The sequence below is a fragment of the Terrisporobacter othiniensis genome, from assembly GCF_000808015.1.
Taxonomy (GTDB): Bacteria; Bacillota; Clostridia; order Peptostreptococcales; family Peptostreptococcaceae; genus Terrisporobacter; species Terrisporobacter muris.
The window spans coordinates 1-57,671 of record NZ_JWHR01000038.1 but is presented as its reverse complement, the minus strand read 5'-3'; the positions used below and the strand labels follow the sequence as shown (position 1 = coordinate 57,671).

Annotated in this window: 47 protein-coding genes and 2 other annotated features (1 of these 49 running past the window's edge); of the genes, 5 read left to right on the top strand and 42 right to left on the bottom strand. The window is 28.4% G+C overall.

Translation table 11 applies throughout. The features are described 5' to 3' along the window. The 9 genes from zapA to infC all read right to left on the bottom strand — a co-directional run. Positions 1 to 441 carry the 5' portion of a cell division protein ZapA gene (gene zapA / locus QX51_RS03315; protein WP_039678487.1) on the bottom strand. It extends 156 nt beyond the left edge of the window, so only the first 441 of its 597 coding nucleotides appear in the window; it begins with the start codon at positions 439 to 441; the stop codon falls past the left edge of the window. A 27-nt stretch (positions 442 to 468) separates the two neighbouring features. After that, entirely contained in the window at positions 469 to 2,862 is a 2,394-nt protein-coding gene (pheT, locus tag QX51_RS03310; RefSeq protein ID WP_039678486.1) for a phenylalanine--tRNA ligase subunit beta, read from the bottom strand. Positions 2,863 to 2,880: 18 nt separating this feature from the next. After that, positions 2,881 to 3,900, bottom strand: a complete 1,020-nt coding sequence (gene pheS / locus QX51_RS03305) for a phenylalanine--tRNA ligase subunit alpha (protein ID WP_039678485.1) — start codon at positions 3,898 to 3,900, stop codon at positions 2,881 to 2,883. Positions 3,901 to 3,964: 64 nt separating this feature from the next. Beyond that, positions 3,965 to 4,201, bottom strand: a binding site (T-box leader). Positions 4,202 to 4,253: 52 nt separating this feature from the next. Further along, positions 4,254 to 5,051 (bottom strand): TrmH family RNA methyltransferase, encoded by a 798-nt coding sequence (locus tag QX51_RS03300; protein WP_079764746.1) that lies wholly within the window; start codon positions 5,049 to 5,051, stop codon positions 4,254 to 4,256. A gap of 11 nt (positions 5,052 to 5,062) precedes the next feature. Further along, on the bottom strand, positions 5,063 to 5,725 hold the full coding sequence (locus QX51_RS03295; protein WP_039678484.1) for a potassium channel family protein: 663 nt from the start codon (positions 5,723 to 5,725) through the stop codon (positions 5,063 to 5,065). Between the two features lie 30 nt (positions 5,726 to 5,755). Further along, positions 5,756 to 7,123, bottom strand: coding sequence for a TrkH family potassium uptake protein (locus QX51_RS03290; RefSeq protein WP_039678483.1), 1,368 nt, complete (start codon positions 7,121 to 7,123; stop codon positions 5,756 to 5,758). Positions 7,124 to 7,353: 230 nt separating this feature from the next. After that, positions 7,354 to 7,710 carry a 50S ribosomal protein L20 gene (gene rplT, locus QX51_RS03285; RefSeq protein WP_018592042.1) on the bottom strand — a complete coding sequence of 119 codons (357 nt, stop codon included), beginning with the start codon at positions 7,708 to 7,710 and terminating at the stop codon, positions 7,354 to 7,356. A 76-nt stretch (positions 7,711 to 7,786) separates the two neighbouring features. Then, positions 7,787 to 7,981 carry a 50S ribosomal protein L35 gene (gene rpmI / locus QX51_RS03280; RefSeq protein WP_039678482.1) on the bottom strand — a complete coding sequence of 65 codons (195 nt, stop codon included), beginning with the start codon at positions 7,979 to 7,981 and terminating at the stop codon, positions 7,787 to 7,789. Positions 7,982 to 8,008: 27 nt separating this feature from the next. Next, positions 8,009 to 8,500 (bottom strand): translation initiation factor IF-3, encoded by a 492-nt coding sequence (gene infC / locus QX51_RS03275; protein WP_330376031.1) that lies wholly within the window; start codon positions 8,498 to 8,500, stop codon positions 8,009 to 8,011. Positions 8,501 to 8,929: 429 nt separating this feature from the next. Here infC and QX51_RS03270 point away from each other — a divergent pair, with 429 nt between their 5' ends. Next, a complete protein-coding gene (locus QX51_RS03270) occupies positions 8,930 to 10,330 on the top strand; it encodes an ATP-dependent metallopeptidase FtsH/Yme1/Tma family protein (protein ID WP_039678481.1) in 1,401 nt (466 codons plus the stop codon). A gap of 53 nt (positions 10,331 to 10,383) precedes the next feature. Here the strand turns inward: QX51_RS03270 and thrS are convergent, their stop codons facing one another. From thrS to queG, 12 genes are all read right to left on the bottom strand, one after another. Further along, the gene (gene thrS, locus QX51_RS03265; protein WP_039678480.1) at positions 10,384 to 12,303 is read right to left on the bottom strand and encodes a threonine--tRNA ligase; all 1,920 of its coding nucleotides are present in this window, start codon (positions 12,301 to 12,303) and stop codon (positions 10,384 to 10,386) included. A 55-nt stretch (positions 12,304 to 12,358) separates the two neighbouring features. Next, positions 12,359 to 12,587 (bottom strand) — a binding site (T-box leader). 62 nt (positions 12,588 to 12,649) lie between these two features. Then, positions 12,650 to 13,444, bottom strand: a complete 795-nt coding sequence (gene ytxC / locus QX51_RS03260; RefSeq protein WP_039678479.1) for a sporulation protein YtxC — start codon at positions 13,442 to 13,444, stop codon at positions 12,650 to 12,652. 559 nt (positions 13,445 to 14,003) lie between these two features. Continuing rightward, positions 14,004 to 14,939 (bottom strand): ABC transporter permease, encoded by a 936-nt coding sequence (locus QX51_RS03255; RefSeq protein ID WP_039678478.1) that lies wholly within the window; start codon positions 14,937 to 14,939, stop codon positions 14,004 to 14,006. Beyond that, positions 14,939 to 16,030 (bottom strand): ABC transporter permease, encoded by a 1,092-nt coding sequence (locus QX51_RS03250; protein ID WP_039678477.1) that lies wholly within the window; start codon positions 16,028 to 16,030, stop codon positions 14,939 to 14,941. Before QX51_RS03250 ends, QX51_RS03255 begins: the two co-directional genes overlap by 1 nt. After that, positions 16,020 to 17,591: an ABC transporter ATP-binding protein gene (locus tag QX51_RS03245; protein ID WP_039678476.1), complete on the bottom strand. Its 1,572-nt coding sequence runs from the start codon at positions 17,589 to 17,591 to the stop codon at positions 16,020 to 16,022. The genes QX51_RS03250 and QX51_RS03245 overlap by 11 nt, the downstream gene beginning before the upstream one ends. A 396-nt stretch (positions 17,592 to 17,987) precedes the next feature. Then, positions 17,988 to 19,022: a BMP family lipoprotein gene (locus QX51_RS03240; protein WP_039678475.1), complete on the bottom strand. Its 1,035-nt coding sequence runs from the start codon at positions 19,020 to 19,022 to the stop codon at positions 17,988 to 17,990. Between the two features lie 257 nt (positions 19,023 to 19,279). Further along, positions 19,280 to 20,125 (bottom strand): DegV family protein, encoded by an 846-nt coding sequence (locus QX51_RS03235; RefSeq protein ID WP_039678474.1) that lies wholly within the window; start codon positions 20,123 to 20,125, stop codon positions 19,280 to 19,282. A 30-nt stretch (positions 20,126 to 20,155) separates the two neighbouring features. Further along, positions 20,156 to 20,626: a tRNA (uridine(34)/cytosine(34)/5-carboxymethylaminomethyluridine(34)-2'-O)-methyltransferase TrmL gene (gene trmL, locus QX51_RS03230; protein WP_039678473.1), complete on the bottom strand. Its 471-nt coding sequence runs from the start codon at positions 20,624 to 20,626 to the stop codon at positions 20,156 to 20,158. A 119-nt stretch (positions 20,627 to 20,745) separates the two neighbouring features. Continuing rightward, entirely contained in the window at positions 20,746 to 22,074 is a 1,329-nt protein-coding gene (locus QX51_RS03225; RefSeq protein ID WP_161791894.1) for a VanW family protein, read from the bottom strand. Positions 22,075 to 22,079: 5 nt separating this feature from the next. Next, positions 22,080 to 22,706: an endonuclease III gene (gene nth / locus QX51_RS03220; protein WP_039678471.1), complete on the bottom strand. Its 627-nt coding sequence runs from the start codon at positions 22,704 to 22,706 to the stop codon at positions 22,080 to 22,082. Between the two features lie 144 nt (positions 22,707 to 22,850). Beyond that, positions 22,851 to 25,082: a Lon protease family protein gene (locus QX51_RS03215; protein WP_052232857.1), complete on the bottom strand. Its 2,232-nt coding sequence runs from the start codon at positions 25,080 to 25,082 to the stop codon at positions 22,851 to 22,853. Between the two features lie 129 nt (positions 25,083 to 25,211). Next, positions 25,212 to 26,120, bottom strand: coding sequence for a tRNA epoxyqueuosine(34) reductase QueG (queG, locus tag QX51_RS03210; protein WP_039678469.1), 909 nt, complete (start codon positions 26,118 to 26,120; stop codon positions 25,212 to 25,214). Between the two features lie 63 nt (positions 26,121 to 26,183). On the opposite strand from queG, the gene QX51_RS03205 reads away from it, so the two are divergent. Beyond that, the gene (locus tag QX51_RS03205; RefSeq protein WP_039678468.1) at positions 26,184 to 26,588 is read left to right on the top strand and encodes a RusA family crossover junction endodeoxyribonuclease; all 405 of its coding nucleotides are present in this window, start codon (positions 26,184 to 26,186) and stop codon (positions 26,586 to 26,588) included. A 102-nt stretch (positions 26,589 to 26,690) separates the two neighbouring features. Continuing rightward, complete coding sequence (gene glsA, locus QX51_RS03200) at positions 26,691 to 27,608, top strand: glutaminase A (RefSeq protein WP_039678467.1); 918 nt, start codon at positions 26,691 to 26,693, stop codon at positions 27,606 to 27,608. Between the two features lie 50 nt (positions 27,609 to 27,658). On the opposite strand, the gene QX51_RS03195 is transcribed toward glsA, so the two are convergent. The 5 genes from QX51_RS03195 to QX51_RS03175 form a co-directional block, all read right to left on the bottom strand. Then, complete coding sequence (locus QX51_RS03195; RefSeq protein ID WP_079764745.1) at positions 27,659 to 28,663, bottom strand: aldo/keto reductase; 1,005 nt, start codon at positions 28,661 to 28,663, stop codon at positions 27,659 to 27,661. Positions 28,664 to 28,807: 144 nt separating this feature from the next. Continuing rightward, the gene (locus QX51_RS03190) at positions 28,808 to 29,365 is read right to left on the bottom strand and encodes an ArsR/SmtB family transcription factor (protein ID WP_039678465.1); all 558 of its coding nucleotides are present in this window, start codon (positions 29,363 to 29,365) and stop codon (positions 28,808 to 28,810) included. Between the two features lie 304 nt (positions 29,366 to 29,669). Then, on the bottom strand, positions 29,670 to 31,334 hold the full coding sequence (locus QX51_RS03185) for a nucleoside kinase (RefSeq protein ID WP_039678464.1): 1,665 nt from the start codon (positions 31,332 to 31,334) through the stop codon (positions 29,670 to 29,672). Between the two features lie 26 nt (positions 31,335 to 31,360). After that, positions 31,361 to 31,894: a signal peptidase I gene (gene lepB, locus QX51_RS03180; RefSeq protein ID WP_039678463.1), complete on the bottom strand. Its 534-nt coding sequence runs from the start codon at positions 31,892 to 31,894 to the stop codon at positions 31,361 to 31,363. Positions 31,895 to 32,196: 302 nt separating this feature from the next. Next, positions 32,197 to 32,925 carry a PrsW family intramembrane metalloprotease gene (locus tag QX51_RS03175; protein ID WP_039678462.1) on the bottom strand — a complete coding sequence of 243 codons (729 nt, stop codon included), beginning with the start codon at positions 32,923 to 32,925 and terminating at the stop codon, positions 32,197 to 32,199. A gap of 186 nt (positions 32,926 to 33,111) precedes the next feature. Here QX51_RS03175 and sleC point away from each other — a divergent pair, with 186 nt between their 5' ends. Then, on the top strand, positions 33,112 to 34,392 hold the full coding sequence (sleC, locus tag QX51_RS03170; RefSeq protein WP_039678461.1) for a spore cortex-lytic germination protein SleC: 1,281 nt from the start codon (positions 33,112 to 33,114) through the stop codon (positions 34,390 to 34,392). 40 nt (positions 34,393 to 34,432) lie between these two features. Here the strand turns inward: sleC and QX51_RS03165 are convergent, their stop codons facing one another. The 16 genes from QX51_RS03165 to QX51_RS03090 all read right to left on the bottom strand — a co-directional run bounded on the left by QX51_RS03165 (position 34,433) and on the right by QX51_RS03090 (position 56,401). Then, positions 34,433 to 35,080 (bottom strand): DUF3298 and DUF4163 domain-containing protein, encoded by a 648-nt coding sequence (locus QX51_RS03165; RefSeq protein ID WP_257560511.1) that lies wholly within the window; start codon positions 35,078 to 35,080, stop codon positions 34,433 to 34,435. Then, positions 35,058 to 35,798, bottom strand: a complete 741-nt coding sequence (locus QX51_RS03160; protein WP_039678460.1) for a hypothetical protein — start codon at positions 35,796 to 35,798, stop codon at positions 35,058 to 35,060. Before QX51_RS03160 ends, QX51_RS03165 begins: the two co-directional genes overlap by 23 nt. Positions 35,799 to 35,904: 106 nt before the next feature. After that, positions 35,905 to 40,158: a DUF445 family protein gene (locus QX51_RS03155; RefSeq protein WP_039678459.1), complete on the bottom strand. Its 4,254-nt coding sequence runs from the start codon at positions 40,156 to 40,158 to the stop codon at positions 35,905 to 35,907. Positions 40,159 to 40,195: 37 nt separating this feature from the next. Next, positions 40,196 to 40,477, bottom strand: coding sequence for an ArsR/SmtB family transcription factor (locus QX51_RS03150; RefSeq protein ID WP_039678458.1), 282 nt, complete (start codon positions 40,475 to 40,477; stop codon positions 40,196 to 40,198). Between the two features lie 196 nt (positions 40,478 to 40,673). Further along, positions 40,674 to 41,828, bottom strand: coding sequence for a M20 metallopeptidase family protein (locus QX51_RS03145; protein WP_039678457.1), 1,155 nt, complete (start codon positions 41,826 to 41,828; stop codon positions 40,674 to 40,676). An 18-nt stretch (positions 41,829 to 41,846) separates the two neighbouring features. Then, entirely contained in the window at positions 41,847 to 42,641 is a 795-nt protein-coding gene (locus tag QX51_RS03140) for a Cof-type HAD-IIB family hydrolase (RefSeq protein ID WP_039678456.1), read from the bottom strand. Positions 42,642 to 42,798: 157 nt separating this feature from the next. Next, positions 42,799 to 44,271 carry an O-acetyl-ADP-ribose deacetylase gene (locus QX51_RS21545; RefSeq protein ID WP_074079472.1) on the bottom strand — a complete coding sequence of 491 codons (1,473 nt, stop codon included), beginning with the start codon at positions 44,269 to 44,271 and terminating at the stop codon, positions 42,799 to 42,801. Positions 44,272 to 44,417: 146 nt separating this feature from the next. After that, positions 44,418 to 45,662, bottom strand: coding sequence for a CDP-glycerol glycerophosphotransferase family protein (locus QX51_RS03130; RefSeq protein WP_052232855.1), 1,245 nt, complete (start codon positions 45,660 to 45,662; stop codon positions 44,418 to 44,420). An 11-nt stretch (positions 45,663 to 45,673) separates the two neighbouring features. Then, positions 45,674 to 46,069, bottom strand: coding sequence for a glycerol-3-phosphate cytidylyltransferase (gene tagD / locus QX51_RS03125; protein WP_039678455.1), 396 nt, complete (start codon positions 46,067 to 46,069; stop codon positions 45,674 to 45,676). 28 nt (positions 46,070 to 46,097) lie between these two features. After that, complete coding sequence (locus tag QX51_RS03120; protein ID WP_052232854.1) at positions 46,098 to 47,261, bottom strand: CDP-glycerol glycerophosphotransferase family protein; 1,164 nt, start codon at positions 47,259 to 47,261, stop codon at positions 46,098 to 46,100. 221 nt (positions 47,262 to 47,482) lie between these two features. After that, a complete protein-coding gene (pepI, locus tag QX51_RS03115) occupies positions 47,483 to 48,364 on the bottom strand; it encodes a proline iminopeptidase (RefSeq protein ID WP_039678454.1) in 882 nt (293 codons plus the stop codon). A 390-nt stretch (positions 48,365 to 48,754) separates the two neighbouring features. Further along, a complete protein-coding gene (locus tag QX51_RS03110; RefSeq protein WP_052232853.1) occupies positions 48,755 to 51,226 on the bottom strand; it encodes a glycoside hydrolase family 2 TIM barrel-domain containing protein in 2,472 nt (823 codons plus the stop codon). Between the two features lie 14 nt (positions 51,227 to 51,240). Further along, the gene (locus tag QX51_RS03105) at positions 51,241 to 52,629 is read right to left on the bottom strand and encodes an MFS transporter (RefSeq protein ID WP_052232852.1); all 1,389 of its coding nucleotides are present in this window, start codon (positions 52,627 to 52,629) and stop codon (positions 51,241 to 51,243) included. Positions 52,630 to 52,748: 119 nt separating this feature from the next. Further along, positions 52,749 to 53,741, bottom strand: coding sequence for an AraC family transcriptional regulator (locus QX51_RS03100; protein ID WP_161791893.1), 993 nt, complete (start codon positions 53,739 to 53,741; stop codon positions 52,749 to 52,751). A 565-nt stretch (positions 53,742 to 54,306) separates the two neighbouring features. Next, positions 54,307 to 55,659 carry a 23S rRNA (uracil(1939)-C(5))-methyltransferase RlmD gene (gene rlmD / locus QX51_RS03095; RefSeq protein WP_039678452.1) on the bottom strand — a complete coding sequence of 451 codons (1,353 nt, stop codon included), beginning with the start codon at positions 55,657 to 55,659 and terminating at the stop codon, positions 54,307 to 54,309. Positions 55,660 to 55,678: 19 nt separating this feature from the next. Further along, on the bottom strand, positions 55,679 to 56,401 hold the full coding sequence (locus QX51_RS03090) for a pseudouridine synthase (RefSeq protein WP_039678451.1): 723 nt from the start codon (positions 56,399 to 56,401) through the stop codon (positions 55,679 to 55,681). 198 nt (positions 56,402 to 56,599) lie between these two features. Between QX51_RS03090 and fba the strand changes: the two genes are divergently transcribed. Then, positions 56,600 to 57,463 (top strand): class II fructose-1,6-bisphosphate aldolase, encoded by an 864-nt coding sequence (fba, locus tag QX51_RS03085; protein ID WP_039678450.1) that lies wholly within the window; start codon positions 56,600 to 56,602, stop codon positions 57,461 to 57,463. Positions 57,464 to 57,671 lie beyond the last annotated feature (208 nt).

The following is a 57,671-nucleotide window of genomic DNA, read 5'->3' as shown; positions in this document are numbered from 1 at the left end:
AGCTATATATTTTTCTAGTTCTAACTTCATTTCTTCAGTAGATTTGCTTAGATTTTCTATTTTTTCATTTTGTTTTTTCATTTGTTCATCAAGTTCTTCTATTCGATAATCTTTGTCTATTATCTCTAGATCTTTTTGCTCTAATTCGTTAATAACCTTTTGAACTTCTCCTTGAACTTCTTCATTCGGTCTACTCATTCCTTCTTTTAATGATTCAACCTCATTGTGTAGTTCTTCATTTTCGTGGCAACAATCAAATAACTCATTAGCAATATTTAAACATGCAACTATAGTTGTAGCAAGTGAACTTAGTTTTGGATTGCCTTCTTTAATCTTATTCATTTCTCCATCTACGTACCTTGCTACATTTTTCATCTGTTCTGGATTTTTACCAACAATATTATATTCAGAACCCAAAATCCTCACAACTACCTTATTCATCTCACTAATCCCCCTATCAAAGATGAGTTAGTTTGATCTTAATTTAGCATCTAGCTTTTCTTCTAACTCTCTTATTATATTATGGTGTACTTTATTTACATCCTCATCTGTTAGAGTTTTATCTTTACTTCTATATATTATAGAGTATGCTATTGATTTATATCCGTCAGCTATTTGTGAACCTTTATATACATCGAATAATTTATAACTCTCTAATATATCTTCTCCATTAGATTTTATTATATCTTCTATTTGTTTTACTATAACATCATCTTTAACTAAAAGAGCTATATCTCTAGAAGTTGATGGATATTTTGGCAATGGATTGTATATTATAGTTCTATCTGAGTTTTCAAATATTAAATCTAAATCTAACTCAGCAAGATATACTCTTTGTCCTAAGTTGTAGTTATCTATAACCTCTGGATGAACTTCTCCGAAAGTACCTATATATATATTATTATACTTTATTGTAGCACATCTTCCTGGATGGAATGTAGTATTATTAGTTTCTGGTATTATTTCGTAGTTTTGGAATCCTACAGCATCTAATATTGTTTCCAGTGCACCTTTTAACACGAAGAAGTCTACATCTTTACCGTACATACCTACACATAAGTGATTAGTTTCTATTGGTAATCCTTCTTGTGGAGTAAATGTATGACCACATTCAAATGCTAAACCACTTTCAACTTTACGAGATATATTTGTATATAATACATTTAACATACTTGGCATCATTGTAGTTCTCATAACTGATGTGTCTTCTCCAAGTGGGTTAATTAATGTAATATAATCTCTTTTCTTATCATCTGCAGGTAATTTTATTTTATCTAAAGTTTTTGGACTTACAAATGAGTATGTTAATATTTCATATAACCCTATACTTGTAGCAGTATCTTTTATTTTATCCATGAATTTTTGCTGTGGAGTTTTAACACCAGCTGTTGCATTTCCTTCTAATTGCTCAGATGGTATATTCTCAAATCCATATATTCTAGCTATTTCTTCATATATATCAGCTTCTTGCTCTATATCTAATCTAAATGTTGGAACTTCTATCACTACTTCATCAGCAGATTTTAAATCACATTTGAATTCTAAGTCTTCTAATATTTTTACAAATCCGTCTAATGATAGATCTATTCCTATATTTTTTATTATTCTTGATGGATTAACAGTTAAAGTTTGAGCTTCTTGTTTAACTGGATAATCTTCCACAGTTCCTCTTAAAACTCTACCAGCACCTAACATTTCTACTAATTGGCAAGCTCTTTCAACACCTGTTATTGAAAGTTCTGTACAAACACCTTTTTCATATCTTCCAGATGCTTCTGTTCTAAGACCTAATTTTTTAGAAGTAGCTCTTATGCTATCTGCATTGAATGCTGCTCCTTCAAATAATACCGCTGTAGTATCATCTTTTATTCCTGAGTTTAAACCACCCATTACCCCTGCTATAGCAACTGGTTTTTCTCCATCAGTTATAACAAGCATATCTTTATCTAGAGTTCTTTCGACTTCATCTAAAGTAGTGAATTTTTCACCTTCTACTGCATTTCTTACAACTATTTTTCCAGTTGTAAGTTCATTTAAGTCAAATGCATGTAATGGCTGACCTTGTTCTAACATTACGAAGTTTGTTATATCAACTATATTATTTATTGGCCTAACACCAGCTTCTATAAGTCTTCTTTGCATCCAGTATGGTGATGGCCCTATTTTAACATCTTTTACTATTCTTGCTCCGTATCTTGGGCAAAGCTCTGGACTTTCAACTTTTACTTCAAAGTCTATATCTTCATCACAAGCTTTGACTTCTATCTCTGGGTAGTTTATTTTTTCTCCTATAGTAACTGCTGCTTCTCTAGCTATACCTATCATTGATCTACAATCTGGTCTATTTGCAGTTAATTCAAAGTCTATTACTGCATCATTTAATCCTAGGAATTCTTTTATATCTTGCCCTATCACTAAGTTTTCCATATCATTTAAGATATATATTCCACCTTTACTTCTTTCATTCACAAAGTTTTCATCTATTCCTAGTTCTTCAGCGCCACATAACATCCCGTGAGATGCTTCTCCTCTTAATTTACCCTTTTTGATTTTTATTCCTCCAGGTAATGTAGAGTTAACTTTGGCAACTGGTATATAGTCACCTTCAGAAACATTTTTAGCTCCCGTACAAATTTGTACAAGCTCTTCTTCACCCACATTTACTTGACAAACTACAAGCTTATCAGCATTTGGATGTTGTGTTATTTCTTTTATTTGACCTACTACAACATTACTTATTTCTTTGCCTAAAAATTCTATTGTTTCAACTTTTGTTCCAGTCATAGTCATTTTATCAGCAAATTCAACTGTATCCATATCTATATTAACGTAATCTCTTATCCATTTTACAGGTACTAACATTTTTTCTTCCTCCTTTTATTAGAATTGATCTAAAAATCTCATATCATTTTCAACTAATAGTCTTATATCATCTATTTCGTATTTAAGCATTGCAAGTCTTTCAACACCCATACCGAAAGCAAATCCACTATAAACTTCTGGATCTATTCCACAATTTCTAAGTACGTTTGGATGAACCATACCTGAACCAAGTATTTCTATCCAACCTTCACCTTTACACATTGGACATCCTTCTCCTCCACATTTGAAACAAGTAACATCTATTTCTGCACTTGGCTCAGTGAATGGGAAGTTATGTGGTCTAAATTTAGTTCTTGTATTTTCTCCAAATAACTTCTTAACAAATAATTCTAAAGTTCCTTTAAATTGAGCCATAGTTATATCTTTACCAACTACTAACCCTTCTATTTGGTGGAACATTGGTGAATGTGTTGCGTCTAATGAGTCGTTTCTAAAACATCTACCTGGAGATATTATTCTTATTGGCAATTCTTCATTTTTCATTGTTCTAACTTGAACTGGAGATGTTTGAGTTCTAAGTAATAATTCATCATTGAAGTAGAATGTATCTGACATATCTCTTGATGGATGATTCTTAGGAGCATTTAGTGCATCGAAGTTATTTTCAACTGTCTCAACTTCTGGACCTTCTGCCACAGAGAATCCTATTCCCATAAATATTTCAGTTACTTCATCTATTATTTGAGTTATTGGATGTCTTTTTCCAACTTTAAAAGTTTTTCCTGGCATAGTAACATCTATTACTTCTTCAGCTAACTTTTTGTTTAACTCTATTTTCTTAATTTCTTCTTTTTTTATGTTTATTTCATTTTCTATAGCTTCTCTTACTTCATTGGCTATTTTCCCTATTTCCGGTCTTTCCTCAGCAGATAATTTACCCATGCCTTTTAATATTGCAGTAAGTTCGCCTTTTTTCCCAGAGTACTTTACTCTAAGGCTATCTAACTCTTCCATTGAAGAAGATACTTTAATTTCACTTAAAGCTCTTTCTTTTAAGCTTATTAATTGTTCTTTCACTTTTTTTCACCCTTTCATGATATTTAATTTAAAAATAAGTAATAAAAAAAGCCCTTCATCCCTATCTAGGGACGAAAGACTGTAATTCGCGGTACCACCCTAGTAGTTTAATAATATAATAAAAATATTAATAAACCACTCAAACAAACTTAACGCGTTCAACGTTAAAGCCTACTGATTTCTGTTCAGCTTTAATGCTCCAGAGTGAACTTCTTATAAATACTTAGTAAATACTCACAGCAAATGTATTTTTCTCTTTCCTAAGTTAAATTATAATACTTTTCTCTATCATAGCTTTTTTGTATATAGTTTTTGTTCAATTATAACATACATAATATTGTATTTTCAACATATTAGCTTAAATATTTTTTAATTTCGTACATTAATATAGCTGAAGATATAGCTGCATTTAAAGATTCAGCATTGCCATAAATAGGTATTTTGACTAATATATCTGATGCTTCTATCAAGTCATTATTAACTCCATTAGCTTCATTACCTATTACTAAAGCTGTTCTATCATGATATTTTGTTTCATGATAGTAATTGTCAGTATTAAGATAACTAGATACTATTTTAAAGTTATTAGATTTTAACTCCTGTAAACATTCTTCTTGAGTACAGTGTATGATATTCATGTCAAAAATGGAACCCATAGTTGATCTAATTACTTTTGGATTATATATATCTACACAGCCTTTTAATGCAATTATAGCATCTACACCTGCTGCATCTGCTGTTCTTATTATTGTTCCCATATTACCTGGGTCTTGTATTCTATCCAATATTAACACAAATTTATCTTCTTGATTAATATTATGTTCAATTTTTTTCTCTTTAAACCTAATTACACCCAAAATACCTTGTGTATTCTCTGTATCTACTAATTCCTTAAATATTTTATTAGTAGTTTTAAACACTTTTATATTATTATCTTCTAATATATTTAAAAAGTTTTTATGCTCTTCTTTTTCTTCAAAAGTTTCATTTATAAATACATAATCTAAGTCTGTATTACATTCTATTGCTAAAGTTAAAATTCTATAACCTTCTATTATATATTTTGACTCTTTTTGTCTATTTTTACTTTTTAATAATGATTTGGTATATTTAACTTTTTCATTATCTTTACTACTTATGTTTATAGGCATTTTATGTTCTCCTATTTTGAATTTTTATCTTTTGTAACAATAGCGCTTATATTGCTATTTTTACCTATTACTACTAAAATACTATTTTCTTGTAGCTGTTCTTCTGGTGAAGGAATAACATTTATTTTATCTCCATTTTTAATTGCTAAAATAGTAATTTCATATTTAGCTCTTAAATCTAATTCCACTAATGTTTTACCAACCCATTTATTAGGTGTTACAATTTCCATTATAGAGTACTCTGGATCTAATTCTATATGATCCAATATATTATCTGAAACTAAGTTATGAGCTACTCTTATACCCATATCTCTTTCTGGGAATACAACTCTATCTGCGCCTATTTTATATAAAACTTTTGCTTGTAATTCATCCTTAGCCTTACATACTACTTGCTCTACACCCATTTCTTTAGCTATAAGAGTAGCCATTATAGATGCTCTTATGTCAGATCCTATTGCTATTATTGCCACATCAAAATTTCCTAATCCTAAAGATCTTAAAGCATATTCGTCTGTAACATCTACTGCTGCCACATGAGTAACTTTATCTGATAAATTTTGAATTATTTCTTCACTTTTATCTATAGCCATTACTTGATGACCTAGTAAATTCATGGTTGTGGCAAGAGATGAACCAAATCTTCCACACCCTATAACTATATATTGTTTCATTTGCTTTTCATCCTTTCAAACTTATAATTGTTATCCTACGATTATCTTTCCTTCTGCATATCTAATTTTAGATTTTATTCTATTATTTCTAGAAAGTAATGCAATGAAAATAGTAAGAGAACCTACTCTACCTAAGAACATTAATATCATTATTAGGATTTTTCCAATAGCTGTTAACGAAGGTGTACCACCTATACTTAGGCCTACTGTTGCGAATGCTGATATTACTTCAAAACTACATTCTAGTAATGTAAATTCTGGATTCACAATAGAAAGTATTAAAGTTCCAAATAGTGCTATAAATACCCCTATAAAGAAAATACCTAATGACTTTCTAACAGTTGTACTACTTATTCTTCTTTGATAAACTTCTATATCTTCTTTTCCTAAAATAAATGATTTTACTGTTAAAAACAATGTGGCAACAGTAGTTGTCTTAAGACCTCCACCTGTAGATGCTGGCGATGCACCTATAAGCATTAAAATTATCATTAGGAAAAGTGTACTTTCTTTTAATAAAGTTAAATCTATCGTAGTATATCCTGCCGTTCTAAGTGTAACTGATTGGAATAATGAGGATAATAATTTTTCCTTCATACTAAGTCCACCTAAACTACCTGCATTATCAAATTCAGCAATAAATATGAATAAAAAACCTATAATAATAAGTATTGCACTTGTGTTTATAACTAATTTTGAATGTACATTTAGTTTTGAATATTTTTTATTATTTATTACATCTAATAAAACCGGGAACCCTATTCCTCCAAGTATAATTAATCCACAAATAACAAAATTTATTAATGTATTACTAACAAAACACATTAAAGACGAGTATTCGCCCGTTATAGATCCCATTAAATCAAATCCTGCGTTACAAAAAGCTGATATAGCATGAAATATACTATACCATATCCCTTTAAGTAAACCTAATTCAGGTATAAATACCATAGATAACAATAATGCACCTATACCTTCAATGGCAAATGTCATCATAATTATGTATCTAGTAAGTTTTACAAGACCTGATAAATCCTTTTGATTCAGCGATTCTTGTATTAATAATCTTTCTCTTAAATTTATTTTCTTACCTGTTAATAAAGAGAACATTGTAGCCATCGTCATGAACCCTAACCCACCAATTTGAATCAAAGTTATAATAACAAATTGGCCAAATTCATTCCAATAAGTACTTGTATCTACTACAACTAGTCCTGTGACACATACAGCAGAAGTTGCTGTAAACAAAGCATTTAAAAATCCAACACTTTCTCCATCTTTAGTAGCTATGGGTAAATTTAATATCAGTCCACCAAATAATATAACTACTCCAAATCCTATAACCATTACTTGCGCCGGCTTCATAGCATTTGTTTTTAAAAGCAGTTTTTTCAACATGGTTTTCAATTCTGTCTACCCCTCCTTTATATATAATTTTAAGCTATACAATATTATAAAATAGTTAATCTTCAATAACAACATTATACTATATTAATATAGATATTATATGTTAATTATTTTTAATTCTTTATCTTATTATTGTAGTAATTTATAGCATCTATACAAAAAAGCATCCATAAACGACTATTGTCTTTTATAGATGCTTTAATTCTTATTATATGAAGTTATTAAGCTAATTTAGCTTTAGCAACTTCTACTAATTTAGCAAATCCTTGTGGATCATTTATTGCCATTTCAGATAACATTTTTCTGTTAACTTCAACACCTGCTAATTTTAATCCATTCATTAGTCTTGAATAAGATATTCCATTCATTCTAGCAGCTGCATTTATTCTTTGTATCCAAAGTTTTCTGAAGTCTCTCTTCTTTAACTTTCTACCTATATAAGCATTTTTTAATGCTTTCATTACGAAATTGTTTGCTGGTCTATATAATTTGCTTCTAGATCCTCTGAATCCTTTTGCAAGTTTTAACACTTTTTTATGCTTCTTACGAGCGTTCATTGCTTTTTTTACTCTTGCCATGTTCATGACCTCCTTTATTCTTATGTGTGTTGTCTTTTATTTTCGATTCTATTACTTAAGTTTAGTCAATTACTTCTTAGTATGGTAATAATTGTGCTATTCTTTCAGCATCACCTTTGCTAACTATAGCAGATTGTCTTAAGTTCATTTTAGTCTTAGGTGATTTTTTTGTTAATATATGACTTTTGAAAGCCTTAGCTCTCTTTAATTTTCCGCTTCCAGTTTTCTTGAATCTTTTAGCTGCTCCTCTATGAGTTTTCATTTTTGGCATGATAAATTCCTCCTCTCAGTTAATCATCTATTTTTTTGGATCTATAATTACAACCATGCTGTTCCCTTCAAATGCAGGGGCCTTTGTTGGTTCTCCAAACTCTTTAACTATATCAATAAATTTAATCATTACTTCTTTACCGATATCTTTATGTCCTAGTTCTCTTCCTCTAAAACGAAGTTCAACTTTAACTTTGTCTCCTTTTTTAAGGAATTTAATAGCATTATTTGCTTTTGTATTTAAATCATTAGCCTCAATACCTGGTCTAAGTCTTATTTCTTTAACTGTTATTGTCTTTTGATTTTTTCTAGCTTCTTTTTCTTTTCTAGATTGCTCGTATTTGTACTTCCCATAGTCCATTATTTTACAAACAGGTGGCTTAGCATTTGGTGAAATCTTTACTAAATCTAAATTCTTACTAGCCGCTATAGCTAGAGCTTCTTTAGAAGACATTATACCTAATTGCTCTCCTGTTTCAGATAGAATTCTTAATTCCTTATCTCTTATTTGGTCATTCAATGTTAATTCTTTACTAATGGTAGGACACCTCCAAATTATTTTATATAAAATAAAAAGCGAATGATTGAATATCATCCGCTATATAAGTCAAAATTGCACTTAGTTTGTGAATACACATAAACTAAACTTATATTAACCTTACTAACCCGTGGCGTAAGGCGAGAAACGGACTTCTTCTTGTTTTACTAATTATTTTTTGTAGTCACAATTGCTACTCCATATAATATACGCTCATTCGAGCTATTTGTCAACTACTTTTCTATAAAATATTTTCTATTTTTTAAAATTATAGTTTTTCTGTTTTTAAGCTGCCTTTTATGACAATACTCTTTAATGTAAAAGTTTATTTTTTTAATTTTCCTAATAAATTTTTACAACTTTGGAAAATATAAAGTAAGTAATAATTATATCCATCAGAGGTGCTTAACAATGAATATTATAAATAACTTTTTGAAAAAAATTAACAATCCAGTTCCTGTATTTGCTCAGACAAAACTGGAAAAAGAAAACTGCACTGAGGATCATAATAGCAGTAAACCCAAAACGACATTTAGAGATGTGGCAGGACTTGATGAAGTAAAAGAAGAGCTATTTGAAGTAGTTGACTTTATGAAGTCTCCCGACAAATACATAAAAATGGGTGCAAAAATCCCAAAAGGAATACTATTTTATGGTCCTCCTGGTACAGGAAAAACCCTACTAGCATCCGCTGTTGCTGGAGAAACAGATTCATCATTCTTTAATGTAACTGGATCTGAGTTCGTTGAAAAATATGTTGGAGTAGGGGCTAAAAGAGTTCGAACTCTCTTTGAAAAAGCTAGAAAAGAAGCTCCTAGCATCATATTTATCGATGAAATTGATGCCATAGGCGCTAGAAGACACTCAGAAAGCAATAACGAAAAAGATCAAACATTAAATCAACTACTTGTAGAAATGGATGGATTTAATAAAGATGATAATATCATAATAGTTGGTGCAACAAATCGACTAGATTTATTAGATGAAGCTTTATTAAGACCTGGACGATTCGACAGACATATACGTATTAATTCACCTAACTATAATAGTAGATATGAAATCTTAAAAGTTCATACAAATAACAAGCCATTGCATAAAGAAGTTGACTTAAAATTATTAGCTCGTAAAACTCATGGTTTTAATGGTGCTCATTTAGCAAACATCGCTAATGAAGCTGCCATATTTGCAGTAAGAGACAATAGCAGTGAAATTACTTCATATCACTTTGATAAAGCTCTAGAAAGAGTAATTGCTGGTATAGAACAAAAAAATTCAGTCTTAATAGCAAAAGAAAAGAAAATCGTATCTTACCATGAAGCTGGCCATGCAATAGTAAGTAATATTATAAATATTTGTCCTATACAGAAAATATCTATTGTTCCTCGTGGCGAAGCCTTAGGATATGTGCTTCAACTTCCTGATGAAGATAGATACATTTATACAAAAGAAGAGTTAATAGGCAAAATAAAAATATTACTGGCTGGAAAAGCTGCAGAAGAAATCATATTCAACCACCTTTCTACTGGCGCTAAAGATGACTTAAAGAAAGTTACTGACATTGCAGATCAAATGGTTTGCGAATATGGTATGAGTAAATTAGGATTTATGACAATAGAAGGTAATTCAAAATCTTTTATGTCACAGCAAGTACAGAAAGAAGCTAATGCAATCGTTTCAGATTGTTACAAAGAAACTCTAAAACTAATGAAAGAAAATATCAATGATTTACACATAGTTGCTAATTATCTACATGATAAAGAAACTATGACTTTAGAAGAATTACAGTCATTAATCCAAAAAGAGCCTTGTTAAAAAAATAACCTAGGATTTAAATCCTAGGTTATTTTCATCTATAATTTTATGAATTATTCTTGAACTATATTAACTCTTTCTTCGTCTTCTTTTACTACCATTGATACAAAATCATTTAAGCTCATACTTCCCATTTCACCTTTATCTCTTGATCTTACAGCAACTTGGTTTTCTGCAGCTTCTTTTTCACCTACAACTAACATGTAAGGTACTTTTTGAAGTTGTGCTTCTCTTATTTTGAATCCTATCTTTTCTGCTCTATCATCCATTTCAACTCTTACACCTGCATCAAATAAAGCTTTTTTAACTTCATTTGCATAATCCATGTATTTGTCTGATATAGGTAATATTTTAACTTGAGTTGGAGCTAACCATACAGGGAATTTACCAGCATATTGCTCTATTAATATTCCTATAAATCTTTCTATACTTCCAAGAGCAACTCTGTGTATCATAACAGGTCTATGTTTTTCTCCGTCTTGTCCAACGTATGATATATCAAACCTTTGAGGTAATTGCATATCTAATTGAATAGTACCACATTGCCATGTTCTTCCTAAACAATCTTTTAAGTGGAAGTCGATTTTTGGTCCATAGAATGCTCCATCACCTTCATTTAGTACATAAGGTAAGTTTAATTCTTCTAAAGCTTCTCTTAAACCATTTTCAGCAGTTTCCCACTCTTCATCAGTACCCATAGAATCTTCTGGTCTAGTAGATAATTCTAAGTGATATTCAAATCCAAATGTTTTATATACACTGTCTATTAGTTTTACAACACCTTTTATTTCATCTTTTATTTGTTCTGGTAACATGAATATATGTGCATCATCTTGAGTGAAAGCTCTAACTCTCATAAGACCATGTAAAGCTCCTGATAACTCATGTCTATGAACTCTACCAAGTTCAGCAACTCTCATAGGGAAATCTCTATAAGAATGTGGTTTTGCTTGATAGAATAACATACCGCCTGGACAGTTCATTGGTTTTATAGCAAAATCTTGTTCATCTATTTGAACTGTGTACATATTTTCTTTATAGTGGTACCAGTGCCCTGAAGTCTCCCATAAGTGTCTATTTAATATAATAGGAGTTTCTATTTCCACATATCCATCTTGTCTATGTATTTCTCTCCAATATTTTAATAAAGCATTTTTTAATTCCATACCTTTTGGTAAGAATAGAGGGAATCCAGGTCCTTCTTCTGGTATAAAAAATAAATCTAATTCTTTACCTAATTTTCTATGATCTCTTTTCTTAGCTTCTTCTAATAAATGTAGGTATTCTTCTAAATCTTTATTCTTTTCAAAAGATATACCATAAATTCTTTGAAGCATTTTATTTTTTTCATCTCCACGCCAGTAAGCACCTGCTACACTAAGTAATTTAACAGCTTTTACTTTTTTAGTAGATAATAAGTGTGGTCCTCTACATAAATCAGTGAAATCACCTTGTTTGTAGAATGATATTATTTCACCTTCTGGTAGATCATTTATTAATTCTTCTTTGTATATTTCACCATTTTCTTTTGCCCAAGCTAAAGCTTCTTCTTTTGATAATTCAAATCTTTCAAGTTTTTGATCTTCTTTAGCTATTTTCTTCATTTCAGCTTCAAGCTTTGCAAGATCATCCATAGTTAATCTTTGTTCTAAATCTATATCATAGTAGAAACCATTTTCTATACTTGGTCCTATAGCAAATTTAGCTTCTGGATACAATCTTTTTATAGCTTGCGCTAACATATGTGCAGAAGTATGTCTAAAAACATCTTTTCCTTCTATATCATCAAATTTGAATAAGTTTAATGTACAGTCTTCTTTAACCACATAGTCAAGACCTACTACCTCCTCATTAACAGACGCTGCAACAACTGCTCTTGCTAAACCTTCACTTATTGATTTTGCAATTTCTAAGACAGAAAGCTCATTTTCAAATTCCTTTACTGATCCGTCTTTTAATGTAACTTTAATCATAATTATGCCTCCTATAAAATTTATATTATTACAATAAAAAAACTCATCCCATAAAATTTGGGACGAGTTATATGTCGTGGTTCCACCCAAGTTGATATATAGTAAATATATATCCTCTTGATGACTATAAGGTAGTCAACCGAATACTTTCACATACAAAATGCTACTAAATTCTGCTCCAAGTTAGTTTTCAAATAGGATTATTTTCGACGAGCTCACAGCCAAGGCTCATCTTCTCTGTAAAATAATTAATCTATTCTACTTAGTCTCTTCATTGCACTATTTTTAATTAATTTTAATTATATCAGATAGATATTTATCATTCAACCATAATATAATATAATAATTAATTACTATATATTACCGTTACCTTTCCTTCAAATAATAAATTAACAATTTCTATAATATCTTTTGACTTTTTATTATTTGAATTATCAAGTATTTCTATTTTTTTAGGACATAATGTCATTATTGCACTTATTAGAATATCCTCATTATTTAAATCTTCTTCAAGAGCAAGACTAATAATTTCTTCATTATTAAGATTTTCAATTTCATTTCCATTTTCATCACTTAATATAAAACGACCATCTTTCATTATTGTTATTCGCAATAATCCCATTTTTTCTTCTTGTATATCGATAAAATATTTTAATGAATCTAGAAATTCCTTTTTATCTCTCTTAATAAGATGCTCTTCTAATGCAATATCACTTAGTATAGAAATATAACTAATAAAATCTTTCATTCTAAATTTTAAGAATCCCTCTAAATTTAAGCCATTATTTTCTATAATAAATTCACTTACTTTACTATATATAGTTTCTTTTATAAAATCTTCTTTTTTATCAAATAGACTTACAGCTTCTATATATACACTTTTTTTATCCTCTTCATTTATATTAGTGTAAGTCTTCCATATGTAATCTTTTAGATTTCTTTCTTTTATTAAACCTATCATTAAATCAGCAATACCAGAGCAAAGTGTATCACAATCTTTTATTTCATACATATCTACATATATACTATCTAAAGTCTTATCATAACTTATTATATTAGAGTAATCCTTTCCATGTAAAAAACCTCTTATTAGCTCTATATCCTGGGGTAAAAAACTTATTTGCATTTTTTTATCTGTCATTGTATCACCCCTTCCAAATAATTCAAGGAAACTTATTCTAGTTTAATACATTGCTTCTTATTCATATTATATTTTTAATTACTTTACCCCGATAAATTATTTATAACTTTACCGATAGTTATATTATTAAACATTTTTTTAATTTTTATAAGTTCAAATTAAATATATTTTTATATAAAAATAAAAAGCCATATTATCTTATAATGTCTTTTATAAATTCAAATATACTACATATAGATGTACAGTATTCGGTTATATCTTGGTCATCAAGTATGTCATTGATTTTTCCTATTCCAATTACATTAAGCTTATTTTAGTCTTGATATAGGACTTTAGAACATGGTCACCACTGTTACTAGTTCTTTTAAATTCAAATTTACTGTTACCTATATACTAAAGTTTTATCTATTATAATTGCGCTAAGTTTTCTATAATATTTTATTACATTGTTTGTAATATTATATTTTTATACTCTATAAAAATTTTACATAGTAAATTATTTTTTATTTTACAAAATAAAAAAGCTATGAAAAATTTAATTTTCATAGCTTTTTATTAATTATCTCTCACCTTTTTTATAAGGATTACCTAAAGCTGAAGGAGCCTTAGAACTCTTAACAAATAATATTAATATTATTAATGTTACAACATAAGGTATCATAGATAATAAGTTTTCATTTATTGTAAATGGTAATGTTGGACTTCCGAAGTATACAGATAACGCTGTTGAGAAACCAAATAATAAACAAGCAAGCGCTGCCCATTGAGGTCTCCATTTTCCGAATATAACAGCTGCCATAGCTATATATCCTTGTCCTGATACTAACGTAGGTCTGAACGAAGAAACTAAAGCAAGAGACATTGATGCTCCACCAAGCCCTGCTAAGAATCCAGATATTAAAACACCGCTATATCTTACTTTAGAAACATTTATTCCTAATGTATCTGCAGCTCCTGGATGTTCGCCAACAGATCTTATTCTAAGACCGAACTTTGTTTTATATAAAATGTAATACGCTACTATAACTAATATAAATGCTAAGTATACAGTTGCATAGTTATTAAATATTGTATCTAGTACACTACCTGCTGGGAATGTTCCATTAAATATTCTAGGTATCTTATTTTCCATTGGTATTGTCGGAGTAGTAGTTGCTCCATCAAACATTATTTTAGCTAAAAATAATGCAAAACCTGGTGCTAATAAATTTATTGCAACACCTGATATTGTATGATCTGCATTAAATTTAACTGTTGCAGTTGCATGTATCAAAGCAAAGAATGCTCCAGCTAATCCACCGATTAAGAAAGCTAACCATGGGTTCCCTGTTAAAACACCTGCTGCTGCTGCTGCAAAGGCTCCTATTGTCATCATTCCTTCAAGACCTATGTTAACTATACCTGAGTTTTCAGAAAATACTCCTCCTAATGCAGTATATATAAGGGGAGTTGAATACATTAATGTTGTACTAATTATAATCGCTAAATCTTGCATTATGCGTTACCCCCTTTTGTTCTTTTTTCTTTCATTTTTAAATATAACATTCTTAATCCATTACTTAATGCTATAAAGAATACTATTGAACCTATAACTATGTTTATTACTTCTGATGGTGCTCCAACAGATTGCATTTTTATTCCACCATATTTGAATGCACCGAATAATAATCCTGAGAATATAACTCCTATTGGGTTACTATTTGCTATTAATGCAACAGCTATACCGTCAAATCCATATCCTTCTTGCGCTGCAAGGACTGTTATATTATGAGTTACACCCATAACTTGTATTGCTCCAGCAACACCAGCTAATAAACCTGCTATAGCCATTGATTTTAATATTGATTTACCAACATCTATACCTGCATATTCTGCTGCATCTTTATTGTGACCAACCGCTCTAAGTTCGAATCCTAAAGTAGTTTTTGTTAATACAAACCATATTACAAATACTAATATTATAGATATAATTATACCCCAGTTAACAGACGTAGCCGGTCCAACTAAACCTTTTAGCCAGTCTATACCTATACTTGCACTCTCTTGTATATTTACTGATGCTTCACTGTTTTCTACCGATATAAATGAATTTGATACCATAAAGTTACTTAAATAAAAAGCAATCCAGTTTAACATTATTGTTGCTATAACTTCATTTATTCCAAATTTAGATTTTAGGAAACCTGCTATTGAACCCCAAAGCCCACCTGCAAGTCCTGCTAAAATCATTGTTAATGGAATATGAATTATAGCTGGTAATTGAATACTATATCCTACTAATGTTGCAACTAATGCCCCTATTATAAATTGACCTTCTGCTCCTATGTTAAATAGTCCTGTTTTAAAGGCAAATGCTATCGAAAGACCAGTAAGAATATATGGTGTAGCCTTTATTATAGTCCATGCTATATATTTAGGTTTTCCAAATATACCTTCTATCATAGCTCCATAAGCTTTTATTGGACTGTTTCCTGAAATAACAAGAACTATTGCCCCGACAAGTAATCCTAGAAGGATTGATAATAATGAAAACTTAACAGCATCATCTATAAAAGATTTTTTCTTAACCTTTAAATTATTTTCCATTACAGTCACCTCCTGCCATCATCATTCCAAGTGTATTTTCATCTGCATCTTTTGCATCTAATATGCCAACTATTTTTCCTTCGTATATAACTGCTATTCTATCTGAAACATTCATAACCTCATCAAGTTCTAAAGATACTAAAAGAACTCCGTTTCCTGCATCTCTTTGAGCAACTAATGACTTATGAACGAACTCTATAGCACCTACGTCTAATCCTCTTGTCGGTTGAGTAGCTATTAATAATTGTGGCTCATGACTGTTTTCTCTAGATGCTTCTATGTTTGTTACTTCTCTACCTATGATTACTTTTTGTTGGTTACCACCAGATAATCCTCTTGCTTTGGCATTAAGATCGTTTGGTCTAACGTCAAATCTTTCAATTATTTCTTCAGCTTTTTTATTAATTGCTTCTGTATTTAATATTCCATTTCTAGAATATTTATTTTCTTTGTAATTTTGCAAAACAACATTTTCTGCAACTGTATAATCTAAAACAAGCCCTCTTTTTTGTCTATCTTCTGGAATATTTTTTATTCCTTTTTTGAAAATTTGCTTAGGTTTATTGTTTACTACATTTTGTCCATTTATGTCTATAAGGCCGGATTCAACTTTTCTAAGACCAGTAAGAGCTTCAACTAATTCTGATTGTCCATTACCATCAATCCCTGCAATTCCAAGTATTTCACCAGCCCTAACTTCTAAAGATAATCCATCAACAACTTTTATTTTTCTGTTATCTTTTACTATTAAATCTTTAATTGATAATACTGTTTTAGTTGGTCTTGCCTCTTTTTTGTCAACTTTGAAATTAACTTCTCTACCTACCATCATCTCTGCCAAGTCGTTCTCAGTTACATCTGATACTTTTACCGTATCTATGTATCTACCTCTTCTAATTACAGTACAATGATCAGCTATTGATTTTATTTCTTTAAGTTTATGAGTAATTATTATTACCGACTTACCTTCTTTTGTTAAGTTTCTAATTATATTAATAAGTTCCGTTATTTCTTGTGGAGTTAAAACAGCTGTAGGTTCATCAAGAATTAAAGTTTGTGCACCTCTATATAATGCCTTTAATATCTCAACCCTTTGTTGCATACCTACTGTTATATCTTCAACTTTAGCCATAGGATCAACGAATAATCCATATTTTGATGATATTTCTTTAACATCATCTATGGCCTTTTTCATATCTAGAGCACCACCATTTTTTGTTGGTTCTGTACCTAGTACTATATTTTCAGCTACTGTAAATGGCTGAACAAGCATAAAATGTTGATGAACCATCCCTATTCCTTTTGATATAGCTACATTTGGATTGCTTATGTCTACTAATTCTCCATTAATATAAATTTCTCCTGATGTAGGGTTATAAAGTCCATATAATATATTCATAAGAGTAGATTTACCTGCTCCATTTTCTCCTAAAAGCGCATGTACTTCTCCTTTATGTACAGTCAAATTAATGTTGTTATTTGCTGTAAAGTTGCCGAATTTCTTCGTTATATTTTTCATTTCAACAACTTTTTGACTGTAGTCGATGCTATTGTTGTTCATAGCTATTTTTCTCCTCCTTGTCTGACCATATTTTTCAAAATAAAAAACGGATAATATATTTATATATTATCCATAAATCATATAATCTATTTGTTAACCTAAATTAAATTTTGTAGATTTCATATTTATTAGATAAGATATTATATGATTTTAAACCTTTTACATTGGCTATTAGTGTATCATTTAGCTACTATATTGTAATTAGTATACATTATTTAACTTAACAATTATATCATTATCTATACTTATTTGCCAACATTTATTAGTATTTGTCATAAATTTATTATATGTATTATATTATTTATTTATCTTAAGTAAACTAGCAAAAAATATTCCACCATAGAATATATATTCTTTGGTGGAATATGTATTTTAAGAATTTATACTCTATTATTTTTATTTTTCGTATAATTCTTTGTATTCGTCATCAGTTGCTGGAACTTTTATTTTTCCGTCAATTATTTCTTTAGTTTGAGCTTCAACATACTCTAATATATCAGCTGGAACATTTTTTTCTGAAGTTGGAGCTATACCAACACCTCCAGTTGCTAATGAACCTATTATAACTTCACCTGATTTATAAGAACCATCAACAAAAGCTTTTGCTAAGTTACCAACAGCAACATCTATGTTTTTCATAGCTGAAGTTATTACGTGATCTGGAGCTAAACTATTTTGGTCTCTATCAACACCTATAGCCATTTTATCATTTTCTTTAACTGCTTCTATAGCACCAGTTCCAACAGCACCTGCAGCTGGGAACACTACGTCTACACCATTCTTAATCATTTGATTAGCTATAGATTTTCCTAGAGCTTGATCAGAAAAGCTGTTTGCATATTGTACTGATACTTCTACATCTGGGTTAGCATCTTTAGCACCAGCTTTAAATCCATTTTCGAATTTAGATATAACTACACCTTCCATACCACCTATGAAACCAACTTTATTAGTTTTAGTCATTCTACCAGCTATTAATCCTGTTAAGTACGCTGATGCATTATCTTCAAATAATAAAGAAGTTACGTTTTTAGGTTGTGTTTCGTAAGCATGATCTACTATTGCAAATTGTTGTTCTGGATAAGCTTTAGCCGCTTTAGCTATAGCTTTTTCTAATTTGTATCCAACACCTATTATTAAATCCATTTCTTGGTCTATAAATTGATCTATGTTTGAATCATAATCAGCATCTTGAGTTGATTCTAAAACTTGAACATCTATTTTATCTTTTCCAAGTTCTTTTTGAACTGCTTGTAAACCTTCCCATGAAGATTGGTTAAATGATTCATCATTTACCCCACCAACATCAGTTATCATACCTATTTTTACTTTGTCACCAGATGCTCCATCTTTATTAGATCCACATCCAACCAATAAACCCACAGACATTATCATTGTTAATGATAAAGCTACTAATTTTTTTAATTTCATAAGTTCCTCCTAAAAATTATATATGTTTCGTCTTTTATTTTATACTATTTATTATAATTTATCTATACTATTTTTAATTTTTTTTACATTTTACATCAAAATTTTAGTATTTTTCCTAATTATGATATACTATATTATAATTTATATTTATATTTATGCTTTAACATACATTATCATTAATATTTGTTTACATATTTATACATTTTTTTCAGAAGATTACATAAAAAAAAGAGGTCATTAATACCTCCTCATTTTATCTATTTTTTAAACACTAATATTCCACCTACACCAGGACCAGAATGTGCTCCGATACAAGTTCCAACTACGAAATATCCTATCTTTTTAGGTTTAAAAACTTCTTTAGCAATTTCAGTAAGCTTTTCTGTTTCTTTTACATCATCACTGTATCCTATGTAAATTTCGTCTTGTTCTAAGTCATCCCCTAATCTCTCTTTAACGTATTCAATCATTTTATTTAATACATTCTTCTTTCCTCTTACTTGTCCTACTTGAGAAACTAGTCCGTCCTTAACTTCTAATATAGGTTTTATGTTTAATAAACTACCTACAGTAGCTTTAGTCGATGATATTCTTCCACCTTTTTTAAGGTATTCTAAAGTATCTACTGAAAACATAAGAATATATTTTTCTTTAATTTCATCTAAAGCCTTAAATACCTCATCTATGCTTTTACCTTCACTTATCATTTCAGCTGCTTTAACGACAAAGAAACCTGCCCCAAAAGTTAAATTATTACTATCGTATATATATATTTCTCCTTCAGTATCATTTTTAGCCATTACAGCACTTTGGCATGTACCTGTAGCTGCTGCCGATCCTGATATATACAGTATTGTTTTTCCTTCTTTTGTATATTTATCAAAAACTTCTTTAAATTGAGCATAAGTAGCTTGTGAAGTTTTTGGATATGCATTTTCCTCCCTTAAAATCTTATAAAATTCTTCAGGTCTCATATCTATACTATCTCTATATTCTTTTCCATTAAGTATAAGTGTTAGTGGCACTACATCTATGTCATACTTTTCTAAGTATTCTTTGTTAACATCAGATAAACTATCACATACTATTTTAATATCATTCATCCTGTTAATCTCCTCTCTTTGTCATTATAATTATCTCATATTTGGATAACCAATTTGTCTTAAAGCTTCATAAACAACTATTGCAACTGAATTTGATAAATTTAAAGATCTAGCCTTTTCTAATTTTACCATAGGTATTCTCATACATGTTTCTTTATTTTCTGCTAATAAAGTTTCTGGCAATCCTTTTGTTTCTTTTCCGAATACTAAAAAGCAACCGTCTTCAAATTTCATATCTGAATGTGACTGGTTTGTTTTTGTTGTAGAGTAGAAGTACTTTCCTTCTGGATATTTTTCAAATAATTCTTCTAAGCTATCATAGTACTTTATATCCGATATATCCCAATAATCTAATCCACTTCTTTTTAAATATTTATCTTCCAATGAAAAACCTAGAGGTCTTATTAAGTGTAAAGTTGCACCTGTATTCGCGCAAGTTCTTATTATATTACCTGTATTTTGAGGTATTTCAGGTTCTACTAATACTACGTTTATTGACATAACGCTCCTCCGTTTAAATTAACTAGTTTATTAATTTTGCTTAATTTTAAGCAACTTCAATTTTTTCCTAAGTACATTATAACAGAAATCTATCCTAATTAAAGTTGCTTTTTTATACTTTACTTCCTAAGTTCTCTTGTCCCATATATAATAATTTTATCTTGAGGAGGATAATAGCTTTGACCTATATATTCAGTTTCCTTACCTAAAGTATCTTTATACACTCTATAAGTTTGAACTTTATATCCTTTTCTACCCTCCTGTTCTATGGTTTTTACACCCAGGTCATATTTTTCACTATTTCTTCTAATTATCCTATTATTAAGTATATCTGTAGTTTCTGTTATAACTTCAATATCTTTATTATCTTTTTTATTTCCATAAATTGTGCATACTATCTTGTTACCTACGATTCTATTATATATAAAAATAGGGTTATCAAATTTATTGGAAAATTTTAAATCTATGGTTCCACCTGATACAGTTGCATCTCTCCCCATTTCAATATAAGGGCTCGGTATTGAATGATTTCTTACATTAATTATTTTCATACCAGAATATAAAGCTGCGTTATAAATAGTGCTCGATACTTGACACATACCGCCGCCTATTCCCTTTTCTGGCTTTCCATTCACTATTACAGGAGCTTCTTTTAAATATTTATTTATATGAGATTTCTGTATACATGAATTAAAAGAAAATATTTCTCCTTTGTCTAGTAATATATTACTTGTTGCATTTGCTGCCAACTTAATATTATTGAATCTATTATAATTATTTGCATTAAAATAAGTCTCAAAACTTCCTAAAACAGTATTAATTTTGCTTAACTCTTTATAGGAATAAAATGGCTTAACAGATAAAGTAGGTATGATTTCATCTTTATTATCCATGTCTTTTATTTTTCTAATTATTGTATTTTTTAATTCATCTTCATTTAACTTATATCCATTTTTTTCTTTAGTTATAACTATTTTTCCATTTATTATTCTTATTGTTGCACTTGTTGGTTTTATATATATTTTTTTATTCAATTCTTTTAAATATTTATCTAATTTTTTTTCATCATAAGTAATACTATAATCTAGTATTACCTTCTTACCCATGGCTAAACTACTTCTAGTTTTCATATTTGCAATGATGCCTTTATCTCTGCCAATATTATATGCTTTTTCAACTACTTCTTCCACATCATAGCTTGTTCCTACATCATTCTTGCAAAAACTATATTCTTTTTCATCGAAAATTAATGAAAAGGAATTATTCTCATCAAGTGCTTTATTTATTTTTTCCATAGCTTCTTTTTTTGTTAAATTTGACAAATTAATATCTCTAACATAAATATTTTTGTTTATTTTACCTTCAAATTCAATTGCATTACTTAAGACTACATTGCCTAAAGATACAATTAATAATGATAAAAATATTGCAATCTTAAGCTTTCTCAAAAGTATCATTCCTTTCCTTTATAAAAATCACAATCACCTTTTATTGGGCATAACTCGCACTCTGGTTTTCTTGCCTTACACATTCTTCTTCCATGAAATATTAATACATGGTGAGAATGAGACCACCTGTGTTTTGGTATAACATCCATAAGAGCAAACTCAGTTTTTTCTGGAGTTTTGGTATTAACAATACCTATTCTATTTGCAACTCTAAAAACATGTGTATCTACTGCTATTGCATCCTTGTTAAATGCATTACTTAGTACTACATCTGCTGTTTTTCTTCCAACACCAGGAAGTTTTGTTAACTCTTCTAAAGTATCTGGAACTTCACCATTGTAATCTCTACATATCATTTCTGATGTGGCCTTAATCTTTTTACCTTTACTTTTATAAAGACCGCAAGTTTTTATTTCTTCCATTATTTCTTCTTCAGGTAAGCTTGCAAAATCCTCAGGCTTATTGTATTTCTTAAACAACTCTCTTGTTACCATATTAACTCTAACATCTGTACACTGTGCAGACAATATAGTAGCTATTAATAGCTCAAAAGCTGTAGTATACTCTAATTCACAATGAGCATCTGGATAAAGTTCCTCTAGCTTGTCTAAAATTTTATTTACATCTTTCATTTATTTTCCCCCTTAATTTATCTTTTACTTTTATTATCTATCAATTTAGTCAATCTATAACAAAGTAATAATTCTCAATTTTTTGGTTTTTTGTATTAAAAAAGCAAAAACTTAATAAGTTCTTGCTTTTTATTATATCAATTTTTATTCCTTTTTTGATTCTCTTGACTTATTATAAGTATCTAATTTTTCTTTTACCAAGATTTTAATATCTTCAAACATTTTATCCATTAGAATTTCTATACTCTCTTCTATTTTGCCCACAGGATAAATTTTAAAGTTTCCATCTTTTATTGTTTTTTCCATTTCATCTGAAAGTATTAAATTATCCATATTATCTTTTGGCAGAATCACACCATAAACCTGATCTTTGAATCCTCTTTTCTTGCACACGTTATAAAATCCTTCTATTTTTTCTGTTATGCCTCCAACAACTTGTATATCTCCTTTTTGATTTAAGGATCCTGTCACTGCTATATTTTGTTTTATAGGTACTTCACTTAATGAAGATAGCAAGGCACATAATTCTGCTAAAGTAGCGCTATCTCCATCTATACCACCATAGTTTTGCTCGAAACAAATATACGCATTCATTGATAAAGGATATTCCTGTGCAAAATGCTCCGTTAAATATCCTTGCAAAATAAGTACACCTTTGCTGTGTATAGGTCCACTCATTTTTACTTCTCTCTCTATATTTACTATTCCTTTACTTCCCATACTAGTTGTTACACTAATTCTCGATGGTCTTCCAAAAGAGTATTCTCCCATACCAAGAACTGATAGTCCGTTTATGATTCCAACTCTACTACCTTCAGTATCAATCATTATTGTATTATCTTCAATAAATTCATCCATTTTATTTTCTATTTTATTCAAACGCTTACGTCTTTCCAGTATAGCTATTCTGACATGCTCTTTTTCCACAAACTCTTTATCTTCTAATTTTGCAAAGATATCTGCCTCTGTTATTACTTCTAATAATTTATTAAAATCTGTTGATAATTTTTTCTTACTTCCTACTAATCTAGTGCTATGTTTTATGATATCCTCTACAGCCTCATAAGTAAAATGCTTAAACTTATTTTTTTCACATTGAAATGCTATAAATTGAGCCATGCCATATTCTGTAACCTCGTTTCTATTCATTTCATTATCAAAATCTACAAATATCTTAAAGCATTTGCTAAATTCATTATCATATCTGTAAAGCACATCATAAATATAGTTACTTCCAATTAGTATGATCTTAACATTTAATGGTATTTCTTCTGGCTCTATTGATACTTTCGTCTCCATTGGAATTTTTTGTGACTGTATAGTCCTTTTTAAAAGCTCCCATGATAGCGGGTAAGCTAAAAGTTGTTGTGCATATAGAACTAAATACCCACCATTTGCTTTTTGTAAAGAACCTGAAAAAACTTTTGTAAAGTCAGTTTTTATATTCCCACTATTATAATCATACTCAACCTTACCAAACAAATTTGATGGACTTGGATTAGATTCAACAATAATAGGTGCATGCTTATTATTTTGATTATCTACAAACAAATTAACTACATATTTTAAAAAACAATCCTTATTATAGTACTCTCTAATTTCATCATCATCTAAGTAAAATAATTCTAAATTTTTAAGTATATCTTCTCTTATTTTATCAATATAATCTACAATTTTATCATAAGATTTATATTTCTCTTTTAACTCCTCAATATGTGGATCTACAACTATTTTACCTACTTCATCTTCTATCTCAATCATTATAGTTTTTATATTTTCCTCAATTTCTCTTATCTGATAAACTACCTTTATTGCCATATTTTCTAATTCTTTTTTAATTTTAAAGAACTCTTCTGAGGATACTTCATCCTCAAAATTTTCATTTAGTGGAACAAACACCATTCCTACTTTACTACTTTTAAGCTTAAATCCTTTTTCTTCTCCATAAGTTTTTATCTGCTTAATTAAATCTTCTTTTTGCATCTCATACTGCTCTAATAATGTATTTTTATTTATCTCATATTCTTCACTATCAAAAGCTTCCTTTATTTCTTCAAATAGTTTATCTATCATTTCTTCTATATCATCTTTAAATATTTTCCCCATTCCTCTTTCTAAACTTATTACAATAGGTTCTCTTGGATTATCAAAATTATATACGTAGCACCAATCCTTATGATTATTTTTTTTCTTTGAGTACCCTTCTAAAACTTTCATTGTATAAGTACTTTTTCCTGTTCCAGGGTCACCTGCTACATATATGTTGTAAGCAGAATTATCTATTTTTAAACCTAGTTCCATAGCCGTTACTGCTCTGTCTTGACCTAAAAAATCTTTTAAAGGTTCTATTTCAGATGTATTATTAAATTTTTGCATATTAATCCCCTTTCTATCCCCTATTTATATGAACTAAAATTATATCCTGTTATAAACTTAATAAATTATATGTATTATGTTTCTTTAATTTGACTTAATAATTTTTTTCAAAAATAAAAAGCCTATGATTTACCTCTTCATAGACTTTTCTTTTAATATATCTATATTTCTTTTTATAATATTTCTACCTCTCCAACTAAAGGCTCTATCCTTATATCTTCGTTTAAACTCTTTATTTGAAATGTTATTAATCTCTTCTTCACTTAAAGTTGTTATTAAATTAGTGTTAAATTCTTTAATATTAGTCTCACATATATCTTTATTATGAGGACAAACTTGCTGACATATATCACATCCAAATATAGATTTATTCTTTTTCATTTTTTCTACTTCTTCTGATGTAAGCTCTTCTTTCTTTTGAGTTATAAATGAAACACATTTTTTAGGATCCATTTTGTAATTTCCCTCTAAGGCATTTCCCGGACAATATTTTACACATTTGTTACACTTTATACATGTTTTACTTGTAGGATTATCTGGTTCTAAGTCATAATTATTTACTATATATCCAATAAACACATAAGAACCATATTTATCTGTAATAAGATTATTATTAATTCCATAATATCCAATACCAGCTAAATAAGCCAAATATCTATCTACTAATGGTCCATTATCAGCAAATATTTTATAATTAAAGCTTTCATCTACTTCTTTTATTTCCTCACATAAATTATTTAATTTTTCCTTTATTACTAAATGATAATCTAGCCCATAACAATATTTAGATATATTCGATTCATTCTCTTGTTCTATATGATAAGGAAATGCACATACTATAATTGATGCTGCATCCTCCATTATTAATTTTGGATTTATTCTTTTTTCTATATCAGGTTCTTCCATGCCTGTTACAAGACCTTTATTAACCTTTTCTTCTAATATTTCTTTTAATTCATAATATGGACCAACAGATGCAATTCCAATTGCATCTAATCCTTTATTTTTAAAAAGTTCTTTAATTTCTTCTTTATTCATAAAATATCCTTTCTTTAAATCCTCTTTAGTTTTATAATAAACTAATGATAAGGAAGTGATAATTTGATTAAACTAACAATACCAGGAAGACCTATTAGTAAGTCTAATTTTAAACTGCATAACGTTCATGGTCAAGCTTGGATGCCATCAACAGGGAAATATTCTAAATACGTAGCTTATGAAAATATGATAGCCGGATATATAAATACACAATATCAAGGTGAAGTTATAGAAGAAGACTTAATAACAGTTATGAAGTTATACTTCCCTAATAAAAGAATGGGTGACCTACATAACTATCCAAAAAGTATTTGTGATGGAATAGAAAAAAGCGGTATTATAAAAAATGATAAACAATTAAAACCTGTATTATTATTTGATTATATTGATAAAGAAAATCCAAGAGTTGAAATTGAACTTTATCCTGTTTCAAAGTATAATGTTACATACGATATTATTTCAAAATAATATTATTTTATAACCAGACATATAAAAATTAACAACCATTTTATACTTTCAAATGTAATTTTATAATTATTAACAAATATAAATATGTGGAGGATTCTTAGTATGGAAAATTTATTAAATGATATAATTTTATCAAATAAAAAACATACCGCTAACGGAAAAGTCGCTAGTTATATTCCCGAATTAAAAAAAGCTATTAGTGATGACTTAGGCATATGTGTAATCGATAAAGATAATAACATTTACTGTGCTGGTGATTATAGTAAAAAGTTTACTATTCAAAGTATATCTAAAACCATAATCTTAGCTATGGCATTAATGGACAATGAATGGGACTATGTTTTTTCTAAGGTGGGTATGGAACCCAGTGGAGATCCTTTTAACTCTATAATGAAATTAGAAACTAATGATACTAAAAAACCTTGTAATCCAATGATAAATGCTGGTGCAATAGTAACTACTTCTCTAATTAAAGGAAAAAATCTACAAGAAAAAGAAGAAAGGATGTTAGCATTTTTTAGAAAACTTGCTAAAAACGATACTCTTCAAATAAATCAATCTGTTTATAAATCTGAAAAATTAACAGGTGATAGAAATAGAGCTATGGGTTATTTATTAAAAAATGACGGTTTTATAGAAGGAAATGTTGAAGAAACACTAGATTTATATTTCAAACAATGCTCTATTGAGGTAGATGTAGTAGACTTAGCTAGAATAGGCTTACTATTTGCAAACTATGGCATAGATATAGAAACTGGTGAGCGTGTAATTAGTGAAACTATATCTAGAATGGTAAAAACATTTATGGTCACTTGTGGTATGTATGATGCCTCTGGCGAATTTGCTCTTAAAGTTGGTGTCCCAGCTAAATCAGGTGTAGGTGGCGGAATAATGGCATCTGTACCAAGAAGAATGGGTATCGGTGTATTTGGACCCGCCTTAGACAAAAAAGGCAATAGTATTGGTGGATTAAAAGTCCTTGAAGATCTCTCAAAAAGACTAGAATTAAATATATTCTAAATAAAAGCAGCAAAACATCTAAGATGTAATTGCTGCCTTTTTATATTAATCTATTTATTTTCTAATTTGTCACATACATTTTTAAGCATATTTCTAATTGGCAAATTGTAAGGACATTTTTCTTCACAAAGCCCGCATTCTACACATTCACTAGCTTTACTATCACCTAATGATTCATATCTTTCCAATGCCCATTCTTTCAAGTTATATCTTGTATAATATCCTTCTAATAAAAAGTTCTGCGGTATATTTACATTCTTAGGACATGGAAGGCAATATTCGCATCTTCTACAAAAGTTCCCACTTAGTTCTTTTCTAATTTTTTCAATTTTTAAATTATCTTCTTCAGTTAATTCTATCTTATTTATAACCGAAACATTTTCTTTCACTTGCTCAACTGTATTCATTCCAGGAATAGCTACATCAATATAATCTTTTGATAATATGTATTTTATTGCCAAAGGCCCATCATCTATAGCTCCTCCAGCTAAAGGCTTCATAGTAATTGTTCCTATTCCTTTTTCATGTGCTTTTCTAAAAACTTCATCAGCTTGATCTTCAACAATATTATATGGAAATTGTATCGTAGCAAATTTATTATCTTCTACAGCTTTTTCTATAGTTCCTAAACTGTGACTAGTTATTCCAATATATCTTATTTTTCCTTCTTCTTTGGCTTCTAATAAAGCTCTATATGCTTTATTATCATCAAATATTTTACTATATTCCTCTATTTTAAGATTATGTATTTGATATAAGTCTATATAATTAGTCTTAAGATTTTTTAAACTTATATCTATATCTCTTTTCATATCTTCATAACTTCTTGACATACTCTTAGTTGCAATATAAAATTTCTCTCTTCTTCCTTCTATAGAATTCCCTATATATTCTTCACTAACAGTATATCCTCTTGCTGTATCAATAAAATTAATCCCTTGATTTATCAATTCATCAATAACTTTATTTGTATCATCTTGAGTAATTCTCTGTATAGGTATTCCCCCAAATCCAACTCTTTTTATTTTTATCTCTGTACTTCCAAGATTTATCAACTTAATATCCTCCTTATTATAATATCTAATATATATACTATATTATTTTCATATAAACTATCATTATCATATATATATTTATTAGTATAATTTCCTTTAAAATTAAAAAAGTATCAACATATGTTGATACTTCTTATATTCTAATTATTTAGTTTGTGAAGGAATTGCGAACATTACTATATCATGCTTCTTTTCATTTTCTCTGTCACTATGTTCTCTTTTAGCAATAATTTCATCAACCTTCACTTTAAGAGCACTTCTCAATTCAGATATTTCTCCATCTGTTAATAATACATTATCATATTCTAAGATACTATCCCCATTTAAATCCCCTGCTTCAGCTGCATCATAGAAAGATTCTATAGTATCTTCAAAATCTGATATAGATACAAAGTCTGCATCTATTTCTTGCTCTAAAGTATAATCTATTATTTTTCTACTAATAACTATATTATTTGCAGTTGGGTAGTAATATTTCTCTACAATCCCTGATTTAATCTTTTCTTCAACTAATTCTAAAATCCCCACATTATAAAGCGTTTTGATATGATAGTTAATTTTTGCATGTGGCTCATCTAATATTTCTGATAACTGTTTCGCTGATAAAGGCTCCTTATCAAACGTTTTCAAAATATCTACCCTACGAGGATGAGCAATCGCTTTTATACAATCTAAATCTCTCAATACTAATACATCTTTCATATATTCCACCCCTAAAACATTTTTATTTAATATAATCTCATTATATATTAAGTATATATAATTGTCAAAAGCTTCTACATAATTAAACTTATTTTTTTCTTATTTTTATAATTTTTCCTTCGATTTGCTATGAATATTTAAATTAACATGTTTTTTGTCATAATATACCTTATTTTTTGTTAGATCAATGTACATTTTGCATATTATATAATAAGTTAATTAACCGAAAATCCGAAAACATATTATAATATTTTAAAAATTATATTTAATATTATAAAAATAAAAAACGAACAATAAAGTTCGTTTAATCTACTATTTTACTTCCACCTATAAACTCTCTAATTATTGATGTAGGTGGTAAATCTGATATATCTTTAAGTTCTACAAAATATTGAAGAAATTTTAATAATCGGTTCGCTTCACTATAAGCTTTACTAGTTGAGTCTATACTTTCTAATAAAGGCTTCACATAAGACTTTAAGATAGCTAATTCATACACACATGATGAGTTAAAAATCACATCAGCTTCCTCTTGATAAGGAAATATATTTTGCTTTTCTCCTCTTCTTACAGAATCCCAAGTTAGTATAGTTCTTGTAGCATCATGTCCTCTAAACTGATTATCTCTTACAATACGTCTTATTAACCGTAAATCTGTAGTAGGTATCCTATTATGCTCATCTAAATTTAATTGAGTTAAAACACTAAGATAAATTTTAAACTTCTCCTTATCTGGTATTGAAGATGTTAAAATTGGATTTAATCCATGAATACCTTCTAATATTATTGGTTGGTTTTTTTCTATTTTAAGCTTTTTACCTTCTTCACTTTTTCCTGATTTAAAATTAAATTTTGGAATAATTACTTCTTTTCCTTCTAATAAATCACTTAAGTCCTTATTAAATCTATTTAAATCTATTGCATAAATTGATTCAAAATCATAATTACCAAACTCATCTAAAGGCGTTTTTTCCCTGTCTACAAAATAGTCATCTAAGGAAATTGATATAGGTTGTAAATTATTTACTTTTAGGTGTACGGATAATCTATGGGCAAAACTAGTTTTCCCAGATGATGAAGGTGCTGCGATTAATATTATTCTTTTATTTTCTTGCTTAATTATATCTGCTATTTGTCCTAGTTTTTTTTCTTGTAAAGCTTCTACTATTCGTATCAACTCTCCATATGATCCATTTTCTATTACTTTATTTAAAGATAATACTGTATCTACCCCCATCAATGTAGACCACTTTTCCATTTCCAAATAAATGTTAGATAACTTAGGCTGAGAAACAAACTCTCTAACTTTAGATTTATCATCTTCTCTAGGTCCAAGTAATATAAACCCACCTTCATACTTTAATATATCAAATGTTTTTAAGTATCCTGTAGATGGCAGCATATGCCCATAAAAATGATCAACATGATTATTACATTTATAAATCTTTATATCATCATGTTCTTTATATTTTAATAATTCAGCTTTATTCCTCATGTTATGCTTATTGAAAAAATCGATAGCTTCATTTTTAGTTACAATTGTTTTTTCAATTTCATAGTCTGAATCAATAATTTCTTGCATTTTTAATTTAATATCATTTTTATCTTCTTCATTCAGTATTTTATCTGTATGAACCTCACAATATAAACCATTAGATAGAGAGTGTTCTATACTAACTTTACAATTTTCATAAAGTTCTTCACATGCCATTATGAAAATAAGCGTTAAAGATCTTGAATATACTCTATGTCCATCACTATTATTAGTATCTAAAAATTTAATAGTACAATCATCAGATACAAAATTTGTTAATTCCTGTAATTTATTATTTATAGATGCTAAGGCAATATATCCGTCATAATTATCCTCTATTTCATAAGCAATATCTTGCAATCTTATACCTGGTGAATTATCCTCTATCAAAAATATTTTTTTTTCATTTTCTATAGTTAAATTTAATCGTCTCATTTTGAACTACCCCTTTACGATTATTATTATCCTAATAAACCTATCTTATTAAAAGGATATAACCTAACAAAAACTTTTCCTAATATATCTGAGTTATTAATAAATCCTACACTAGAATATCTACTATCTAAACTTATTTCTCTATTATCTCCTAATACAAATACGGAATTTTCTGGAACAACAGTATCTATATCACCTTCTGTGACTTCATTATGTATATAAGGTTCAACTAATTCTTCTCCATTAACATATACTTTAGAATTTTCTATCTTAACTGTATCTCCACTTACTCCTATTACTCTTTTTACTAAGTCTTTGCTACTTCCATCATCTTGTTGTAAATCAGATTCAAATACAATAATATCACCACGTTCAGGCTCTTTAAATTTATAAGACATCCTATTTATAATTAAGTAATCTCCTTCTTCTAAGGTAGAATACATAGAATCTCCTCTTACTAATGTTGGTTTTATGAATTGTGTTATTATAAAAGCAAAAACTATCGCTAATGCAAATACCTTAACCCACTCAAAAATCTCTTTTTTTACTTTTTCACTCAAAATATCATCTCCTCAATAATATGTAATTGTTTATAATATGTTACACTCACAACAATTTAAGTATAGTTAATTCTAATACCTTTTGGATAGTGATTTTTTAATTCTATTAGTTTCATTTTCTTATTTAGCAAAAGTACATGTTGAGTATACTAAAACACTATCTTTTTTAACATTTCAAGTCCGTCTCTTATTATTACCCTTTGTATAGATTGACATTCTATTAAGTAATAATATGAAGATGGTTTTTACTTGATCTATTTATACTTTCATTATAATAGAATCCTTCCTACGCTCAAGAGATATCAGTCAATTTTATCTCCCTTTCTACTTTTATTTTTTCTCTTGTAAAACCTTATCTTTGAATATAGTGTGTATTTATCTAATTTGTCTAAATTAATTTTCCATAAGAATATTATATACACTATAAAAACTATAATAGCCCATCTATATCCTATCATCAAGATAAAATCAAAAACTCCATGAAGTAATATTGGCATAATTATTGCATAAATTAGATATTTGTTTTTTTTATCATCGTCCTTAGCAAATTTATACTTCGAAATATAATACCCCATAGTAATTGCAAACATTATATGAGATGGTATAGAAATCAGCCCTCTAGTTATTCCTAACTCAAAAGATAAATCTAACCTTTCTCTCATTAAATATATAATATTTTCTATTGTGGCAAATCCTAATGATAAAAATATAGAGTAGATTATTCCATCTAATTTTTCATTAAAATCTTTATCCTTTAATAAAATAGGTATTAATATTATAGACTTTAGTCCTTCTTCTGTAAATGCTGCCACAAAAAAAGCTGTGTATAGAGCTCCTATTGTACCTGAAAATATATTTAGTTTACTAAAGTACAATTCCAAAACTATTGCCAAAATGCTTACTAAAATTCCAAGCAAAAAATATTCTATTAATTTAATCGGTGGTTCTTTTTCATATTTGTCTTTAAAATAAATCCAACCTACAAAAATACTTACTGGCAGTATGGCTAGAATTAATATGTAAATTTTCATATTTTAATATAACCTTTCTTTGCATATATATTAATATTTAGATATTTATATCTACTACTTATTATCTCCATTAGTAAATAATTTTAATATTTGTATTTTAACACTTTATTGCTTAACAAAATAAAATATTTTTCATAGAATAAACTAGAGTATTTACAGCCTAGTTAAATTAAAAGGGGTGATTATATGCAAGACGGTTTTTTAACGGTTAGTGTTATAAATTTTTCAACAAATAGACCAATAGAAGATGCTACCATAAATATATATGGTATGGATGATCAACAAAATAGTACTGGTATTGTGTTTGAAAACTTAAAAACTGATGAATCCGGTCAAGTAAGAGGTTTAACCTTGCCTGCACCTGATGTTCAGTACTCTTTAGATCCAGCATCTACAGTTAAACCTTACAGCGAATACATTGTAGAGGTTATATCCCAAGGATTTGAACCTGTATTAATAAAAGGTACTCAAATTTTACCTATTGTAGAAGCATTACAAAATGTTCCTGTTGGTAGACCAACTCAGCAAACTAGAAGAAATAATAAAAAGAGACAACAAAATACTATATATGATATTTCTGCTCATACACTTTGGGGAAATTATCCTCCTAAAATACCTGAAAGTAGTTTGAAACCATTACCTCCTCCAACAGGGTTTGTTGTCTTAGACGAACCAGTAGTTCCAGAGTTTATAGTAGTTCATGATGGCTTACCTGAAGATACCAGTGCAGAAAATTATTGGATTCCTTTTAGAGATTATATAAAAAATGTAGCATCATCAGAAATTTATTCCACATGGCCTGAGCAAACTATTTATGCAAATGTTATAGCTATAATATCTTTCACACTAAACAGAGTTTTTACAGAGTGGTATAGAAACAAAGGTTATCAATTTACAATAACTTCATCTACAGCATATGACCACAAATATATTCATAACAGAAATGTTTTTGATAATATAAGTGTAATTGTAGATGACATATTTAATACATTCATTAGAAGACCTCCTACAGCAAGACAACCACTACTTGCACAATATTGTGACGGTAAAAAATCTCAATGTCCTGATCAAATGACACAGTGGGGAAGCAAAGACTTAGGTGATCAAGGCATGAATTATGAAGAAATTTTAAAATACTTTTATGGTGATAATATAACTTTTGCACAGGCTAATGTTGTCAGCGGTGTACCCGTTTCTTTTCCTGGTTTTACACTACAACTAGGATCTAACAATTCTTACGTTAAAACCATACAAAATCAATTAAATGCTATCTCTAACTCTTATCCAGCAATTGAAAAAGTTGCTGAGGATGGAATTTTTGGAACTTCAACAGAAAAAGCTGTGAAGAAGTTCCAAGAAGTTTTTAACTTACCTCAAACAGGTGTAGTTGATTTTAAAACATGGTATGCAATTTCTAGAATTTACGTAGCAACTACAAAAATAGCTTCTTTAAATCCTGTAATTTAATATATAAAAAATACTATCAGAATTCTTCTGATAGTATTTTTTATATAACCATATCTAGATAATCTTCTTTAATTTGTTTTTTTATATTTTCTATAATTATCGGAAATTCCGGAATTCCCGCAGCATAAGGTGCTATATCATATAAATCAAAATATATTACTATATTGTCATCTTCTAGATAGAATTTTTGATTTTCTTTTATTCCATAAAAATCATAAATCTTATCTAAGTCCTTATCCTTCTTGCCTAATTCTTTAATTTGTTTTTCTATTTCTTTATCTATAATTATCTTATAGTCTACTTCCGTTTTAAAAAGTTCCTTAAGCGATAAGTTATTTCCACTTCTTAAATCAATATTATATGGTACATATTCATAATAACCATGTGCGCCACCACTATATTTATAATATTTAACAAGAATACTAATTGCATTAGGCGTATTTTTTTTCACTTCAAAGGATGCATCGGCAACAAAATTGCTTTCATCTAATTCAAAATCCTCTAAAAAACTTTGTGCTTCTTTCAAGGAGTCCTCATAAAATTTCAAAATATCTTCTTTTATTTTTTGATTAACTTTATCATCTATTTGTGAGTTTCCACTATTTATAATAGGTATTTCAAGAGTACTTTTTAAATATTTATTTTGCTTTTTTAGTACCTCCTTATTAACAGAAGCTAAAAAAAAAATTATTAAATGCCTCTATTTTGTTCTTAAATACATCATAGGGTATTTTAAATTCATATTGGGTATCATCTTGACTTTGTTTATATGGATTAAAATAAATATTGATATATCTATCTTCTATATAATAATTTGTATTTTTATCAATATTCAAATTGCTATATAGTGGATGTTTTTCAGTTATTCCTTTTTGAATAGTTTCAGTTATAACTCTACTATAATCTTCATTTCCTTTTAAAAATTCATCTAAATAAACTCTTTCCCCACTCTTTAGATTAAAAACATAGCTATCCTTTTCTAATCTATAGTCTTTTTCTCCCCACGTTGTATTTTTTTCTATAATTATATTTATTATATTTTCATCTTCAAATACTACGTTATAACTAATATTTATAGCTCTTTTTTCACTATATGTATTCATTTTATTTATTTGTCTTTGAATATTAATATATTCTTTTATATTCTTTTTGATATAAGAATTAATACTTTTCTCAACATCTTTATTATCGTAGTGTATACTAGGTACTTTAAACTTAATTGTTAAGTTTTCATCATTAATTTCTGACTTCTCATCTGTAACTTTTACAACTTGTAATCCTTCTTGGATATTATTTTGTATCTTTGTCATCATAGATATAAAATCAACATTCCTTACTAAGGATAATAATAATAACCCTAGGGTTAAGAATAAAACCGGTTTTATAAAATTTTTTAAGTCCTTCATTAAAGTCCCTCCTAAATATAATTCCTTATTATATTTAGGAATTTTATAAATTTTATCCATTTATTTTACAAAAAAACTTATAGGCATTAACCTATAAGTTTTTTTTCTATTCTCTAAATAATTTATATTGAGATTCCTCAACTTTTGAATCAATTTTTTTTGTATATATTAAGTCTATTATAAATAATACTATTGATAAATACATATTTACTCCAAATATTAAACCAAAAGCTCCATAGATATAAAGTTTTATAAAGAAATCTCCTGCAAAAGATTTAAATAACTCATGGATTTCTTTAGGATGCATTTTATCTACTTCTTCTAATGTTATGCTTTGAAGGTCTAAACTTCTTAATATAGGTATTATATTTTTTTCTATTGTATTAAGTCCAGAAATTATAATATTATCCGACATATAAAGTTTAAACTCTTCTGAAATAAAACTTAACTTATCATCTAAGAATGTATCTATAATATACTCTACAACAACTCTATTCTTATCATTAAAGTCTTTATTTTCAAAAACTAAATTTAAAATATTATACATATCTGTATTCAAAATATCTTTATTCAACATAGAATCTAATTTTGTATCTCTTATTGATGAAATATAAGCACTTCTACATATTTGTAATACATGATAATTTAAAACTTCACTACTAGTAATTATTTCTAACAGGTTATCTACCATATATGTTACATCATCTTTATTTAGCTCCCATGATATCTCTACTAAATTAATAGAATAAAAATACTTCATTACTTTTTCTTCTATTAATCCACTTATAAGTTCATTAGTTGCCTCTTTATTATTATTTAAGTTATTAACAATATCATTTGAAACTGTATTAATTATTTCTTTATACTTACCATAAACTTGTTGTATATTAGTTACTCCAACTATTTCAGTTATATTTTCAACTTTTATTTCACAAATACTATTAATAATTAAATCTGATGTATTGTTCATATTTACTTTAAAATCTTCGTTTTGTTTCAATTCAAAAATTAACCTATCTAATAATAAACTTATATTAATTTCTGTATATTTTACCCCTAAGTCTTCAACCTTACTTGGGTATATCTCTCTTTCTAAATAGTTATATAAAATTGCAGATAATTTATCTTTATCTTCAACTATTAAATTCTCTATTTTATCATTAATTACAGTTCTAACAACATCCTTTACAAGCCCATCTCCATCTGCAAAATCATATGCCATTTTTACAAAGAAGTTAAGATTTTTTCTTACAATTTTTATTACCATAGAAGCTATTAAATCATTATTATCTTTCATATAACCTATTAATTTTTCACTAGCTATCTCTGTAATCTTATCTATATCATTATCCAGACTTTCTTTTACTCTGCCCTCAAATAACTCATCAAATCTCTTTTCTTCTGAAAATTCTTTACCTAAGTAATCTTGTAAATAATTATTTAATTGTTCTTTTAAGCTTAAAAGAACTATATTCATAAACTTATCTGTTTTAATGCTATTTTGTATATTTAAAAATGATTTTTCACTTATTATATCTTTTATAGATTTATCCATTAAATAGTTATAAGTTTTTTCATTTCTAAATATCATATTTTTTATAATATCCTCAATAGATGAATTTTCAATATTTTTATTTATATAATTATTAACATCTTTTTCTATTCTATTGTTAATAGTCTCAATTAACTCTTCTGGCAATACTTCTTGTAAAGACTTATTTGTTTTTAGCTTATCTTCTAAGTACTCTATTATCTTATTTTTCTGTTGATTTATATTCTCTATTAAGTCATTTGCTTTGTTGTTTATAAAATCTACTGATATGAATTTTCCACCTTCTATTTCTAAAAGTTTATTTCCAGCACCATTGCATATTTTATTATTATTTTTTTTCAATAATTTTAGTATGGTACCATATGTTTTTTTAGCTAAACTATTTTTTTTATTTCTAACAAAATCTAGCACTACGGCATAATTACTATCTTTTATAGTAGATATAATATTTATTTTAAAATTATCTTTTTGTGATTCAAAAGATTCTTCTACTCTATTTCCACTTAACAATTCGTTATCAATAAAATATGCCATTCCAGATGCAAAACTATTTTTATGAGAAGGTATATATCCTATTGAAAATACTTTAAATAGTGGTAACTTAGAAATAAATTTATTTTTTTCATAAGGACAGAAAATCATCCAAATAGCAATAACATTTGTCATGATACCTACTATACCCATAAGTATGCATGCAATTAGTGTATTAGTAAAACTGTTATAAAATCCATAAGCTCCATTAATATTCGTCATAGTAAAACCAAATATTAATCCTACAATAGTTCCTAGAAAAGCGCCGAACATTGATAATGGCTTTAATTGTTTTCCCATAAAACTTTGAGCTATATTACATATTTCTTCTTCATCTAATTTTATAAGATTATCATATATAAGCTTTTTTACTTTCCCATCTACTATGGTCGGTAAATTATTTTTTATATTTTCATATAATTTATTACTTACTTCTTCAGGTAAATCTTCTTTTCTATTTATTTTATCAAGTATATCTTTAACTTCATAAGATTTATATTTATCAACTTCTTTTTTGGTGAAATCTACAATTTTCTCAGTTATTAAAGTTACTATATTTTCTTCATTGTCTTTCAATATATCTTGTATTTTTACATTTTTAACATAATTACTTATTTCTTTATCAATACGTTTCTTATAGTTAGAATTATTTTGATTTAATATATTTACTATTTTATTAGGTAATATGGATGAAAGATCATCAACTTTTTCCTGATTAAATAAACCTTTAATTTTACTATTCAATAGTGATTCTATCTTATCATGGACTAAATTAAATATAGTTTTATCTAAATAAGATATAATCTTAGATTTGTTATTCATTATTAAATCATAAAGTTTAGGTTTAATATTTTTATTAAATAATTTATTTAAATCTTGATCTACTAATTTATTCAAAGTTTTTGAAGTTTGTCTCTCTAGGAGAAGTTTAGATAATTCTTTTCCTTCTATATTCCATTTATCTAAAATAAGACTAATTATTTTTTCTTCACTTATTAAATTATTTTTTTCTAATAAATTTACTAAATCTTTAATCTTAGTTTCTTCTAAAAACTTAATTATTTTAGAATATAGCTTGTAAGAATCTTCTTCACTTATTTCATATTCTTCTAAGAAGTTCACAATTTTATCTACTATTTGATTTTTAGAGGCAAAATCAACAAGCATTGAGTCCTTTACCTTTGAAATCATTGATTTTCTTAAGTCATCATCAATATTATCTATACTTTCTAATATTGAATCATCTATCATATTTTCTATTTTAATTTTATTATCACTTATCCATGATGATAAGTAAGGTATGGCTTTTTTTATTAAATTTATTATATACTCACTAGACATTCTTCCAAAATGAATTGGCAAGATTTCGAATACTGTTAAATCTATATCTTTTGCAGAAATAAATATTTCTTCAACTATATCTTCTAACCTTTCTTTACCATCTTCAGATTTTATTAACTCATCTAATTTTGTGTATATAATTAAGCTTAATTTATCAAATTCTTCTTCACTTAAAATATCATCTATACTTTTAGAGCCTATAGATTTTTGAAGATCTTTTAACAATGTTTTTATATCTATTAATGCTAACGTTTTATCTACCAGCGATTTTGTTTCCTTTTTACTTTCTAATAACTCATCAATAGAGTTCATTATTTCACAGCTAATAATTCGTGTTACTTTTTCTCCGCTTTCTTTACTTATTAATTGTCTTAAATATACTTCTCCTTGTTCTTCATATAAATCACTTAATAAATGTTTTAATTCATCATTAGAACCCACTGTATCAACAATTTCTTTATATGCATAGTCAACTATAAAGGATATTTGCTTTTCACTTAATAAGTTTTCTAATTTTACATATTCTCCAATATTACTTATTAATTTAGGAAGCGATTCTTTTAAAGTATCTGTTAACAATCTTTCTCCACTTATTAAGGTTTCATTCCATCCTGGTATTTCTTCTATTTTTTTATTTTCAAAAGCTTCATATAAAGATTCCTTGAAAAATTCTTTGCCAACGTCTTGCATGGCAATTTTAAAATCTTCTCCTAACACTTTATTTCTTAAAGTTTCTGAGTTTATTATATCTCTTTCTACTAAATCACTTATTTCTTCTATAAACTTCTCTTTATTTTTCTTTACTGCACCACCAATCTTCAATGGTGTATATTCTTTAAAAATCATATTAACAGCATATTTATTTGTAATATACCCTGCTACACCACCGGAAAAAGCCTGTAGTAATAGAAGCAATCCATTTTCTAATGTAATCATATTTACCACCTATCTGTCTTTTAATTTTTGATTTATATTAATTTATATAATTTTCTTTTAGCATTTGTAATATACTTTTAACCTTCTTATCCTTCACAAAATAGGTTATATTTAAACCATCCTTATTACTATCTAATAAATCATGTGCTTTTAATATGGACAAATGCTGAGATAATCCTGATTGAGTTATATTACTTAGTTTTTTATTTAAATCTCCTACTGTCATTGGTTTTTCTAACAAGTAATATAATATTAGCAATCTATTTTCATTAGCTAACACTTTTAATTGTCTAGCTAATCTTTTTGCCTTTTCTTCCATGTATTAAGTTTCCTTTCTATCTATATATGTTTATTATATTATTTCCACTATTAAATTTAAGTATATTAGCAATAACTAATATACTTAAATTTAATAATTATGTCAATATTTTACATAATTCTATAAATTTTATACCGATTTTAGAGCAATATATTTTCCTAATATAAAAAAACTATAAGATTTAATCTTATAGTTTTTACAAATTCAGTATCATATTATAAATTGTTCTTATTGAATAATAAAAAATATCTTCATTAAAATCGAATTTACTATTGTGTAAAGGATAGCTTTCTTCATTTTCTTTTTCAGCAAAAAATACAATTCTGACTCCTGGTATTAACTGAAAATAATAGGCTGCATTATCCCCTGCTAAATAAGTTTTTTTGCCTAAGATAAATCTGTCATTAAAGATTTCTTTTCCTATGGCTGATCCTAATTCAACTAAATGCTCATTGTTTATAATACTTGGTAAATGAGATTCCAAATTAACTTTTATTTCTGCTCCCGTATCCTTTGATAAAAGTACCATTTTTTCTTCTAGATAATTAATCAAGTATTTAAAAGTAATATCATCTATGGCCCTTAAAGTTCCTTCTAATCTAACTTTTTCTGCCATAATATTATTTTTAACCCCTCCATTTATCATACCTATGCCTAATATAAATGGAAATTTATCACTCAAACAATTATTCATTTCATCTATAATGTTTATTATTTTTCCGCTAACAGATATGGCATTTATACCTTTATCTGCATCCCCCCAATGAGAAGACTTACCTAAAATATCAATCGATACTCTTCCTATTGTAGCTGTAGATACATTTTCTTGAATTTCCATACCAATAGGTTGAGAATTTGCAAAATGAAAAATTATCATCTTATCTACTTTAGGATTTTCCAATACTTTTTCTTCAATTAATTTTTTAGCACCTTTACCAGTTTCTTCAGCTGGTTCAAAAATAAATTTTATATTACAATTTAACTTTTCTTTGTTTTCCTTTAAAATACAGGCCAACCCTAATACGGTTGCAACTATTCCATCATGACCGCAAGCATGCATTACTCCTTTATTTTTAGACTTGTATTCAAACGAGTTTTTTTCATCTATTGGAAGAGCATCAATTTCAGCTCTCAATGCTATGGTTGGATAGTTTAAATTATTAATTAAGGTTGCAACTACTCCCGTATCTCCAACTATTTTATTTTCAATACCTATATCATCTAAATATTTTCTTATAAACTTACAAGTATTATATTCCTTTTCACTAATTTCTGGATATTGATGTAAATATCTTCTTATTTCTATTACTTCTTCTATTAATGAATCATCTATTTCATTATATTCTTTCATTTATAAATTCTCCTCAATTTATAATTCAAAATATTCTTTTATGGCAAGTACTACTCCATCATCATCATTTGATTTAGCTTTATAATTACATATTTCCTTTAGCTGTGGATGTGCATTTTCCATAGCATAGCTATATTTACAGCTTTGCATCATTTCATAGTCATTTAAATAATCGCCAAATGCCATAGTTTCATCATAAGAAATATTGTAATTTTCTTGAAGAATCTTTATAGCTTCTCCTTTATTTACACCTGGGTTCATTAAGTCTACCCAATTATGCCCTGACAAACAGACCATTAGGTTTTCATTGTACTTTTGTAACAGCTCAAATGCATTTTTTTCTGCATCAACCTCATCAAAAACAGCTAATTTACAGATTTTATCTTTATCTAGTATATCCATCAAGTCTTCTACTATTTCTAACTTTGCATAGTACATTCTTGCATTTTCTAAAAAAACTTCATTATTATTTTCAACATATGCCGATTCTACCCCACATAAAATAGGATACATTCCTTCACCTTGTCTTACATCTTTTAAAGCTTTTTTAACTTCTGCCTTATTAATCTCATCCACATAAATAGACTGACCATTTTCATATACAATAGATCCATTATCACTAATATAAACAAGTTCTTCTTTTATATCTGCAAAGTTTTCAAGCAAATTAAAATACTGTCTCCCGCTTGCAATGGCAAATTTAACATCTTTTTCTTTTAGTTTTTTTACTAAATCAAATAAATATGGCGATAAATTTTTATTACTATCTAATAATGTACCATCCATATCTGCTGCAATTAATTTTACTGTCATATTTAATTCTCCCCCAAAATATTTTTTCTGTTATTATACCACTTAATTTTTAACTGCATTTCTTAAGTTAATATTTTTATAAATAAAAAGTTTGCTACGTTCATATCTTCACTATGAATATACTCACCATAACTTCAAATAATAATTTAACTCAAAATCAATCAAATATAAACATTAGCTCATAATATTTATCATAAATTTCCTTATTGAAACACACATAATATACCCTTTCAAGTTGTTGCAATGGGTATTTGTTTAGCATATTTCTGACTGCCTTACATGCTATAATACATGCTTTTTCATAAGGATATCCGTATACTCCTGTACTTATGGCTGGAAAAGCTATGGTTTTACAATTATTTTTTATAGCCTCTTCTATGGAGTTTATATAACAAGAATATAAAAGCTTGTCCTCATTTCTATTTCCTCCATGCCATATTGGCCCCACAGTATGAATAATATTTTTGCATGGAAGATTATAAGCTTTTGTTATTTTAGCCTCGCCTGTTTTACAACCATTTAAAGCTCTACACTCTTCCAAAAGTTTTGGACCTGCTGCCTTATGAATAGCCCCATCTACTCCGCCACCACCAAGAAGTGAATTGTTCGCAGCATTAACTATTGCATCAACTTTTAACTTAGTAATATCTTCATTTATAATTTCAACTCTTTCTCTTATTTTCTCTTCTTTAAAATCTATCTTATTTATTAATTCATATACTTCATTTTTTCCTCTTAGAATTTCAAACCATCGTTTCGGAATATTTTCAAATCCATATAAGACACCTGCTATCCCTCCAGTTACGGCCGCTGTTGTATCTGTATCATTACCAAAAGCTATAGCTTTTTTTATCGATTCTTCGTAAGAATTACTCTCCCTAATAACCTTAAAGCTACTCTTTAAACAGTCTATTACATATCCTGTACCACTTTCTTGTACTGCATTTTCTGGTAAGATATCATTTATTAATCTATCTAAATATTCTTTGTCATGTTCATATATTTCCTTTAACTTGCTTACACTTATTTCATAAGCCTTGTCAAAGTCATTTCCTTTTAAGATATACCTAATTATAAGAGAATATAATGCACAACATATTTGATTATTAACATGACCATGTGTGATTAATGACTGCGTTTGAGCATCTTCTACTAAGTCCTCATCAGTACCATCATGTAATAGCGGAATGCCTAGCACTCTCATTAAAGATCCGTTTCCTTGGCCTTTTTTTATAGTAAACCCACTTTCATAAGGTGATGTACCTGAGCTATATTTGATTAATGATTGCATAGTTTGACCACCTACATCAAATACATTATTATCTACAGCTAAGTGTCCCCACGTCCACCAATCCAGTAATTTATCTGCCAAATTTTTAATATTTAAGCTTTTACATTCTAAAAAACTTTCTAGCACACATAAAAATTGTGCTCCATCATCAGAATAAGTTCCAAAAGGAATGTCCTTATATGTTTTCTCAAATTTATTCGGTGGAATAATATCGATTTGCTCAAAAGGTGGAAGTTTGTCAGGTGGGTTAAATTCATAAGATACTCCCGTTGCATCTCCTATTAACAATCCCCATAATCCTCCCAATACTTTGTCCTTAGAATAATATAATTTATACATTTTCATACCTCCTATTACATGAGTTTTTCCATATATAGGTATATGATAACAGAAATTTATTCATTTATGTTTGATTTTAAACAAAATATAAACTCCTTACAATTAAAAAGGAATGTTTTCACATCCCTTTCCCTAAGTAAGTTTATTTATATAAATTCATTCAATACATCTTGACTACATGCTTTTCTATGCGGATTAAATCTATTATTGAATTTTTCATACTTTTCACCGTATACAAATTCCGTATTTAATTTTTTAATTTCCTTTAATAGATTAATTTCATCTTTTACTATTGGTCCTGGCAGTTCTTCCACTGATAAATAAAAATCTCTCATTTTATTTTTATATTCTTCAAAGTCATACATGTAGAAAATAATTGGTCTGCTTAAATTTGCATAATCAAAGAATACACTTGAATAATCTGTTATTAACATATCACTCACTACATACAAGTCATTTATATCATCATGATTTGATACATTTACTATAAATCCATTATATTTTTCAAAGTCAAAAGCATTACTAATAAAGTAATGAGCTCTAAATAAAATTACATATTCATCTCCTAATTCTTTCTGTAATATGTCAAAATTCAAGCCTAAATCATAAGTATATCCTACTCCAGGCTCATGTTGATTTTCCCTCCAAGTAGGGGCATATAATATAATTTTTTTACCTATTGGAATATTTAAGTTTTCTTTTATCCTCTTGCAATCATCTTCTGTAAACTCATAAAGAAAATCATTCCTTGGATATCCTCTTTCAATAAAAATATTATCTTTTCCTATTTCCTTTAATCCAAATGCTGATGTTATTTTTTCTTTGAAAAAATTTGATGGTGATACTAAATAACTATACCTTTCAGCATCTATTCTGTAATTATCATGTAAATCTTTTGTAGATATTTTAGTGCCTGTATAATTTTCAATATCTAACCCTAATTTTTTTAGCGGTGTTCCATGCCAACATTGGATATATACTTGATCTGGATGCTTTTTAATCTCATTTGGTATCCTTGAATTCGTTACCCAATATTTAGCTGAAGAGTAATATTTGTAATATTTTGCACCACGATATTTTACTAATATAGTATTTTCATCCTCTAATAAATATTCATATTCTTTAGGATTTTTAAAAGCCCAAACTTTAATAAAATCTTTATATCTCTCATCATTCAACATTGCCTTATAAAGTGATTTTGGACTACAACTAAATTGTCTACCCATATAAGACTCGAATATTATTAATTTATCATCAATAGGTCCTTTACCATAAAATTTTCTTAAATATTTTATCTTTTTCCTATAATTTAACATTTTAACGCATAACTGCTTTGTATAGGGATTAATACTTAATATTTTTATTATCATCTGCTTCATATATTCTAACATTATGCTATCTCCTATTTAACTCCTTGTAAATCATGTTTAATTTGAGTAGTTGATATTTCAGGTGTTCTTGGCAAATATACCACTTTGCAATATTCAGATAGGTAATCAAATTTTCCCTTCCAATCATCACCCATTACAAACGTATCCACCTTAAATTCTTTTATATCCTCTACTTTTTGACCCCAACTAGTCTCCGGTATAACAAGGTCTACATAGCGAATAGACTCTAACAGTCTCTTTCTCTCATCATAAGAAAAATAACATTTTTTATGTTTCTCATTCCAATTAAATTCATCACTTGATAATACAACTATCAGATAGTCTCCCAATTTTTTAGCTCTTTCTAATAGATTTACATGACCATAATGTAGTAAATCAAATGTTCCATAAGTAATTACTTTCTTCATATTAAATCCCCCTAATTTATTTAAAAGCTTACTTAATTTCTAAAATTCCTTTTACATTCATACATATTTCTTTTGAACATGGATATGAAATTTCATTAAATATATCATTTACTAATTCTCTATCTTCTTTATATAAATCCCTTCCTGCAAATATTTCATCCAAAACACCCATAAATTCATTCATTGTCTCTGGCTTATGCCCTGGTGTAACCTTATCATAATCAAAATTAAATCCCCTTTTTGATAAGTATTTCTCTTTGTCATAAGGCAAAAATATAATAGGCCTTTTAAGCAATAAAAAATCTATATAAATACTAGAGTAATCTGTAATTAAAATATTAAATACATTCAATATCCCCATAATATCGTCTATTTTATCATCTTCTAAAACTCTTATTCTTTTACCTAGATATTTTGATATATTGCTACTTTCATTCATATGTGTATGTATATAAATTAAAATATTATTGGTTTCTAAGAATTCTTCTAACTTATTTTTATCAAAGTCCTCAAAAGGAAATAAACAAGTTTCTTCATTATCTCTATATGTAGGAGCATATAATATTAATTTATTATATTTATCATTATATAAACTTAATGATTCTAAAATATCTTTATTTACATTCTTAAATATTACATCGTTTCTAGGTTGACCCCATACTTTTACTTTTCTTTCATCCACACCAAAACTATCCTTCATAATATTAATTAAATTTTTTGAAGTTGTTAGTATATATGAGTAATTCTTTGAGAATATTGTTTTAAAATATATTTTTTTTAATTTACTATAATTGTTTTCTAATAATGCAATTTTTTTTAAGGGAACTCCATGCCATAAATTTATGATTTGCCTATTGTTGTTAAATTTAGTTCCATATAAAGGAAGTCCTGCTGATGTGAACCAAACGCCTGCTGATAATACTGTCTTAATTCCTTCTAATGTTTTTGTTTCAATGAAAAATGATTCTCCATACTTTCTTTTTAATCTCTCTCGTTCATTATCATCATTTATCACATAGTATGGTGTTATATCCTTTTCATTTTCTAGTACATATATAAAAAGATATTTAGAGTTATAATTAAATTCTTCGTTATTTGTAGAAGAAAAAACCCAAACCTTATTATTTAATTTTTGATTAAATAAATGAGAAAAAATCATTGTTTTTGTAAAATTTACTAACTTATCTTTCATTATATCTATCTCATTTCATAATAATTAAAATTAACCATTTTATTCCATATTCTAACATATTTTTATTTGTTTATCAACATATGAGAATCCTAGGAGCTTTTCACCTTACCCTAAAATAAAAAGAGAGAGTAAATAAATATTATTTAATCTCTCTTTTTGTAATTATCTATTTTTTAATAGTTAAACTTAATATCTTCCATATTAAGTTTTATTATTACTTATTAATCATTAGCTTCTAACCATTCATTTAAAACTTTCATATATCTTTCATTTTCTTCTACAAAAGGCATATGTCTTGAGTATTGGAATAATTCCCATTTGCTATTAGGAATTCTATCATACATAGTTTTTGCAATATATGGTGAACACAAATCAATTGCTCCATTGGTTATTAAGCAAGGTTCCTCTATTTCATGTAATCTATCCGTGAATTCATATCCAGCTAGTGTTCCTGATGGAGAAAACTCATTATGTCCCCATCCTACAACATACGCTTCAGCTCCTGATTTCTTAGGTCTTCTTAAGCATTCTGGATCATTTTCAGTTACCTCGCCTGCACAATACATTTTCATAAATTTATCTAAAGCATCACTATATTCTTTACTAGAATAATCTCCTGTATTTACTGCATCAAGTAAAGCTTTTTGATCAGCTTCATCCATATATGATATTCTTCTTTTTTGCTCTGTTTCCCAAAGGCTTGCAGAAGAAAGAGTAGATGAAAGAATATATGACTTAATTCCTTTTGGTTTGTACTCAAGTGCATACCAAATAGCCTGCATTCCTCCCCAAGATTGTCCTAATAAATGAATTTCATCAAGCCCTAAATGTTCTCTTAATGCAATAAGTTCTTTTATCCAAGTATCAGCATTGAATAATTCAGGATGACCTTCCACAAATGAATTACCACAACCTATTTGATCATACATTATTACTTGTCTACCACTTTCAGCTATTTTGTCTAATACTTCAAAGTAGTTGTGTGTAGAGCCTGGCCCTCCATGAAGTAGTACTAATGGTTTTTTACCTTCTGTTGCTTCACCTACTACACGATAATAAGTTTTGAAACCTTCAAAAGGCATGTATCCTTCAGTTATTTTCATGTTTAATTCCCCCCCTATTTGTCATTAGAAACAAGAATTAGTTCCTAAGTAATACTGTTAAAAATTTAGCAGTTTTCTCTAGTATAACATTAAAATAAAAGGTTTTCATTATCATGTTACTATTAAATTTTATAGAGATATATAATTTTATTTTTCTATATTTCACAAAACATAATATAAAGTTTTAGATTCATATATGCAAATTTAGCATTCTTAATACAAATACCCTAAATCTTCCTACTAATCTTAAAGTTTTCATTCTCATAATTATTATATTACAAAGTATAATATTAAATTAATCTTCAATTTATATAAAATATGTTAAACCTATTCTAAATTTAACATAAAAAATGCAAACATGACACGCTATGTTTGCACTTTTTATATCTTTTATTGTGCTGTTAATACAAGTTCACAAGCTTCCAACTCTGGTGAAGTTGCACGAACCTTGATTTTTCCTGTTTGTTCCTCAGATTGAACGAGGGCAAGAATCAAACCTGAAAAAGCATGTCTACTTGATGCCTTATCATTCTCTCTACATCCTGGATCACCATTTCCAAGTCCCAATAAATAACCTGCCCCAGATACATCAAATGTTACATTATTTTCTGCATTTGGAACAATAATTCCATGCTCATCTACTATAGATACAGTTACACAGGCAACATCCATACCATCGCCGTGAATTACATTACGATCTGCTGTCATATGAATTGCTACAGGTTTTCCAGCAGTCCTTTGTATATCACGAGCTACTATTTCTCCTCCTCGATACCCAACTGCCAATAATTCACCCGGATGGTATTCAACGTCAAACTGAATCCAATCTTCTTCTAATGGTTTTCTTCCCAATGATTTACCGTTTAAGAACAGTTCTGCCTCATCACAATTTGTATATAAGCGAATTACTTTTATATCTCCTTCTTTATCCCATGTCCAGTGTGGCATAATGTGAAGTATTGGTGTTTCTTTCATTCGTGCCTGATAGTAGAAACAGTCATCTTTTGGGAAACCACAAGTATCCATGATTCCAAAATTTGAGCATACCTGATAATCTTTTAATGGTGTTGGCTCTCCACGATAGTCAAAACCTGTCCATATAAAGAACCCTCCCGTCTTTGGATTTTCCTCATAGAAATTCCAAGTTCTCCATGGTTTTGCAGTTCCTCCTGCATTTGGGCCGCCTTCTCCACCCATCATAACATAGCGAGTTCCATAGCTAGAACAATGTCCACGTTCCTTATTATCTTCATAAATACCCCTAGTTGTATACCAAGACGCACTTTCTGTACTAAGGAACTTCATACCTGGATATTCAGAAGATAATTTCTTTATCTGATTATCATTTAACGCCGATTCTGCATAATTCATTCCAAACACATCATAAAGTTCTAATCCATATTTTGCTGCCATTTCCCCAGAAAGAAAAGCTTCTGCAGATAAGAATAACCTACTATCATCTAAATTTTTTGCAAATGGTAACATTTTATCCAAAATTCGTAATGCCTGATAGCTTCCTGCAAAAATTTCTTCATTTGACATACTCCATGCAAAAACAGATGGATGATTTCTTGAACTTTTAATCAATTCTTCTAAATCTTCCATTCTATGCTTTGTTGTTTCGATAATACGATTTTCATTAATTACTAAAACACCTAAGCGATCACAAGCATCCAATAATTCTAAGGTTGCTGGATTATGCGAAGAACGAAATGCATTAAAACCAATTTCTTTAATTTTTTGAATCTTATAGTTCTGAATTGCATCTGGAATAGCAGCACCTACTCCTACAAAATCCTGATGGAAACAAGTTCCGTATAAAGGTGTCTGTACACCATTTAATAAAAGGCCTTGTTCTGTGTAGGCAATGCTTCGGATACCAAATGTAGTGTTATAATTATCAACTAACTCCCCTGATACAAAAATTTCAGTAGTAGCTGTATAAAGACATGGATTACTACAATCCCATAAGAAAACATCCTTTAGATTCAAATAACTCTTTAATGTCTCTTTCCCGTAGATTGGAAGATTTCCTTCTGTTTCTACAATTCCAACTTCTTTTCCTGTTGGATCAGTAATCACGGTACGTACTGTATATTTAGCTTCTTCAAAAGTTTCATTACAAACAGTAGTTTCTATTTCAAGATTTGCATTTTTACCCTCTACTATTGGCTTTACAAATACACCCCAACGATCCACATGAATATTTTCATAAGTTGTCAGCCATGTATGACGATAAATACCACCGCCTTCATACCACCATCCTTCACTTCCATTTGTAGTATCACAACGAACCAAGATAACGTTATCCCCTTCTTCATCACCATACTTAGTAAGTTCTGTTACATCAAATTGAAATCCAGTATATCCTGAATAATGATCTCCAATAAAACAACCATTATACCAGAAAGATGCATTACGCATTACACCATCAAATTCTAATACTATACGTTTTCCTAGTAAACTTTTCGATACTTTAAATGCTTTTCTATAATATGCAATACCATCAGGAATATATCCTTGTGCCCAGTTTGTCGCATCATCTGATACACCAATCTCTACACGGAAGTCATGTGGTAAGTTTACCTTTTTCCAATCCTTTGCCGATTTAGCCTTTTCAGGAAGATTTCCCATTAACATATTAGCAGCATCGACATTTTCCTTTGCATCGTCACCTGCAGGTAGAATATCTTGCAAAGCTCTTATCATGTTGCCAGCTCCTGCAAATGGTTCAAACAATTCACCATCTACCGCATTTGTAATACCAGCAATTATTCCACTTTTAGCATATGTTTTTGCCAGTGGACCTACTTCATCAATTATATATGTCCAATCCCTATCAAAGTTTTGTTTATTTCTCATATAGTCACTCCTTTTTACTGTCTTGCTTGTTTTCTACGTTCTTCTAACTCTTTCACAATTTCTGCATGTCTTTTATCTGTAAATTTATTAAATAGCATTGGAATAATTCCAAGTAAACCTACTACCGCACAGAATAAAGTAAATGCTCCATGAATCATCATCTGTGTTTCGTGTGTCTGCACCTGATTTGGTACATAGTTTGCAATTTGTAAAACAAGTCCTGTAACACCAACACTTAATGCCATTCCAATTTTTGCTGTTAAAGTTTGTGTGGAGCTGATTAAACCTTCCTGACGATTTCCAAATTTCCACTCAGCATACTCAATTGTATTTGTAAGCATAGTTGCAGAAACTACTGATGAAATTCCAAGTGGAATACTTGTTAATGCATACAAGAACATTGTAAGTGGAATATTACTAAATCCTGCAAAGAAGAAGATAACGTCTACTACAATTCCAAAAATTCTAGAACCAATAAATACAGTTTTCGAATCAAATCTTTTCGTAAATATTGGTGCAATTGCAAGACCTAAAATCATACCTGGTAAAAATAATACACTAAAAATTGGTATTAAATTAAAATCACCAACACAGTACTGTACATAGTAGATTACCATACCCTGTTTTAACATTGTCCCAGTATTTCCAAGTAAACCACAAGCAAGTAATAATAATAGTGGTTTATTTCGAACAATTGCCCTTACAGAACTCTTAAAACCAATTTTCTGATTTGCTATTGGCTGTACATGTTCCCTAATATTCGCAAATCCAATCAGATAAAAGCTTGCTCCAACAAGACCAATTGCTAGTGCAGTCATCATATAACCTTTTTTCATATCTCCTTGACCAAATGCATTAATCAAAGGTACTGCGATAACACCAAGAACTGTTGTTGCTACTGTTGTTGACATACGAGAAAAACTAATAATTCTAGAGCGTTTCTGTACATCTGCAGACATTGCAGCTGGCATAGTCCAATATGGAACATCTACTGCTGTAAATGCCATACTCATCATAACATAAGTAATGCTTGCGTATACGATCTTAGCTACAGGTGATAAGTCTGGTGAACTAAAATTTAGTACTAAAAAAATTACAATAATCGGTGACATGAATAAAAGCCATGGTCTATATCTTCCCCATTTGGTTCTAGTGTGGTCAGCAATAGATCCCATCATAGGGTCATTAAATCCATCCCATACTCTTGTCAGTAACATAATAATGCCTGCTGCTCCTGCTGAAATACCGAAAATATCTGTATAAAAGACAAGCATATAGCTACTCCATAATCCAAAAATAAGATTTTGTCCAAAACCTGCAATGGCATGACCAAACATCTCACGACCTTTTACTTCTCCTTCATACACTTGAGACATATTTACATTTTTTCCTATTATTTGCATGTCTTCCCCCCTTGTATAGTACAATCAATTTCTAATATTAATCTTACTACACATATTGTGAGAAAAATACTGTTGTAAACACGACATATTATATATTCTTATATCATATTCAGACCTGTTTATCTATGCATTTTTCTATATTCACTTGGTAGCACACCAAATTCTTTTTTAAAAAGTTCATAAAAATAACTATGATTTTTAAAACCAACCTTATCAATAATAGCTGAAATACTCATATTACCCTCGCGCAATAGCCTTTTTGTTTCATTTAGTGCAACCTTTTGACAATACTGTGTAATATTAAGCCCCGTATATTTTTTTACGATTCGATTCAAGTAATCCCCACTATAATTTAATTTTGTAGAAATCTCCTGTCTGGAACACTTTCCTGGGTTTTCTTCAATAAAATCTTTAATCCGTGTGAAAAGTATTTCTTCTACAGTAGAATCTAAGGAAACATATAAAAGCTGATACTTATTTTTATCTTGTAAAATATTAAAGACCCTTTCTACTAAACCGTGAAAAATAAATAAGTACCCTGGATTCTTCTCCTCTAATTCTTTTGTCATTTTTTCAAATAAATAACATGTACACTTAATAACCTCTTCATTTTGAAACGCATTTAAAAACAAATAATCTTTCTTATAAGTAGCTTTTTCTTGCAAGTTAGAGTTCAGAAATCGGTAAATCATACCTGAAGAATTACTTGTCATCTCTATTAACCTTCTAACATATTCTTTTGACAAGCATAAATAAACTACAGAAAAATCCTTTCCTGATATTTCACAATGCTTTGTATTACGATTGATAAAACAAGCCTGTCCTTTTTTATATATGTAAGTGCTATTTTCAATTTTTTGTTCCACACTTCCCTCTAGCACATACATTAATTCAAAATAATCATGTTGATGCATTTGAATTCCCCATTCACTTGGAAAAATCATTTTTCCATCCACCTGTTCTTTACATTGTGTTTTTTGCCTAGCAGTAAATCGTTCTCCTTCACTTATTCCTCCAAAAGAAATGTTTTGTTTTTCTTCATATTGGTTACCTGACATAATATTAATAGCAAACGGCACGTTCATATATCTCATACGGTCTGTTCTTTTCATCTGTAACCTTTCTTCCCTACTGGCATTTGATGTAATTTTAATTTGATCGTTTAACGTATACCATGGAAATATAAACATTTCATTCGACACTCCTCTCCAAATCTTCTTTTATTTGTGGTTATAGACTTCTACTTTATTCCTACTCTTTTTTCACATTATATCATATTTGTCGCTTGTGATTATACCTCACTGTATCAAGACATTCTACAAAACTTTACAATTATTATGTTTCTAGTATAAGCACTAAATCATATTTTAATTTTATTATCATGAGCTATAGTAAAATATCCAACTTTCTAAAGTTAAATTAGAGTTTAATTAATAAAAAGTGTCGATTTCTAAGTCTTAAAATAACCAAACCTTCATTACAATTACCCTAAAATTTGATTAAAATGTAAGTACAGGGATTAATCAATATATTGATTAATCCCTGTACTTACATTACTTCTAATTATATTTATTTTGTCTTCCATTTTATCAGTTCTATTCCTTAAATTTAATCATATTTTAACAGATTATAATTAAAGTTTATTAGAGATAATTAGACTTTAATTGATAAATACAATTATTTATTTAATTTTACTATAGTTTCGCAATGTGGTGTATTTGGGAACATATCCATACATTTAACTTTTTCCACTTTATATCCATAAGCTTCAAATCCTTTTATATCTAAAACTAAAGTCTTAGGATTACATGAAATATAAACTATTTCATTAGCACCAAATCCACTTATATCTCTTATTGCATCTTTATGAACGCCTGGTCTTGGTGGGTCAACTATTATTAAGTCTGGCTTTTCAGATAGGTTCTTAACTACTTTAGCCACGTCTCCTGCTATAAATTCACAGTTATCAAGCCCATTTAATTTAGTATTTTCATTTGCAGCTACAACAGCTTCTTCTATTATTTCTATACCATAAACTTGTTTCGCAGCACTTGCCATAACTTGTCCTATAGTTCCCGTTCCACTGTATAAGTCAAATAATACTTTTCCTTCATGATCTCCCACAAATTCTCTAGCTATGTTGTATAATTTTTCAGCACCTTTAGTGTTTGTTTGGAAGAATGAGAATGGAGATATTTTAAATCTAAGTCCTAAAACTACTTCTTCTATATAGTCTCTTCCATGTAAAATTCTTAACTCATCACAATTAACTGCATCAGCAAGTCCATCATTTATAGTGTGTAATATACTTACCACTTCTGCTTTTGTTCCAAGGTTTAATATCATATCTTTATACTCACTCATATCAAAATCTTCTTGAGTAGTTGTTACTATATTAACCATTAATTCATTAGTATTTACACCTTTTCTAACAACTAAATTTCTCAAATAACCTTGATGAGAATTTATTCTATAATAAGGAAGATTTTTTCCTACAAAATACTCAACTGTAGAACTTAATACTTTTATAAAGTCTTCATCTACTAATCTACAATCATCAACAGTTATGATATCTAGATGTCTTCCTTTTTTATGCATTCCTAAAGTAAGAGGTCCACCTTTTACTTCATCTCCAAAAGTATACTCCATTTTATTTCTATATAATCTTTCTACTGGACTTCCTTCTATTCCTAAAAATTCAAATCCTTCTATTCCTTGCTCTTCAAATAATTTTAAAACTTGTTCTGATTTTATTTCTAATTGTTTTTCATAAGGAACAGATAATATAGAACATCCTCCACATTGTCCAAAGTGCTTACATACTGGAGAAGTTTCTAGTGGTGAATTTTCTAATACTTCAAGTAGTTTTACTTCAGCCTTTTCACTTCTTGCTTTTTTAACAATAGCTTTTACTTTTTGACCTGTAATTCCGCCCTTCATTTTTATTTTTCTTTTTCCTATTAAAGTTGAAGACTCTCCTCCAAACTCCATAGAGCCTACTTCAAATTCAATTACATCTTTTCTTTTCACTATAATTTCCTCCACTATCTTATCTTTCTTCTATTAATTTAACTTCTTTATCAGTTAATTCTCTATATTCACCTAGACTTAATGTTTCATCTAGAATTAATTTACCCATAGACAGTCTTTTCAAGTATACTACTTTTTTGCCCACACTCTCAAACATTCTTTTTACTTGGTGGAATTTTCCTTCATGTATAGTAAGTTCTATTTCTGATACGTCCCCACTTTCTATAATTTTAAGTTGAGAAGGCATAGTTTCATATCCATCATCTAAAGTAACACCTTTTTCAAATGCTTTCACATCTTCTTGTGTTACTATTCCCTCTATTTTTGCATAATATGTTTTAGGAACATGTTTCTTAGGTGACAATACTCTATGAGCCAGTTGACCGTCATTAGTTAAAACTAAAAGACCTTCTGTATCCTTATCTAACCTTCCAACTGGAAATGGTTCAAATGTTAAGTAGGATGGATCTATTAGATCTAAAACTATTGGATCTCTTTTATCAAAAGTTGCTGATAAATATCCATCTGGTTTATTCATCATTATATAAACAAATTCTCTATATCGTACTACTTCATTATTAAATTCTATTTTATCAATATCTGTATCAACTTGCGTCCCAGGATTGGATATCACTTTATCATTTACCTTAACTAATCCTTTTTTACAGTACATTTTCAATTCTGCTCTACTTCCATATCCTAAATTAGACAGAACTTTATCTACTCTTAATTTTTTTGCCATTATATTTACCTCCTTAAGAAGCATTTTTATTTAAATAATTTATTTTCATATAAAATAACATAATCACTATTATATATTATAATTTAAGTTTTTGCTTATTATAATTTACCCTATACTCTTTTTTATTTTAGTTATATAATATAAATGATGGGTAGGTTTTATAAATTTTAAACTTAATTAAAATTTGGAGGTTTAAATATGTTAGTTTCTGCAAGAGAAATGCTAATTAAAGCAAGAGAAGGAAAATACGCAGTAGGTCAATTCAATATAAATAACTTAGAATGGACAAAAGCAATATTATTGACTGCTCAAGAAAACAATTCACCTGTTATACTTGGAGTATCTGAAGGTGCTGGAAAATACATGGGTGGATATGATACAGTAGTAGGAATGGTAAATGGATTAATAAAAGGATTAAATATAACTGTTCCAGTTGCTCTTCATTTAGATCACGGTTCTTATGAAGGAGTATTAAAAACTATAGAAGCTGGATTCTCTTCAGTAATGTTTGATGGATCTCATTATCCATTTGATGAGAATGTTGCTAAAACTAAAGAATTAGTTGAGTTAGCTCACTCAAAAGGTATATCTATAGAAGCTGAAGTTGGTTCAATAGGTGGAGAAGAAGACGGTGTTGTAGGTGCTGGTGAAATAGCTGACCCTCAAGAATGTAAAGCTATATCTGACTTAGGAATAGACTTCTTAGCTGCTGGTATAGGTAATATACATGGTCAATATCCTTCTAACTGGGCTGGATTAAACTTCGAAGCATTAGGAAAAATAAACGATGCTACAGGAGATATGCCATTAGTATTACATGGAGGAACTGGTATACCAGAAGATATGATAAAAGAAGCTATATCTTTAGGTGTTGCTAAAATCAATGTTAATACTGAATGCCAATTAGTATTTGCTGAAGCTACTCGTAAATACATAGAAGAAGGAAAAGATTTACAAGGTAAAGGATTTGACCCTCGTAAATTATTAGCTCCAGGCGTTGATGCTATAAAAGCATGCGTTAAAGAAAAAATGGAATTATTCGGTTCTATAAACCAAGCATAATTTTAATAGTTTAATTTAGAAATCTTAAAAGATAGAAGTAATTTTTTATTACATCTATCTTTTTTATATTAATAAATAATCAATTTATTAACATTGTATATATATACACACAATTAATTTATTTCTTCATTTAAACTATTTTGTCACTTTTTATTTATTATACTTCATATTTTTATATGAATTTTTATATAATATGATAATTATCGAC

Bases quoted from the DNA above. Each gene is read 5' to 3' on its own strand.
- QX51_RS21545 (WP_074079472.1), bottom strand. From the start codon at position 44,271: ATGTATAAATTATATTATTCTAAGGACAAAGTATTGGGAGGATTATGG.
- pepI (WP_039678454.1), bottom strand. From the start codon at position 48,364: ATGAAAATAACTGAAGGATACATGCCTTTTGAAGGTTTCAAAACTTAT.
- QX51_RS03295 (WP_039678484.1), bottom strand. From the start codon at position 5,725: ATGAAACAATATATAGTTATAGGGTGTGGAAGATTTGGTTCATCTCTT.
- sleC (WP_039678461.1), top strand. From the start codon at position 33,112: ATGCAAGACGGTTTTTTAACGGTTAGTGTTATAAATTTTTCAACAAAT.
- QX51_RS03190 (WP_039678465.1), bottom strand. From the start codon at position 29,365: ATGAAAGATGTATTAGTATTGAGAGATTTAGATTGTATAAAAGCGATT.
- QX51_RS03240 (WP_039678475.1), bottom strand. From the start codon at position 19,022: ATGAAATTAAAAAAATTAGTAGCTTTATCATTAACAATGATAATGTCT.
- QX51_RS03185 (WP_039678464.1), bottom strand. From the start codon at position 31,334: ATGAGACGATTAAATTTAACTATAGAAAATGAAAAAAAAATATTTTTG.
- thrS (WP_039678480.1), bottom strand. From the start codon at position 12,303: ATGATTAAAGTTACATTAAAAGACGGATCAGTAAAGGAATTTGAAAAT.
- QX51_RS03235 (WP_039678474.1), bottom strand. From the start codon at position 20,125: ATGAATGATATTAAAATAGTATGTGATAGTTTATCTGATGTTAACAAA.
- QX51_RS03110 (WP_052232853.1), bottom strand. From the start codon at position 51,226: ATGAGAAATAAACAAAACTTTGATAGGGATTGGACATATATAATTGAT.
- tagD (WP_039678455.1), bottom strand. From the start codon at position 46,069: ATGAAGAAAGTAATTACTTATGGAACATTTGATTTACTACATTATGGT.
- QX51_RS03300 (WP_079764746.1), bottom strand. From the start codon at position 5,051: ATGCCTATAAACATAAGTAGTAAAGATAATGAAAAAGTTAAATATACC.
- QX51_RS03155 (WP_039678459.1), bottom strand. From the start codon at position 40,158: ATGATTACATTAGAAAATGGATTGCTTCTATTACTACAGGCTTTTTCC.
- QX51_RS03290 (WP_039678483.1), bottom strand. From the start codon at position 7,123: ATGTTGAAAAAACTGCTTTTAAAAACAAATGCTATGAAGCCGGCGCAA.
- QX51_RS03120 (WP_052232854.1), bottom strand. From the start codon at position 47,261: ATGAAAGATAAGTTAGTAAATTTTACAAAAACAATGATTTTTTCTCAT.
- QX51_RS03250 (WP_039678477.1), bottom strand. From the start codon at position 16,030: ATGGAAAATAATTTAAAGGTTAAGAAAAAATCTTTTATAGATGATGCT.
- QX51_RS03175 (WP_039678462.1), bottom strand. From the start codon at position 32,925: ATGAAAATTTACATATTAATTCTAGCCATACTGCCAGTAAGTATTTTT.
- QX51_RS03090 (WP_039678451.1), bottom strand. From the start codon at position 56,401: ATGGCAAAAAAATTAAGAGTAGATAAAGTTCTGTCTAATTTAGGATAT.
- QX51_RS03160 (WP_039678460.1), bottom strand. From the start codon at position 35,798: ATGAAGGACTTAAAAAATTTTATAAAACCGGTTTTATTCTTAACCCTA.
- QX51_RS03145 (WP_039678457.1), bottom strand. From the start codon at position 41,828: ATGAAAGAATATAATGAAATAGATGATTCATTAATAGAAGAAGTAATA.
- QX51_RS03150 (WP_039678458.1), bottom strand. From the start codon at position 40,477: ATGGAAGAAAAGGCAAAAAGATTAGCTAGACAATTAAAAGTGTTAGCT.
- QX51_RS03140 (WP_039678456.1), bottom strand. From the start codon at position 42,641: ATGACAGTAAAATTAATTGCAGCAGATATGGATGGTACATTATTAGAT.
- QX51_RS03215 (WP_052232857.1), bottom strand. From the start codon at position 25,082: ATGCAAAAATTTAATAATACATCTGAAATAGAACCTTTAAAAGATTTT.
- QX51_RS03100 (WP_161791893.1), bottom strand. From the start codon at position 53,741: ATGAAAAGAACAGACCGTATGAGATATATGAACGTGCCGTTTGCTATT.
- glsA (WP_039678467.1), top strand. From the start codon at position 26,691: ATGGAAAATTTATTAAATGATATAATTTTATCAAATAAAAAACATACC.
- rpmI (WP_039678482.1), bottom strand. From the start codon at position 7,981: ATGCCAAAAATGAAAACTCATAGAGGAGCAGCTAAAAGATTCAAGAAA.
- QX51_RS03255 (WP_039678478.1), bottom strand. From the start codon at position 14,939: ATGCAAGATTTAGCGATTATAATTAGTACAACATTAATGTATTCAACT.
- QX51_RS03270 (WP_039678481.1), top strand. From the start codon at position 8,930: ATGAATATTATAAATAACTTTTTGAAAAAAATTAACAATCCAGTTCCT.
- QX51_RS03105 (WP_052232852.1), bottom strand. From the start codon at position 52,629: ATGCAAATAATAGGAAAAAATGTAAATATGTCTCAAGTGTATGAAGGA.
- trmL (WP_039678473.1), bottom strand. From the start codon at position 20,626: ATGTCAATAAACGTAGTATTAGTAGAACCTGAAATACCTCAAAATACA.
- pheT (WP_039678486.1), bottom strand. From the start codon at position 2,862: ATGTTAGTACCTGTAAAATGGATAAGAGATTACGTTAATATAGATATG.
- nth (WP_039678471.1), bottom strand. From the start codon at position 22,706: ATGAAAGATGTAAATAAAATTTTAGACAAGCTAGAGGAACTTTATCCA.
- QX51_RS03130 (WP_052232855.1), bottom strand. From the start codon at position 45,662: ATGTTAGAATATATGAAGCAGATGATAATAAAAATATTAAGTATTAAT.
- QX51_RS03245 (WP_039678476.1), bottom strand. From the start codon at position 17,591: ATGAACAACAATAGCATCGACTACAGTCAAAAAGTTGTTGAAATGAAA.
- fba (WP_039678450.1), top strand. From the start codon at position 56,600: ATGTTAGTTTCTGCAAGAGAAATGCTAATTAAAGCAAGAGAAGGAAAA.
- queG (WP_039678469.1), bottom strand. From the start codon at position 26,120: ATGAATAAAGAAGAAATTAAAGAACTTTTTAAAAATAAAGGATTAGAT.
- rplT (WP_018592042.1), bottom strand. From the start codon at position 7,710: ATGGCAAGAGTAAAAAAAGCAATGAACGCTCGTAAGAAGCATAAAAAA.
- ytxC (WP_039678479.1), bottom strand. From the start codon at position 13,444: ATGACAGATAAAAAAATGCAAATAAGTTTTTTACCCCAGGATATAGAG.